At 70.9% G+C, this 57,671-nt stretch carries 45 protein-coding genes and 1 riboswitch (1 of these 46 running past the window's edge); of the genes, 13 read left to right on the top strand and 32 right to left on the bottom strand.

The features are described from left to right. The 14 genes from KXC43_RS44915 to KXC43_RS44850 form a co-directional block, all read right to left on the bottom strand. Positions 1 to 803, bottom strand: the 5' portion of a protein-coding gene (locus tag KXC43_RS44915; protein WP_221382409.1) for an ABC transporter ATP-binding protein. 256 nt of this gene lie to the left of the window's left edge; the window shows 803 of its 1,059 coding nt (coding positions 1–803); it begins with the start codon at positions 801 to 803; its stop codon lies off the left edge, out of view. Between the two features lie 13 nt (positions 804 to 816). Beyond that, positions 817 to 1,905: an ABC transporter ATP-binding protein gene (locus tag KXC43_RS44910; RefSeq protein WP_221382408.1), complete on the bottom strand. Its 1,089-nt coding sequence runs from the start codon at positions 1,903 to 1,905 to the stop codon at positions 817 to 819. 49 nt (positions 1,906 to 1,954) lie between these two features. After that, on the bottom strand, positions 1,955 to 2,932 hold the full coding sequence (locus KXC43_RS44905; protein ID WP_308129547.1) for an ABC transporter permease: 978 nt from the start codon (positions 2,930 to 2,932) through the stop codon (positions 1,955 to 1,957). 161 nt (positions 2,933 to 3,093) lie between these two features. Further along, a complete protein-coding gene (locus KXC43_RS44900) occupies positions 3,094 to 4,836 on the bottom strand; it encodes an ABC transporter substrate-binding protein (RefSeq protein ID WP_221382406.1) in 1,743 nt (580 codons plus the stop codon). Positions 4,837 to 4,865: 29 nt separating this feature from the next. Further along, the gene (locus tag KXC43_RS44895; RefSeq protein ID WP_221382405.1) at positions 4,866 to 5,891 is read right to left on the bottom strand and encodes an ABC transporter permease; all 1,026 of its coding nucleotides are present in this window, start codon (positions 5,889 to 5,891) and stop codon (positions 4,866 to 4,868) included. Positions 5,892 to 6,501: 610 nt separating this feature from the next. Then, positions 6,502 to 7,407 (bottom strand): TIGR03619 family F420-dependent LLM class oxidoreductase, encoded by a 906-nt coding sequence (locus KXC43_RS44890; protein ID WP_221382404.1) that lies wholly within the window; start codon positions 7,405 to 7,407, stop codon positions 6,502 to 6,504. Positions 7,408 to 7,416: 9 nt separating this feature from the next. Next, positions 7,417 to 8,838 (bottom strand): Hsp70 family protein, encoded by a 1,422-nt coding sequence (locus tag KXC43_RS44885; RefSeq protein ID WP_221382403.1) that lies wholly within the window; start codon positions 8,836 to 8,838, stop codon positions 7,417 to 7,419. A 103-nt stretch (positions 8,839 to 8,941) separates the two neighbouring features. Continuing rightward, positions 8,942 to 9,616, bottom strand: a complete 675-nt coding sequence (locus KXC43_RS44880) for a DUF6766 family protein (RefSeq protein WP_221382402.1) — start codon at positions 9,614 to 9,616, stop codon at positions 8,942 to 8,944. An 81-nt stretch (positions 9,617 to 9,697) separates the two neighbouring features. Then, complete coding sequence (locus KXC43_RS44875) at positions 9,698 to 10,093, bottom strand: hypothetical protein (RefSeq protein ID WP_221382401.1); 396 nt, start codon at positions 10,091 to 10,093, stop codon at positions 9,698 to 9,700. Positions 10,094 to 10,159: 66 nt separating this feature from the next. Further along, positions 10,160 to 10,864, bottom strand: a complete 705-nt coding sequence (locus tag KXC43_RS44870; RefSeq protein WP_221382400.1) for a tetratricopeptide repeat protein — start codon at positions 10,862 to 10,864, stop codon at positions 10,160 to 10,162. A 21-nt stretch (positions 10,865 to 10,885) separates the two neighbouring features. Next, positions 10,886 to 11,536 carry an SDR family oxidoreductase gene (locus KXC43_RS44865; protein ID WP_221382399.1) on the bottom strand — a complete coding sequence of 217 codons (651 nt, stop codon included), beginning with the start codon at positions 11,534 to 11,536 and terminating at the stop codon, positions 10,886 to 10,888. Between the two features lie 9 nt (positions 11,537 to 11,545). Further along, the gene (locus KXC43_RS44860) at positions 11,546 to 12,592 is read right to left on the bottom strand and encodes a LacI family DNA-binding transcriptional regulator (RefSeq protein ID WP_255645908.1); all 1,047 of its coding nucleotides are present in this window, start codon (positions 12,590 to 12,592) and stop codon (positions 11,546 to 11,548) included. Between the two features lie 74 nt (positions 12,593 to 12,666). Then, the gene (locus KXC43_RS44855) at positions 12,667 to 13,923 is read right to left on the bottom strand and encodes a DUF1996 domain-containing protein (RefSeq protein WP_255645907.1); all 1,257 of its coding nucleotides are present in this window, start codon (positions 13,921 to 13,923) and stop codon (positions 12,667 to 12,669) included. Positions 13,924 to 13,976: 53 nt separating this feature from the next. Then, entirely contained in the window at positions 13,977 to 15,758 is a 1,782-nt protein-coding gene (locus KXC43_RS44850) for a galactose-binding domain-containing protein (protein WP_221382398.1), read from the bottom strand. Between the two features lie 252 nt (positions 15,759 to 16,010). Here KXC43_RS44850 and KXC43_RS44845 point away from each other — a divergent pair, with 252 nt between their 5' ends. Continuing rightward, positions 16,011 to 16,187, top strand: a complete 177-nt coding sequence (locus tag KXC43_RS44845) for a hypothetical protein (RefSeq protein WP_221382397.1) — start codon at positions 16,011 to 16,013, stop codon at positions 16,185 to 16,187. A 141-nt stretch (positions 16,188 to 16,328) separates the two neighbouring features. Next, on the top strand, positions 16,329 to 19,229 hold the full coding sequence (locus tag KXC43_RS44840; RefSeq protein WP_221382396.1) for a DUF4062 domain-containing protein: 2,901 nt from the start codon (positions 16,329 to 16,331) through the stop codon (positions 19,227 to 19,229). Here KXC43_RS44840 and KXC43_RS44835 read toward each other — a convergent pair whose 3' ends face one another. After that, entirely contained in the window at positions 19,230 to 20,114 is an 885-nt protein-coding gene (locus KXC43_RS44835) for a hypothetical protein (protein WP_221382395.1), read from the bottom strand. Next, positions 20,114 to 20,680: a hypothetical protein gene (locus KXC43_RS44830; RefSeq protein ID WP_221382394.1), complete on the bottom strand. Its 567-nt coding sequence runs from the start codon at positions 20,678 to 20,680 to the stop codon at positions 20,114 to 20,116. The genes KXC43_RS44835 and KXC43_RS44830 overlap by 1 nt, the downstream gene beginning before the upstream one ends. 106 nt (positions 20,681 to 20,786) lie before the next feature. Between KXC43_RS44830 and KXC43_RS53055 the strand changes: the two genes are divergently transcribed. Beyond that, positions 20,787 to 22,694, top strand: a complete 1,908-nt coding sequence (locus tag KXC43_RS53055; protein WP_221382393.1) for a sensor histidine kinase — start codon at positions 20,787 to 20,789, stop codon at positions 22,692 to 22,694. Beyond that, complete coding sequence (locus tag KXC43_RS44820; RefSeq protein ID WP_221382392.1) at positions 22,685 to 23,329, top strand: response regulator transcription factor; 645 nt, start codon at positions 22,685 to 22,687, stop codon at positions 23,327 to 23,329. Before KXC43_RS53055 ends, KXC43_RS44820 begins: the two co-directional genes overlap by 10 nt. A 3-nt stretch (positions 23,330 to 23,332) precedes the next feature. On the opposite strand, the gene cobN is transcribed toward KXC43_RS44820, so the two are convergent. Continuing rightward, positions 23,333 to 26,899, bottom strand: a complete 3,567-nt coding sequence (gene cobN / locus KXC43_RS44815; protein ID WP_221382391.1) for a cobaltochelatase subunit CobN — start codon at positions 26,897 to 26,899, stop codon at positions 23,333 to 23,335. A 52-nt stretch (positions 26,900 to 26,951) separates the two neighbouring features. After that, a riboswitch (cobalamin riboswitch) is annotated at positions 26,952 to 27,025 on the bottom strand. Between the two features lie 129 nt (positions 27,026 to 27,154). On the opposite strand from cobN, the gene KXC43_RS44810 reads away from it, so the two are divergent. From KXC43_RS44810 to KXC43_RS44795, 4 genes are all read left to right on the top strand, one after another. After that, positions 27,155 to 28,489 (top strand): ferredoxin-like domain-containing protein, encoded by a 1,335-nt coding sequence (locus KXC43_RS44810; protein ID WP_308129546.1) that lies wholly within the window; start codon positions 27,155 to 27,157, stop codon positions 28,487 to 28,489. After that, positions 28,489 to 29,106 (top strand): precorrin-8X methylmutase, encoded by a 618-nt coding sequence (locus tag KXC43_RS44805; RefSeq protein ID WP_221382390.1) that lies wholly within the window; start codon positions 28,489 to 28,491, stop codon positions 29,104 to 29,106. The genes KXC43_RS44810 and KXC43_RS44805 overlap by 1 nt, the downstream gene beginning before the upstream one ends. A gap of 52 nt (positions 29,107 to 29,158) precedes the next feature. Then, positions 29,159 to 30,763: a precorrin-2 C(20)-methyltransferase gene (locus tag KXC43_RS44800; protein WP_221382442.1), complete on the top strand. Its 1,605-nt coding sequence runs from the start codon at positions 29,159 to 29,161 to the stop codon at positions 30,761 to 30,763. A 170-nt stretch (positions 30,764 to 30,933) separates the two neighbouring features. After that, complete coding sequence (locus KXC43_RS44795; protein WP_308129545.1) at positions 30,934 to 32,481, top strand: cellulase family glycosylhydrolase; 1,548 nt, start codon at positions 30,934 to 30,936, stop codon at positions 32,479 to 32,481. Here KXC43_RS44795 and KXC43_RS53050 read toward each other — a convergent pair. The 15 genes from KXC43_RS53050 to KXC43_RS44720 all read right to left on the bottom strand — a co-directional run bounded on the left by KXC43_RS53050 (position 32,415) and on the right by KXC43_RS44720 (position 52,007). Continuing rightward, on the bottom strand, positions 32,415 to 33,695 hold the full coding sequence (locus KXC43_RS53050; protein ID WP_221382389.1) for a glycosyltransferase: 1,281 nt from the start codon (positions 33,693 to 33,695) through the stop codon (positions 32,415 to 32,417). The genes KXC43_RS44795 and KXC43_RS53050 overlap by 67 nt on opposite strands. Beyond that, positions 33,664 to 34,911 (bottom strand): glycosyltransferase family 4 protein, encoded by a 1,248-nt coding sequence (locus KXC43_RS44785; RefSeq protein ID WP_221382388.1) that lies wholly within the window; start codon positions 34,909 to 34,911, stop codon positions 33,664 to 33,666. The genes KXC43_RS53050 and KXC43_RS44785 overlap by 32 nt, the downstream gene beginning before the upstream one ends. Continuing rightward, positions 34,908 to 36,161 carry a lipopolysaccharide biosynthesis protein gene (locus KXC43_RS44780; protein ID WP_221382387.1) on the bottom strand — a complete coding sequence of 418 codons (1,254 nt, stop codon included), beginning with the start codon at positions 36,159 to 36,161 and terminating at the stop codon, positions 34,908 to 34,910. The genes KXC43_RS44785 and KXC43_RS44780 overlap by 4 nt, the downstream gene beginning before the upstream one ends. Continuing rightward, positions 36,155 to 36,919 (bottom strand): hypothetical protein, encoded by a 765-nt coding sequence (locus KXC43_RS44775; protein WP_221382386.1) that lies wholly within the window; start codon positions 36,917 to 36,919, stop codon positions 36,155 to 36,157. The genes KXC43_RS44780 and KXC43_RS44775 overlap by 7 nt, the downstream gene beginning before the upstream one ends. Further along, on the bottom strand, positions 36,916 to 38,835 hold the full coding sequence (locus KXC43_RS44770; protein WP_221382385.1) for a putative glycosyltransferase family protein: 1,920 nt from the start codon (positions 38,833 to 38,835) through the stop codon (positions 36,916 to 36,918). Before KXC43_RS44770 ends, KXC43_RS44775 begins: the two co-directional genes overlap by 4 nt. Next, positions 38,832 to 39,956: a glycosyltransferase family 4 protein gene (locus KXC43_RS53045; protein ID WP_221382384.1), complete on the bottom strand. Its 1,125-nt coding sequence runs from the start codon at positions 39,954 to 39,956 to the stop codon at positions 38,832 to 38,834. The genes KXC43_RS44770 and KXC43_RS53045 overlap by 4 nt, the downstream gene beginning before the upstream one ends. Further along, positions 39,953 to 40,768: a glycosyltransferase family 2 protein gene (locus KXC43_RS44760; protein WP_221382383.1), complete on the bottom strand. Its 816-nt coding sequence runs from the start codon at positions 40,766 to 40,768 to the stop codon at positions 39,953 to 39,955. Before KXC43_RS44760 ends, KXC43_RS53045 begins: the two co-directional genes overlap by 4 nt. Positions 40,769 to 40,848: 80 nt before the next feature. Beyond that, positions 40,849 to 41,625, bottom strand: a complete 777-nt coding sequence (locus tag KXC43_RS44755; protein WP_221382382.1) for an L-type lectin-domain containing protein — start codon at positions 41,623 to 41,625, stop codon at positions 40,849 to 40,851. 87 nt (positions 41,626 to 41,712) lie between these two features. Beyond that, the gene (locus KXC43_RS44750) at positions 41,713 to 42,831 is read right to left on the bottom strand and encodes an aromatic ring-hydroxylating oxygenase subunit alpha (RefSeq protein WP_308129544.1); all 1,119 of its coding nucleotides are present in this window, start codon (positions 42,829 to 42,831) and stop codon (positions 41,713 to 41,715) included. Continuing rightward, positions 42,828 to 43,964 (bottom strand): N-methyl-L-tryptophan oxidase, encoded by a 1,137-nt coding sequence (gene solA, locus KXC43_RS44745; protein ID WP_221382381.1) that lies wholly within the window; start codon positions 43,962 to 43,964, stop codon positions 42,828 to 42,830. Before solA ends, KXC43_RS44750 begins: the two co-directional genes overlap by 4 nt. 32 nt (positions 43,965 to 43,996) lie before the next feature. Further along, on the bottom strand, positions 43,997 to 46,372 hold the full coding sequence (locus KXC43_RS44740; RefSeq protein WP_221382380.1) for a GcvT family protein: 2,376 nt from the start codon (positions 46,370 to 46,372) through the stop codon (positions 43,997 to 43,999). A gap of 9 nt (positions 46,373 to 46,381) precedes the next feature. After that, complete coding sequence (locus tag KXC43_RS44735) at positions 46,382 to 47,338, bottom strand: ABC transporter substrate-binding protein (protein WP_221382379.1); 957 nt, start codon at positions 47,336 to 47,338, stop codon at positions 46,382 to 46,384. Next, positions 47,335 to 49,296: an ABC transporter permease gene (locus tag KXC43_RS44730; RefSeq protein ID WP_221382378.1), complete on the bottom strand. Its 1,962-nt coding sequence runs from the start codon at positions 49,294 to 49,296 to the stop codon at positions 47,335 to 47,337. Before KXC43_RS44730 ends, KXC43_RS44735 begins: the two co-directional genes overlap by 4 nt. 106 nt (positions 49,297 to 49,402) lie before the next feature. Beyond that, a complete protein-coding gene (locus tag KXC43_RS44725) occupies positions 49,403 to 50,437 on the bottom strand; it encodes a quaternary amine ABC transporter ATP-binding protein (RefSeq protein WP_221382377.1) in 1,035 nt (344 codons plus the stop codon). Between the two features lie 16 nt (positions 50,438 to 50,453). Further along, positions 50,454 to 52,007 carry a GMC family oxidoreductase gene (locus KXC43_RS44720; protein WP_255645905.1) on the bottom strand — a complete coding sequence of 518 codons (1,554 nt, stop codon included), beginning with the start codon at positions 52,005 to 52,007 and terminating at the stop codon, positions 50,454 to 50,456. Between the two features lie 186 nt (positions 52,008 to 52,193). Between KXC43_RS44720 and KXC43_RS44715 the strand changes: the two genes are divergently transcribed. From KXC43_RS44715 to KXC43_RS44695, 5 genes are all read left to right on the top strand, one after another. Beyond that, on the top strand, positions 52,194 to 52,946 hold the full coding sequence (locus KXC43_RS44715) for a glycerophosphodiester phosphodiesterase family protein (protein ID WP_221382376.1): 753 nt from the start codon (positions 52,194 to 52,196) through the stop codon (positions 52,944 to 52,946). Between the two features lie 45 nt (positions 52,947 to 52,991). Continuing rightward, positions 52,992 to 53,249, top strand: coding sequence for a TetR family transcriptional regulator (locus tag KXC43_RS44710; protein ID WP_221382438.1), 258 nt, complete (start codon positions 52,992 to 52,994; stop codon positions 53,247 to 53,249). Positions 53,250 to 53,858: 609 nt separating this feature from the next. After that, positions 53,859 to 55,298: a hypothetical protein gene (locus KXC43_RS53040; RefSeq protein WP_221382375.1), complete on the top strand. Its 1,440-nt coding sequence runs from the start codon at positions 53,859 to 53,861 to the stop codon at positions 55,296 to 55,298. A gap of 141 nt (positions 55,299 to 55,439) precedes the next feature. Next, positions 55,440 to 56,270, top strand: coding sequence for a siderophore-interacting protein (locus KXC43_RS44700; RefSeq protein WP_221382374.1), 831 nt, complete (start codon positions 55,440 to 55,442; stop codon positions 56,268 to 56,270). Positions 56,271 to 56,303: 33 nt separating this feature from the next. Continuing rightward, positions 56,304 to 57,491, top strand: a complete 1,188-nt coding sequence (locus KXC43_RS44695) for a CynX/NimT family MFS transporter (protein ID WP_308129543.1) — start codon at positions 56,304 to 56,306, stop codon at positions 57,489 to 57,491. Positions 57,492 to 57,671 lie beyond the last annotated feature (180 nt).

Raw genomic sequence — 57,671 nt, 5'->3', positions numbered from 1 at the left:
GTGTACGGGTGCTGCGGCTTCAGGTAGAGGGCGTCGCGCGGGCCCTCCTCGACCACGCGGCCGAGGTACATGACGGCGACCCGGTCGCAGAAGTGCCGGACCACGCCGAGGTCGTGCGCGATGAACACGAACGCGATGCCGAGCTCCTTGCGCAGGTTCTCGAGCAGGTTCATGACCTGGGCCTGGATCGACACGTCGAGCGCGGACACCGGCTCGTCGGCCACGATGATCTTCGGGCGGGCCGCGAGCGCCCGGGCGATGCCGATGCGCTGCCGCTGGCCGCCGGAGAACTCGTGCGGGTAACGGTTGTAGTGCTCGGGGTTGAGGCCGACGACCTCGAGCAGCTCCTGCACGCGGGACAGTTCGCCGCTCTTGGGCACCATGCCGTGCGTACGCAACGCCGTGCCCACGATCGTGCCGACCGTGTGCCGCGGGTTCAGCGACGAGTACGGGTCCTGGAAGATCAGCTGGATCTCGCGGCGGTACGGGCGCAGCTTGCGCTCGGACATGTGCGCGATGTCGACACCCTGGTAGCGGATCTCGCCGGCGGTGGGCTCGAGCAGCCGGGTGATCAGGCGCGCGGTCGTGGACTTGCCACAGCCCGACTCGCCGACCAGGCCGATCGTCTCGCCCGGCTGCACGGTCAGGTCGACCCCGTCGACGGCCTGCACCCACTGGGTCTTGCGCGCCAGGAAGCCTTCGCCCTTGGCCTTGAAGTGCATCTTGACGTTCTGGAGCTCGAGCAGCGGGGCCCCGGGCACCGAGCGGACGCCGGACTTGGCGGGGGTGGTGGCAGCGGTCATCGTCTTGGTCCTCTTACGGCAGCCGGGGCAGAACTTCGGTCTCGAAGACCTTGTCGGGATCCTTCAGATGACACCGCGAGGTGCGGCCCAGGTCGGCCGTCCGCGGGATCAGGTCGGGCCGCAGGGTGGTGCACCAGTCGTCCGGCACGCGATCCTTGAACTCGCAGCGCGGGTGGAACGGGCAGCCGGACGGCACGGCCAGCAGGCTGGGCGGCGAGCCGGGGATCGGGTGCAGCGGCTGCGGTTCGCCGGTCAGCGCCGGGATGCTTTCGAGCAGACCCCACGCGTACGGGTGCAGGGGCTCACCCAGAATCTTGTTGACCGGCCCGTGCTCGACCGCGGTGCCGGCGTACATGACCAGGATGTCGTCGGCGATCTCGGCCACCACACCCAGGTCGTGGGTGATGAAGACGACCGCGGAGCCGAAGTCGCGCTGCAGGTCGGCGATCAGGTCGAGGATCTGGGCCTGCACCGTCACGTCGAGCGCCGTGGTGGGCTCGTCGGCGATCAGCAGCTTGGGGTCGTTGACCAGCGCCATCGCGATCATCGCGCGCTGCCGCATGCCGCCCGAGAACTCGTGCGGGTACTGGTCGACGCGGCGGCTCGGGTTGGGAATGCCGACCCGGCCCAGCATGTCGATCGCGCGGGCCTTGGCGACGCGCTTGCTGACGTTGTTGTGCGCCCGGTACGACTCGATGATCTGGTTGCCGACCGTGAAGTACGGGTGCAGCGACGACTGCGGGTCCTGGAAGATCATCGCGGCGTCGCCACCGCGGAAGCCCTCCAGGTCCTTGTCGCTCATGTTGACGACCTCGCGGCCGCCGACCTTGATCGAGCCGGTGATCCGGGCGACCCGGCGGTCGTGCAGACCCAGGACCGCCATGCTGGACACGCTCTTGCCCGAGCCCGACTCGCCGACGATGGCCAGCGTGCGGCGCAGCGGAACCGAGTAGCTCAGCCCTTGGACGGCCCGCACCAGGCCGTCGGCCGTGGGGAACTGCACCTGCAGGTCGGTGACCTCGAGGTAGGCCTCTTCGCCGGTCGCCGCCGCGCGGGGGACGCGGCTCACCGTCTGGGGGACTCCGGTGGTCTGGTCGCTCATGCTGCCGCCTTCGTGCTGCGGGACGTGGATAGCGGGGTGCGGACCGGGATCATCCGAGCCGGACCCGCGGGTCGAGGAACGTGTAGACGATGTCCACGACCAGGTTCATCACAACTAGTACCGCCGAGCCGATCAGGACGCCACCCATGAGCACCGGGAGGTCGTACTGCCCGAACGCCCGCAGGGTCAGCAGGCCGAGGCCGGGCAGGTTGAAGATGCTCTCGGTGAAGATCGCGCCGGTGAGCTGGAACGCCAGGTCGATGCCGAAGATGGTGACGACCGGGGTGAGACCGGCCCGCAGGCCGTGGCGGTAGACGACCCGCCGGCGGCTGATGCCCTTGGAGGTGGCGGTGCGGACGAAGTCCTGCCCGAGCGCCTCGATCATGGAGGCGCGCGAGTACCGGGTGTAGGACGCGGCGTTCGTCACGCCGATCGTCAACCACGCCGCGAGCAGACCGCTGGCCCAGGTCAAGGGATTGTCCAGGAACGGGTGATAGCCCGAGTCGGGCAGGAACGTGGCGTAGAGGGCGATCAGCAGGGCGAAGACGAAGTACGGGATGGCTTGGACGACCAGCGTCGTGCCGACCACGAAGCGGTCGAGCGACGTTCCCCGCACCTGGGCCGCGATCGTGCCGCTCAGGATGCCGACGATGAGGTAGACGACGGCGCCACCGAGAACGATGGAGACCGTCACCGGCAGGGCCGCGCCGATCAGCTTGGTGACCGGCTGACCGAGCGTGTAGGAGTAGCCGAGGCAGGGTGCGTCGCAGTGCCGGACGACGCCGCCGGTGGAGTACTCACGCCCGACGACGATGCCCTTCATGTAGAGGGCGATCTGTTCGACCTTGGGCTGGTCGAGGCCGAGGCTGGCCTCGATGTCGGCGACCCGCTCGGGCGTGCAGCGGGGGCCGCAGATGACACCGGCCGGGTCGGTCGGGGCGAAGAAGAACAGCGCGAAGCTGGCCACCAGCGTCACGATCACGACGGAGATCGCGCTCAGGACGCGTTTCAGGATGTACAGCAGCACCGCTTGCTCCTCTTTCATCACGGCGCCGGGGATGGTTTCCCGGGGTTCGATCGGACGCGCGTGGAGTGACCGCGAGCGCCGGAGGTCTTTATCTTGCGCCCGGGGTGGCCCGGCCTGCGCTGCGGCAGGCCGGACCACCCCGGGTTACATCAGGTGGAGCGTCAGCTCTTCAGGTACATGTTCACGAAGAGCGGCATACCCATGGTCGGGTCACCGGTCGTGGTGCCGACGTTGGTGCCCTTCACGACCGCGAGCTTGTCGTAGTAGGTCGGGAGCGCGACGTACAGCTCCATGATCTTCTTGTCGAGCGCGGCCCACTTCGAGGTGGACTCCTCCGCCGGCAGGTTGGCGATGCTGTCGATCTCGGCGTCGAGCGCCTTGTCGCTCAGCATGCCCCAGCTCTGGCCGTCGCTGATGCTGTGCGTCTGGAACAGCACCGGGAACCAGGAGCCACCGGTCGGCCAGTCGGAGCACCAGCCGGCCGGGCTCTGGCCCATGTTGACCGGGGCGTCGTAGTCGCCCTTCTTGGTCCGCAGGTCGGCGGTGGAGACACCGATCGGCTTGACCTTGAAGCCCGCCTTGGTCAGCGCGTCGGCCCGGATCTGGCTGACCTGCTGGGTGAGCGGCTTGGTGTTGTCGAAGTAGTAGCTCAGCTCGAAGCCGGCCTTGCCGGCCGCCTCCAGCATCGCCTTCGCCGCCGCCGGGTCACCGGCGCCCGAACCCGCCAGGTCGGCGACCGGGGTGTACTTCTCGTAACCCTGGACCGAGGGCGGCATGACCGTGCTGGCCGTCTCGGCGACGTAGTCGTTCAGACCGGCCGCCTTGTAGAGCTGGTCGTACGGGTAGGCCTTGGCGACAGCCTTGCGGACCTCCAGCGGGATCTTCCGGGTGTCCAGCTGCCAGACGATGGTGCAGGAGCTCTGGCCCTGGACCAGCTGCTCACGCTTCTCGCCGGTGAGCTGCGGGATCAGCGACGCGTCGAGCTCGTCGTAGTTGATCGAGTTGGCGTCCTGGCCGTTGCTGTTGAGCACGGCCTGCTGCGACTTGATGGCGTCGCCGCCCCACTGGAACTTGAAGCCGTCCAGGTACTGGTGGCGCACCGGGTCGGTGTTCGGGTCCCAGTTGGTGTTCTTCTCGAGCTCCAGCGACGTGCCGGCCTGGTAGCTCTTGAACTTGTAGGGGCCGGTCGCCAGGGGCTTGTTCTTGTAGTCCTGCCGGGTGTCCTTCTCCTTGGGGATCGGAGTGAACATCGGGAAGGTCATGTAGAACGGCAGGTCGGAGAACTGCTTGGCCAGGTGGATGATCAGGGTGTCGGTGCCCTGGGTCTCCACGCCGGCGTAGTTGTCGCCGTCCTTGTAGGGGCCCTTGTACTTGTCGCCGTCCTTGAAGTACTGCAGCTGGTACGTCGGGCCGTTGACGTAGATGTCGTGGGCGAACGACCGCTTGATCGCGTACGCGAGGTCCTCGACCTTGACCGGGGTGCCGTCCTCGTACTTGATGTTCGGCTGCATCTTGAAGGTCCACGTCAGCTTGTCGGCCGACGGGGTGCCCAGGTCGGTGAGGTCCGGGACGAGAACAGCCTTGCCGTCGCGGATGTCGAACTGGGTCGGCGTACGGAACAGCGTCTTGCCGATCTCGTTCGAGTCGACGTAGTAGATGTCCGTCGGGTCGAGCGTGTTCGGCGTCGTCTGAGCCACGACGTTGAGGACACCGCCCGGGCGAGCGCCCTCGATCTCCTTGGCCGGCCCCTTGGCGTTGGGGTCGGTCGCGGTGACCTGGGTCGTGATCTTGTTGCTGTCGCCGCCGCCCTGGGTGTCGTTGTTCGACGACGGGCTGCTGCAGCCGGCCACACCTAGCGCCACGGCGGCGGTGGCCGCAATGGCAACGTTAAATCGCCTTGCCATTTCTCCTCTTCTCATACTGGGCGTCACCGTCACCGTCGGGTGCGGGGATCGAATGCGTCACGAATCGAGTCGCCGAGCAGGCTCAGCGCGAGCACGAGGATCGTGATGGCGGCCACCGGGATCCACAGGTAGAGCGGATCGGCCCGGTACCAGTTCTGGGCGGCGGCGATGGTCAGGCCCCAGGACGGCGTGGGCTCGGTGAGCCCGACGCCGAGGTAGGTCAGGCCCGCCTCGGTGACGATGTAGGCCGGTAGCGCCATCGAGACCGAGATGACGATGGGCGCCACCAGGTTGGGCAGGAGCTCCTTGAAGAGCACCTTGCGGGTCGGCACGCCCAGCACCTTGGCCGCCGCGATGAACTCCCGCTCGCGCAGGCCGAGCACCTCGCCGCGGATCAGTCGCGCGAGGCTGGCCCAGCCGAAGAAGGAGAGCACGATGATGAGTGAGTAGAAGCGCACCTGGGCGACCTCGTCGTTGCCCGCGTTCTCTGTGTTGCCGACGAACACGGCCAGCAGCGCGGCCGGAACGGCGATGGCGAACAGCAGGTAGGGCAGGCTCAGGACGAAGTCGATGAACCAGGACAGGATCCGGTCGATCCAGCCGCCCAGGAACCCGGCGACGAGGCCGACGATCACGCCGATGATCGTGGTGATCACGGTGACCGAGCCGGCGACGATCAGGGACGGGCGGGCGCCGTAGACCCAGCGTGCGAACAGGTCACGGCCCAGTCGCGGCTCGACGCCGAACCAGTGCTCGCCGTTCGGCGCCACGGTCGGGAAGCCGTACTGGTCGATCAGGTTCTGGTTGAGCGTCGTCGGGTCTTGACCCTCGAGCTTGGCCAGCAGCGGCGCGAAGATCGCGATCAGCACGAAGAAGAGGAAGATGCTTCCGCAGATCACCGCGACCTTGTCCTTGCGCAGGCGCGCGAGGGCGATCTGGGTCGGCGACTTCCGCCGGGTGTCCACCTTCTTCACGGACTCGCCGGTCGGCGCTCCAATCGGGTCGGTCGGCGCACCCTTGCGGGAGAGCTCGGCCTCTTCGATCAGCGGTTCCAAGCGTCGGTCACCTCCATCGGACGACACACCTCACATGCGTCGTGCGTGAGAGGTATTCGGATGCTGCGCTGGGAAAGGTAGCCCGGATCTCGGTCGTAGGAAATGAGTTGACGCATCGAATGAATAACAGCCCGCTGAAAGCGGGGGATGACGGACGTCACAACCGGCCTCGATGCCGGAGAGTGCGAAGCACCACTCCCTCGGATAAAACACCCGTAACGGTGATCAACTTGGCCCCCAATGTCCGTTATGGAAAGTCAGAGGGCAATCGTACTGTTGCGCAAAGTTATCGAAGTCATCCTCGCCGCCGGGCCGCCCGCTGTTTCGAGCCCGTTTCCTGAGGGTGTCGATCTTGGAGGCGAGTGGCCGTGGTTTCCTACGGCGAGGATCGCCCGATGGCGCAAGATCTTCGGTGGCTACGCCATCACGGGGTCGTATCGACGGCCATCCCGCCCTTCGGAACGCGGTTCCGTGGTGGTCGGCGCTGTCTCGGCGTGTCGCCCGGGCTACGCGGCGTAGACCCGGGAAAGGTCGTCATACGGAGACAGCGGCCATTCCGATAACGAATCGGGGTGCCATTCGCGGCCCTTTCCGGACTTCGAAGTCGGTCTTAGCCCGACGGGGCGAGCGCGATGAGGATCTCCTCGGCGCGCTCGCGAGCCACCCGGCGGTCCGCCCCGGGGCTCCCGATCAACGGGTCCCAGTTGAGGTCGTAGAAAAGCTCGGTCACGCCCGCTTCGGCGTACAGCTGGGCGCCGGCGCGGATCTGGGCCCAGTCGCCGGTGAGCGGCACCGCGTCGTCCCGCCGGCCGGGCCGCACGACGCCTCGGACCACGATGCGCACGGCATCCGGGTCCCGGCCGGCTTCCTCGGCCGCCCGCCGCACGATCTGGGCGCCCCGCGCGATCTCGTCGAAGGTGAGCCGGCTGCTGCTCACCCAGCCCGCGCCCAGCCGCCCGGCCCGGCGCAGCGCGACGTCAGCCGTGCCGCCGAGCAGCACGGGCGGGCCGCCCGGCTGCACCGGCGGCGGCGCCATCGTGCTCGGCGGCACGCGGTAGAGCTCTCCCTCGAACGAGGCCACCGGGTCGTTCCAAAGCGTGCGCAACACCTCGAGGTATTCGCCGAGCCGGCGTCCGCGAGGGTGCGGGTCGGAGCCGGTGGCGACGAACTCGGGCGCCGACCAGCCGGTGCCGAGCCCGAGGTCGAGGCGGCCACCCGACAGCACGTCGAGGGTGGCGGCCTGCTTGGCCAGGTACGCCGGCGAGACGTACGGAATGTTGATCACCGCGACGCCGAGCCGGACCCGGCTGGTGCGCGCGGCGGCGAAGGTCAGCGCGATCAGCGGGTCGAGCACACTGCGGTAGACCGGCGGCAGCTGCTGATCGGCGCCGGCCAGCAGCCGCTGGAACGACCAGAGCCCGTGATAGCCGAGTTGCTCGGCCCGCTGCGCGAAGGCGCCCAGCGACTCCGGGTCGGCCCACGCCCCGGCCACGGGCGCGCCGCAACTGATCAGCATCGGGCCAGATTATCCGCAGTGCCGCTCGTACTCGGCGGTCAGCGCCTGCCCCAACTCGGCCAGGCGGGCGTCCGGGGCACCCGCCTGCACGGCCGTGATGAAAGCCCCGTATGCCCCGGCCAGCCCGTCGAGCTCGACGTCCTGCAGAAGAACCATGTACGTCGCCTCGGCCACCCGGCGGAAGTCGGCCGGGGTCTCGGCGGGCGGCCCGGCCGGTCCGGGCGGGTCCGGCGTCTCTACCGGCTCGTCGGCGTCGGGTCCGACCTCGGGCACCGCCATCTCGGACCGCAACCGCAGGCTGGCGCTCAGCAGCCCGACCGGCGAGCCCTCGAACAGCGAGGCCGGCTCGTAGTCGCGCGCCACCAGCCCGGCGCCGCGGGCCACCATCTCGTCCGGGTCGAGGTCGGTGCGGATCCGGGCCGCGCCCCAGCCGAGATAGGCCGCCAGCCGCTCGCGGATGGCCGGGATCCGGGTCGAGCCGCCGGCCAGCACCACCTGGTCGATGTCGCCCCAGCCCACGCCGTGCACCGTGCGGGCCGCCGCGATGGCCTCGCTGAGCAGGTCGAGCGAGCGCTGCACGTCCGGCTCGATCATCGCCTCGAGGGCCCGCCGGCTGAGCGGCACGCTCGCGCTCACCGTGGCCGTCAGCGCCGGCAGTTCGAGCGTCGTGGTGTCGGCCTCCGAGAGCTCACGCTTGCGTATCTCGGCCTCCCACCGCACCCGCTGCCGGATGGCCGGGTCCTGGCGGAGATCGATGTGATGCCGTTCACGGATCTGGCGCAGCACGTGGCCGACGATCAGCTCGTCGAAGTCGTCCCCGCCGAGCAGCTGGTCGCCGGCCGTGCCGAGGACGTCGACCGTGTCCTCCCCGACCCGCACGACCGAGGCGTCGAACGTGCCGCCCCCGAGGTCATAGATCGCGTACGTGCCGGGCCGGGCGTCCACGCCGAGCGCCATCGCCGCGGCCACCGGGTCCTCGACCAGCCGGCGCACGTTGAGCTGAGCCAGCCCCGCCGCCTCGCGCAGGGCCCGCCGCTGTGCCTCGCCGGCCACGGCCGAGACGGTGATCACCGCGTCGTGGATGGGCTCGCCGACGAACGCCTCGGCCTGGCGCTTGAGCTCGATCAGCAGGTAGGCGCAGATGTCGCGGGGCAGGTAGGTCCGGCCGCGGAACCGGACCCGGTCGCCGCTGCCGAGCCGGCGCTTGATGCCGGCGATCACGTTCTCGGGGTCGCCGGCGGGGGGCGCCCCGGCCACCACCTGGCCGTTTCTGTCCTGGCCGACCGAGGCGGGCATGGTGGTCGCGCCGCTGGGGCCACGGATGACGAACGGCTTGGCGCCGTCCCAGACCGAGACCGCACACGAACTGGTGCCGAGGTCGATCCCGACCACACGGTGGAAAGAGGGGTATGCGTCGGGATGCTCGGTCAAGGCCGCCCCCTGTGACCAGCAGTGCTCGGTGACCGTCAAATTAACGACCGGACCGCACTGATCACGATCGATCCGTCGGCAATCCGACTGAGGCTGGACAGCCCTACCCCTCGACGCCCGTCGCCTCGTGCGGCGCGCCGACCGGCTTGGACTGCGACGATCCCCGCTGCCGCAGATAGATGGCCAGGATCGCCATGGACGCGACCGCGAGCAGCTCCGACTGCCAGTTCTGCAGGGTTCGGTTCCAGAAGTCGGCTCCGAGCACGTACTGCCCCCAGGAGACCGGATCCTGCCGCTCGCTGAGCTGCTCCTCGTTGAAGGCCGCGACTCCGGCAACCGACTGGGCCACCCAGGAACCGAGGAAGATCAGCCCCATGACCAGACCCAGCGAGTTGGAGAAGATCCGGGTGCGCCAGCCGCCCGTCCGGGCCCACTTCGGCGAGTTCTCGTCGGCGTACGGGCCGATCTTCTGCTCCTCGTCGGTCTCGCGGCCCGGCTTGTCGAGCGACTTCGACTCCGGGGAGCCCTTCTGCAGCAGCCACACGGTCAGCAGGATGAAGAGGAAGAACTGCAGGTACTCGGACTGCCAGTTCTCGGCCACGTCGACGCCGAAGCTGGCCGAGGTCACGTAGCGCCAGAACGACACGTCCGGCAGGCCGACCGCCCGCTGCCCCTCGTTGAAGAAGGCCAGACCGGCGAACGCCTGACCCACCAGCACGACGAGGAAGAGCCCGCCGAAGACGAGGCCGATCGCGTTGTGCCGCAGAAACTTCTTCACCGGTGCAGCACCCCCAGCGTCGTGACATACACCAGCCCGGCGACGACCACGATCAGCAGCAGCACGAAGAGCGCCCGCATCTCAATCCCCCTCCACCGCGCACTGGTAGGGGCGGCTGCCCTGCGGTGTGCACCCGGCGGCGACCACTCGCCAGCCACCCGGGAATGCGCCCAGGAAGACGGTGTCGTCGTCGAGCTTGACCTGCGCCCACTGCCCGTACACCGAGGTCTCGACCACCTTGCCCGGCCGGGGCAGATCCTGGTCGAGAATCGCTTGTGGGCACGGCTCATCCTCGGCGACCGATTTGACCGTGTCCGGCGCGAGAACCGCGCACGCCGCCTCGCCGTCATCGGCCTCGACCGCGGTCAGCAGCCGCACAGCCACGTCAGCAGCGGCCTCCTGACGGTCGCCGACCGAGGAACAGCCCGCCGCCACGAGCACGAGGGCCACGCCGCCCAGTAAACGCAAGCGGATCATCGCCGCAGCATGCCCCAAATTCGGATCGGCCATGCGTGATCCGCCGGCGACGCTCCCCGGACGGGGTCAGGCAGCCGCGCGTTCGGCGTCCGCCAGCGCGTGCTCGGCCCAGCCGATGCGCTGGCCCGTCAGCCCCGCCTTGCGGGCCTGACGGACGGCCTCGCGCAACAGGCGCAACGCCTCCGGTACGTTGCCGGCGGCCAGTTCGGCCTCGCCCAGGGCCAGCGTGCCGGTGGCGACCCGGCGCGGATCGCCGTAGCGCTCCCGCAACACCTGGGACATGCGCAGGTGGCGCAGCCCGCGATCGGCGTCGCCGGCGACGAAGACGTGGAAGAAGCCGATGTGCCGGTGCACCTCGGAACGCACCATCTCGTCGGCGTAGCTCTCGGCCAGCGCCAGCGCCTCGGTGTAATACGGCATCGCGGTCGCCCAGTCGCCGCGCAGCACCTGGTGCACCAGGCCGAGGCCGAACAGCGACTCCGCGGCGCCGGCCGGATCGCCGACCTCGCGCTGGATGCGCAGCGCCGCGGTGAACAGCTGCTCCTCGGTCGACCAGTCGGCGCGGGTCAGGTCGCCACCGATCGCGGCGAAGTGGGCCAGCATGCCCAGCCGGGTCAGCGCGGCTGCCTCCTCCACCGGCTGACCGTCGTCGCAGGCCCGCCGGCGGGCGCCCTCGAGCATCTGCCACGCCGGCAGGAAGTCACCGGTGCGGAAGGCCGCCTCGAGCATCGCCTCACTGCCCGCCGCCAGCAGCGCCCCTGCGGTCTCCATGGACGCTACGTTAGCTTCTCATCACACTCCGGCGTGGCGCAGAGCTTCATCGATCGGCGTCGACCCACCGAAGAGCTCGAACGTCACCCCGACGGTGGCCGGCGTGGTCAGGCAGGCGGCCACCACCGCGGCCACGTCGTCGCGCGGCACGGGGCCGCGTCCGCCCAGTTGCCGGCTCACCGTGACCAGTCCCGTGCCGGGCTCGTCGACCAGGTGGCCCGGCCGCACGATCGTCCAGTCGAGGCTTCCGAGCGAGGTGACGTACGCGTCGGCCTCGGCCTTCGCGGCCAGATAGGCGCCCATCGTCTCGCCCCCGGCCGCCGGGTCCTGGGCGCCGATCGACGAGATCATGACGTAGCGGCGCACACCCTGCTCGACAGCGGCGTCGGCCAGCTTCACGGCCCCGCCGAGGTCGACTGTCCGCTTACGCGCGGGCCCACTTCCCGGCCCGGCGCCGGCCGCGAAGACGACGGCGTCGGCCCCCTTGACGTACGGAGACAGGGTCTGGTCGTTCTCGAGGTCGCCGATCACCGGGACCGCGCCCACCGCCTGCAGGTCGGCGGCCTGATCGGGCTTGCGGATCAGGCCGCGGGCGGTGTGCCCGGCCTCGGCGAGGATGGCGAGCAGACGGAGGGCGACCTGACCGTGGCCGCCGGCAACGAGGATGTCCATGTCCCCAACCTATGCCGACTCGCGCACCACCAGCGTGGGCTGGAACGTGACCGAGCGCGGCAAGCGGCCCGGGGTGGCGATGTGGGCCATCAGCACCTCGGCCATCTCGGCTGCCATCTCCTCGACCGGCTGGCGCACGGTGGTCAGCAGCGGGCGGCAGTCGAGGGCCGCGCTGCTGTCGTCGAAGCCGACCACCGCGATGTCCTCGGGCACCCGGCGGCCGAGATCCTGCATCGTCCGCAGGGCGCCCTCGGCCATCAGGTCGTTGGCCACGAAGAGCCCGTCGACCTCGGGATGCCCGTCCAGCAACCGCCGGGCCGCCGCCTCGCCGCCGGCCCGGGTGAAGTCGCCCTCGACCGTCGGCACGTCGGCGAAGCCCCGGTTCGCCAGGTAGGACCGGAAGCCCTCGAGGCGGTCGAGCCCGGACGGTATGTCGAGCGGGCCGCTGATGGTGGCGAGGTGCAGGCAACCCCGGTCGAGCAGGCGTTCCGCGGCCAGCCGGGCGCCCAGCCGCTGGTCGACGTCGACGTAGCTGACCGCTATGGGCGAGGTCGGCCGGGCCGAGACGACCGCGGGAATGCCGAGCTCGTGCACCTGGCGGGGCAGCGTGTCCTGCTCGTGGCTGCTGATCAGCAGCACCCCGTCGACGTGGCCCTGGCGCAGGTAGCGGATCACCTGGTGGTGGTCGGAGGAGTCGGTCGGGATGACGACCAGGTGGATGTCGTGCGGTCGCAGCGCCCCCGTGGCGCCCGCCGTGATCCGCCCGAAGTACGGGTCGGTGAAGATGCGGTTGAGGAAGGAGTGGTTGTCGGGGCGGTCGGGCTCGCTGATCACCAGCGCCACCGAGTTCGACCGGCGGGTCACCAGGCTGCGAGCGGCCACGTTGGGCACGTAGCCGGTCTCGGCGATGGCCCGCTGCACCATCTCCCGGATCTTGGCGTCAACGCTGGGGGCGCCGTTGATCACCCGGGAGACGGTCGCGCGGGACACCCCGGCCGCCTCGGCGACCTGGTCCATCGTCGGATGTTGCCCACCGCGCACGGGCCGGGTTGTCATGCGGTCCGTTATAGCAGCGAGGTGCGGACGGGTGCCGCCGCCGTCGGGTCCTCCGCCGGCGACACCCGTGGTCATCAGGGACGTCCGTCGGTGCCGCACTTGACGATGACGCGGATGCAGTCGTTCACCCGCCGCGCCAGCTCCGCCACCGGCCAGGCGTTGAAGAAGTCGCCGTGCATCGTGTAGCCCGGGCCCGACGCCAGCCGGAAGTTGGCCGGGTTGCCGTTGACCGGGTACCGCATGACCTGCCGCAGCTTCGGCACGACGACCGGGTGGCTGGGCGGGCAGGCGTTGTTGACCGGGTACGCCATGTGGCTCTTGTGGTCGGGCGAGTCGAGGTTCACGCCGTCCCAGCAGTGCGGGAAATCGAGGTACGACTCCAGCATCGTGCCCGGCGGGCAGGTGACGAAGTCGTGCGACGAGCCGACCTCGCCGGCGTGCAGGCACGACCAGCGCGAGAGGGTGTTGTCGTTCGGCCCCGTCGCCTTGGCGTTGCCGGCCACGATCCGCAGGCCCAGCGGGAACGGCTGGGTCTGCGCGATCAGGTCGTCGCGGACGCCCTCACCCAGGTAGTAGAAGATGCCCGTCGTCGGCTCGACCGGGGTGTTGCCGTTGTAGAAGGTCGGGATCCAGTACGACGACTTGTCGATCGACGGGTTGCAGTTGCTGTTCGCGTTCAACAGGTCCTGCGTGGTCGAGAACGCGTTGGTCACCTCGCTGCCGAAGAAGCTGTGCATGTGCGAGGCGCCGGGCAGGCCGGGGAAGATGATCGGATCGTCCGGCAGGCGGTGGCTGTACGGGCAGTCGGCCAGGAACTCCGCGACCCGCACGGCGCCCGGCGGGATGGTCGGCGTGGTCGTGCCGCCGCCACTGCCGTACACCTGGAACTCGGTCAGCGAGACACCCCACTGCGTGGCTCGCGCGGTGGTCTCGAGCCGGACGTAACGGCCGGTGCCCGTGGCGGTGATGGTCTGGCGGCCACCGGTTCCGTTCGTGGTGCTGTGGATCGTGCTCCAGGACGAGCCGTTGGCCGAGACCTTGACGCTGAAGGCCCGGGCGTACGCGGACTCCCAGCTCAGCACGACCGACGAGACGGTCGCGCTCGCTCCCAGGTCGACCTGCAGCCACTGGGGATCGCTGAAGGCGCTCGACCAGCGGGTGCCGAGGTTGCCGTCGACCGCGTTGGACGCGGGGAAGGCGGCCGACTCGGTGGAGCTGGCGGTGGCTGTCTTTCCTTGCGAGATGAGTGTGTCCGCGGCGCTCGCCTTGGTCGCGACGACCAACAGGGATGAGACGAGCAGGGCCGCGGCGAACATGACCTTCTTACGCATGATGCCGCCCTTGGGGGATGGACCGGGGCCCCGCGGGGGCCCCGGCCGGACGATCACTGGTAGACGCGCACGTAGTCGACGAGCATGCGGGCCGGGAACGGGGTGGTGGCGTCGATCGGACCGGGGAAGTCGCCGCCGACGGCCAGGTTGAGGATCAGGTAGAACTTGTGGTCGAAGATCCACGGGCCGCGGGTGTTCTCCACGGTGTCCTTCTTGGCGTCGAAGACCTGCCGGCCGTCCAGGAAGAACCGGATGCCCTTGCTGTCCCACTCAGCGGCGTACACGTGGAAGTCCTGCGACAGGTCGACCCCGGCCGCGTTCTTCTGGCCGTAACCGCCACCGCCGTTGTAAGCCGGGGCGTGCAGCGTCGTGTACATCTCGTTGGTGTTGCGGCCCAGGACCTCCATGATGTCGATCTCGCCGTTGTAGGGCCACGGGCGTCCGCTGAGGAAGTCCTCGCCCATCATCCAGAAGGCGGGCCACAGGCCGTTGCCCTTCGGCACCTTGATCCGGGCCTCGAACCGGCCGTACTGGGCGCTGAACTTGCCGCCCGTGTTCATCCGGGCCGAGGTGTACTGCCGGCCCTGGTAGTCCTGCCGGCGGGCCTCCATGACCAGGTTGCCCGCGCCGTCGGTCTGCGCGTTCTCGCTGTTCGGCGTGTAGTACTGGATCTCGCCGTTCTGCGGGACGCCCGGGTCGTAGGTCCACTTGGCGGTGCTCGGCTTGGTGCCGGCGGCCTCGTTGAAGTTGTCCTCGAAGACCAGCCGGGTGGCCGGGAAGGTCGGGTCGGCCGGCGTGTTCGGCGGGGTCACCGGAGCGCCGCCGGTGCCGTAGATGCTGAATTCCCACAGCGAGTAGCCGTAGGTGCTGCTGCGGACGGTGCCGTACATACGCACGTAGCGGCCGGTGCCGGTGGCGTTGATGACGTCCTTGAGACCGTCACCGGTGGTCGTGGTGAAGATCGGCGTCCAGTTCGCGTTGTCGTTGGACACCTGGATCTGGTACGACCGGGCGAACGCCGGGTCCCACTGCAGCACGACCTGGCTGATCTGCGCCGTGGCGCCCAGGTCGACCGAGATCCACCCCGGGTCGACCCAGCCGTTGGTCGAGCTGGTCGCCCAGCGGCTGGCCGAGTCGTTGTCGAAGGCCTTGTCCGGGCTGCACGGGTTGCAGTTGACGTCGTTCTGCCAGGTGCTCGCCTGCGCCGGCTTGTTGTAGGACAGCAGGCGCGCGGTGCCGCTCGGCGGCGGGGTGGTCGTGGGCGGCGGCGTGGTCGTCGGTGGGGGCGTGGTCGGCGGCGTGGTGCCGCCCGAGAACACCTGGAACTCCCAGAACGAGTAGCCGTAGATCGACAGCGCGCGCTCGGTCAGATTGATCCGCACGTAGCGGGCGGTGCCGCTGACCGCGATGCTCTGCTGACCACCGGCGCCGGTCGTGGTGGCGTACGCCTGGGTGTAGGTGCTGCCGTTGGCCGAGAACTGGATGTTGAAGGCTTTCGCGTACGCGCCCTCCCAGTTGATGGCGATGCGGCTGACCGCGGTCGGCGCGCCCAGGTCGACCTGCCACCACTGGCTCGCCGAGTACGAGCTGGCCCACCGGGTGCCGGCGTTGCCGTCGACCGCCTCGCCGGGCTGGTAGGCGCCGGCGACCTCGGTGGACGAGGCGGTGGCGGTCTTGCCCTGCGAGACGACCACCTCGGCCGCCTCGGCGTTCTGGGTGGTGGCGACGAAGAAGGCGGCGAGCAGACCCACGAGGGCCGCGCCGAGAGTGAGAATCCGGGCCGGGGACAGCCTGCTGCGAGGCGTCCCGAGCCCGTCCAGGACCGGGGATGTCATGGAGGGACTCCAGGGGAATCGGGGATATGAACGCTCGGGGAAGCGCTCTTTGTAACGCCACTGTTAACCGCGTCTCGGCGAGTGTCAATGCCTGGTAGCAGCCCGGGAAGCGCTTTCTTGGAGGTTCTCGCAGGTGAGAGCCCGGGCGGCCGTCACGGTTCCGGAACCAGGGCCAGGTTTTGCGGAGGGCGCGAAACGCCACGGGGGACGAGCCAGATGGTGTGAAACCCGAGACAGGTACGCTTTCCGGCCATGACCGACACGAACCAGCCGTCCGGCCGCCACGCAGCCAAGCCGGACGACCTCGGCAACCGCTCGACCGTCAACATCAAGCGGTTCCTCGAGAAGGACGAAGAGCTCGAGCGCCAGGCCAACGAGCTCCGCTCCAGCGGCCGGCACGCGGCGCCCGAGGTCCAGCCGGAGAGCTGACCCTGGTGCGGGAGGCCGCCCCGGCGGCCTCCCCCTGTTCACCCGGTTCGCTCAGCAGCGTCCACGGCAGTGGACCTACCAACCCGGCCTGACGGCCTTCCGCTCATCGTCCGCACGAGCGACGGCTGCCATAGTGAATCGGTGACCAGGCGGGTGTTCATCAGCAGCGCCTCCGGCGCGCTCACGCCCTACCGCACGACCGCGGCGGAGGTCTGCCACCGGCTCGGCATGGTGCCGGTCCACATGGAGTCCTTCGATCCGCAACGGCCGACGCCGGCGGAGGTCTGCCGCAAGCTGGTCGACGGGTCCGACGTGTTCGTTCTCCTGATCGGACGCCGCTACGGCTCGCGCCCGTCCCCCGACGACCCTTCCTACACCGAACTCGAGTACGGATGGGCGGTCGACCGGCCGGAGATGCCGCTGCTGCCCTTCATCGTGGATCCACGTTTTCCCTGGCCGCCGGACGATGTGTCCGACGCCGGGGATGCCGAGGCCCTCGAGCGATTCGTTGGGCAGGTGACGCAGGCCCACGTGGTCAAGTCGTTCACTACTGTCGTTTCGTTCCGGGAAGATCTTCTGCTGGCGCTCCGCCGCCATGAGTCGGTCCCCGCCGCCGCACGCGATCCGCTTGCCCTTCCGGCGCCACCAAGCCTTCACGCCATGCCTCCGTACGTGGGCAGCGCCCCCTTCACCGGACGCGCCGCGAGCCTGTCAGCGCTGGACGAATGGGGCCGATCCGGCGACACCATGATGGTCGTCGAGGCGATCGGGGGCACCGGTAAGAGCGCGCTGACTTGGGAGTGGGCCACCCAGCAGGCACCACAAGCCATCCCCGCCCTCGCAGGCCGCCTCTGGTGGAGCTTCTACGACGGGTCACCGTCGTTGACACGTTTCCTGCTCGAGGTGCTCGCCTACGTGAGTGGGCGAACCCCGGATTCCTTTCGCCATCTGCCTCCTGCCGACTTGGCCGACAAGGTCCGCAACACGCTGCGCCAGAAGCCCTATCTGCTGATACTGGACGGCTTCGAACGGCTGCTCAACGCGTACCACCGCTTCGATCCTTCCAAGATCCGCGACGACACGATGGAGCCGACACCGGAGCAACGCTCCATGATTGATCCGCACGCGGAGGACATCATCCGCCAGCTGGTCATGTCGAGTCCTTCGAAGATCCTCATCAGCTCGCGGCTCATGCCGACAGTACTGAACAGGCGTGGGCAGGTGCTGACACCCGGAGTCCGTCTGACTTCACTGCCCGGGCTCAATGACGAGGACGCTCGCATCCTGCTGACCAGACTCGGTGTCCGGGGCAGCGAGCCGGCGCTGACTGAGTTCTTCTCTGCCCTGGACAACCACCCGCTCCTGCTCGGGGTAGTGGCCGGGCTCATTCGTGACTACCGACGGAGTCCGGGCGACTTCGACCGATGGCTGGCTGACCCGTCCGCGGGCGGAGGTCTGCAGCTCGGGCGGCTGAATCTTCATCAACGTCGCACTCACATACTCGAAGCCGCATTCGACCGGCTCTCACCCGCGAGCAACCGGTTGCTCGGCCAGGTCTCGGTGCTCTCGGGCGCGGTCGACTGGTCCACGCTCGAGGCGATCAGCCCCTTCCGCGACCAGACCGACGGCACGCGAGCGGACGCTCAGCTTGATTCGGCACTTCGTGACCTGGAGGAGCGCGGTCTCCTCTGGTGGAATCGCTTCGCGAACTCGTACGACATGCATCCCATCATCCGAGCGTTCGCATACGACCGCCTGGAAGCCACGGAAGAGGTACAGGCCAACGTCGCCGTGCGTGATCACTTCTCCCAGCTCCCGCCGGAGAACACAAGCCAAGCGGCCAGCGTCGACGACATGTACCAGACCATCACCATTTTCCGCGCCCTGATCGGCTCCGACCGCACGGCTGAGGCCGAACGACTGTGGCAACAAAGCCTCAGTCATGTCCTGCTCCAGCAGATCGGCGCCTATCCCACCGCCGTGGAGTTGCTGAGCCCGCTGGCAACTCGGGGCGACGCTGATACGCGGGCTGACTTTACGATCGCTCATCTGTTGCAGGGCCGGTACGAAGACGCAATCGGGCACGAGCAGGCTCTGCTGCAGCACCTGGCCGAGACGAACTCGTCGCCGGAGCAGCTTCTCTTGAGTCTCAACCGCTTGAGCACCGCCTATCGGGCCAGTGGCCGCCTGGTGCACGTCCTACGGCTCCTCAATCTCTCAGTCGACATTCTCGACGCTTCCGGCTCGGACCCGGGGCGCGACCGCAGCCTGGTGATGCAGGCGGGGGTGCTGCGCCTGCTCAGCGGAAAGCTGGATGCTGCGCAACACCTGCTGGACAAAGCACAGCGCCTCGGCGAAACGCCGGTGTCCTCCTGGGATAGGCCCTACCGGCTCACCAGCGACGGCGGACGTTCCCGGCCGAAGACCGCGCCTCTCTGGTTCGACGACAATCCGCACCTGTACTGGTTGGAATTGACCTTCCGGACGACGGGCGCGCTCACTATCGATCAACTCCTCACCTACGAGGGCGAGGCACTCTCGGCGTGGCATCGTCTGCGCCTCGTGGATCTCCGCCTCCGCCTGCTCATCCGGCAGGAAATGTGGGACGCCGGGCTCGATGCGGCTGAACAGCACCTGCGGCTCGCGCTCAGCTCCGGCTTCGACGCCACCCCCGCAACGGTGGCATACATCCTGGCCAGAACGGGCAGGGACGGTGCCGCCAGCGCAATCGAGGAGACACTGGCCCGGCTTCCTCGCCTCCATCCCGCGAGTCAGCCGCACCTGCGATTGGCGCAGGCCTATCTCGAGCTGGGGCAGAGGACCGAGGCTTCCCGTCATGCCGATCTGGCATACCGGCAGGCGTGGGGCAGCGGCCCGCCGAACTACAACTTCTGGGATCTGCGCGAAGCGACTGACATCCTGACTCGGCTCTCCGAACGCCCACCCCACCTCGAAATCATTAGTCTCGCCGACGCCGGCATTTCAGTCGAGTCCGAGGTCACGGCCTATGCGGCCAGACTTCGCGGACGTCAGTCCGCCTGACTACGCGGGGATCTTGGCTGCGGCAGTGACCCGTTGCCGCCAGGCCTTGCGGACGGCGCGCAGCTCGCCGCGGTGGCGGGACTCCCAGGCGGGCAGCAGCCGGGCCACTACCCGCATGGCAGCCGTGTGGGCCGGTCGGCGGCAGTCCACGTCGGCGGCGAAGAGGGCTCGGAACCTCGCGACGGCCCGGTGCCAGCCCGGACCGGCCGGCGCGCCGTCGAGCGGTGGGTTCCGCAGCTCGACGTGGGGTGCGAACAGGAAGTCGGAGTAGTCCGGCCCGACGACGTAGCCGTGGCGGGTCTTCATACAGGCGTTGTAGCCACCCCACGCTTTGAGCACCGCGGCATCGCGATGGACCGCCGACTGCATTTCGCCGAAACCGGAGAGGTCGTAGACGCCGGATGGCGGTTCGAAGTCGGTGTACATCCGATGCTCGAACGGGGCTGTGCATTTGTTCAGCGTCTCGGCGTCCTCGGGGCGCACCACCCGCTCGCCGGCGCCGGCCCGGGTCAGCCGGGCGCCGGCGATCGCGTTGAGTTCCCAGCGCCGCGTGCCGGCGGTCAGCGAGTCGGTGATCGACGCGCTGCCGTTGCCGACGCCGAAGTCGGCGTCGACGAAATCGCGGTAGAAGCTGACGAACAGGGGCTTCCGGTACGGGCGGCGGTGGGCCCGCATGCACCTCTCGACACTGATCTCGACGCGGTGGTAGTTCAGTCGCTCCGCGGCCCGATGTTCCTCGGCGTTACCGGCGATCCTGATGTGCAGCGCGTCGAGCCGGGCCGCTGTCGCTGCTGGGTCGAAGCCGGGCGGCGCCGCGGGCGCCGCCGCCCCGCCGGTCAGCAACGCGGACAACGACACCAGCGCCAGCAGCGATCGCTTCACCATCAGGCCAACGCCGCAGCCCGGTCGCGGTGATGGGCCGGGTCGCGGGACACTCGGGTGGCGACGGTGGTGAAGACGGCGACGAGGGCGACGTTGACGGCTACGGCGAGCCAGCCGACGTTGGCGATGTGGGCGACCGGCCAGGCCAGCGCGGCCAGGGCCAGGACGGGCGCGATCCAGGCCGGGGACATGCGGCGCAGGACGCCGGCGGCGAGGAGCAGGGTCAGCGGGAAGAACAGGCCGAGCGGTTTGATCAGCACGGCGGCGCCGGTGGCGTCGACCAGGTCGGTGTCGCCCAGGGACACGTGGATGGTGTTGAAGCCGTAGGCGACGTTGCCGGCGGCGCCGAGTGCGCCGACCAGCAGCAGGACGGCGGCCGACAGGCCGCTGCCCAGGGTGGCCAGCCGCATCACGACGAGGGTGTAGCCGACCGCTCCGAGCACGTGGAACACCGCGGCGGCGGGATCGTCCCAGCCGCGGGTCGCGTACAGCAAATCGGCGATCAGATAGACGACGGGCGCGACGACGAGAGAACCGGTGAGCAACCGGTCGACCGGTGTGGGAGTCATGGCTCCACCGTGGCCGTGCGGACGGGCCGAAAGATCCGGGCCGGCCCTCGGAGATTGCCGGGTCAACCCTGATCACACGGCGGCCGGGCGCTGGCACCATACAGACGTGACGCGGGGCTGGGCCGCCGGAGCGGCGACCACGGTGCTGGTCGCCGGCGGGTTCGCGCTCGGGGCGCACCTCGGCAACCTGCACAACGGACTGATCGCCGTCTCGTTCACGGCGGTCGGGCTCTACGTGCTGCGCCGGCGGCCCGGTCACCGTGAGGGCCGGCTGTTCGTGGCGGTCGGGGTCGCGCACGCGGTGATGTTCGCCGGGCGGCAGTACGGCCTGCACGCAGGGCCGCTGCCGGGCGCGTCCTGGATCGGCTGGCTCGGGGTGTGGCCGCTGCCGCTCGTGCTGGTGCTGGTGGGGGTCGCGGTGATGTGTTTCCCGACCGGTCGGCTGCCGTCGCGCGGCTGGGCGCCGGTGGTCGGCGTCCTGACCGCGATCGGGCTCGTGCTGTCCGCGGTGTCGGCGTTGTGGCCGGTCGAGTACGCGCGGACCGGGCTCGTCGCCGGCCCGCCGTTCGACCTGCCGGGGCGGGCCGCCGCGACCGCGTTCTACGACGTCGCCCGGCCCGCCGGCTACCTGCTGTTCCAGTTGACCTGGGTGGCGTGCGTGATCGTGCGGGTGCGCCGGGCCCACGGCGACGAGGCCCGGCAGCTCCGCTGGTTCCTGTACGCGGCCACGGTCTCGGCCGCGGTGATGGTGCTCGGCCTGGCCGGGTGGGGGTCGCCGGTTCCCGGCACGCTGACCGCGCCACTGCTGGCCGTGGCGGCCGGCGCCGCCATCCTGCGGTACCGCCTCTACGACATCGACCCGGTGATCAACAAGTCGCTGGTCTTCGGGGCGATGGCGGCCCTGGTGACCGTGGGCTACGCCGTGGTGGTGACCGGGGCCGGCCGCCTCGTCGACGGGTACGGCACGTTGCTCTCGCTGATCGCCACCGGCCTGGTCGCGGTCGTCTTCGAACCGCTGCGCCGCCGCGTGCAACGGCTGGCCGACCGGCTGGTCTACGGGCGGCGGGCCACCCCGTACGAGGCTCTGGCCCGGCTGTCGGCCCACTTCACGGCCCCGGCCGGCGGGCTGTTGGACGGCATCTGCGCGACCGTGGCCGACGCCGTCGGCGCGCGCGAGGTGGTGCTGTGGACCGGCCCGGCCGACGACCTGCGCGCGGTCTCGGCCTGGCCTGCCACGACCCCGCTCCCGGCCGGCCCCCGGACGCCGCCCGTGCCGGTGCGCCACGACGGGCGGCTGCTCGGCGCGCTCACGGTGGCCAAGGCGCCCGGCGAGACGCTGTCGGGCGCCGAGCAGCGGCTGGTCGGTGACCTGGCGGCCCAGGCCGGGCTGGTGCTGCAGCTGCGGGCAACGGCCCAGCGGCTGGTCGCGGCCGGGGACGCGGCCCGCCGCCGGCTGGAGCGCGACCTGCACGACGGCGCCCAGCAGCGGCTGGTGACCGTGGCCATGGAGCTGGGCGGGGTGGTGCGGCTGGCCTCCGAGGCGGGCGCCGGTGACCTCGCCGCGCGGACCGACGACGTACGCCGGCAGTTGCTCGAAGCCACCGCCGAACTGCGTGAGACGGCCCGCGGGTTGCACCCGGCCGTGCTGAGCCAGGACGGGCTGGAGGCCGCCGTCGGGTTCCTCGCCGACCGCTCGGCGCTGCCGGTGCGGCTGACGGTGGCCGTGGCCGAGCGGTTGCCGGCCGAGGTCGAGTCCACCGCCTACTTCGTGGTCAGCGAGGGACTGACCAACGCGGCCAAGCACTCCGGCGCGGCCGCGGTCGAGGTCCGGGTCACGCTGGCCGGGGCCGAACTGACCATCGAGGTGTCCGACGACGGCTGCGGCGGGGCCGCTGTCCGGCCCGGCGGCGGCCTCGAAGGGCTGGCCGACCGGCTGGCGACGCTCGACGCCCGCCTCACGGTCGGCGGCGGGCCGGAGGGAACTCGACTGAGGACGGTGATCCCGTGCGGGTGATGCTCGCCGACGACGCGGTGCTGTTCCGCGAGGGCATGGCCCGCATCCTGAGCGACGTCGGGTTCACGGTGACCGGGCAGGCCGGGGACGGCGCGGCGCTGCTCGATCTGGTGCGGGCCGACCCGCCCGACGTCGCGGTGATCGACTTGCGGATGCCGCCCGGATTCTCGGCCGAGGGCATCGACACCGCGGCCGCGATCCGCTCGACGGCGCCGGGCGTCGGGCTGATGCTGCTGTCCCAGTACGTCGAGGTGCACCACGCGCTGCGGCTGATGACCGAGTTCGACGGCGGCGTGGGCTACCTGCTCAAGGACCGCGTCTCCGACCTGGCCGCGTTCGGGACCGACGTGCGCAAGGTGGCCCGCGGCGAGACGGTCATCGACCCCGAGCTGGTGGCCCGGCTGGTCGCCCGCCGGCGCGAACGCGACCCGCTCGACGCGCTCACCGAACGGGAGCGCGCCGTGCTGGCCCTGATGGCCCAGGGCCTGTCCAACGGCGCCGTCGCGGCCGACCTGCACCTGGCGGTCAAGACGGTCGAGGCCCACGTCTCGTCGATCTTCACCAAGCTCGGGCTGGTCCAGCACGAGCGGGAACACCGCCGCGTGCTGGCCGTCCTGACGTTCCTGCGGGCTTAGCTCCTAGGCGTCTTCCAGGTCGCCTTCGGTGTCGAGGTAGAGCTGCTGCAGCGCGCTCAGCACCTCGGGCGAGGGAGACTCCCAGAGTTTGCGCTCGGCCGCCTCCAGCAGGCGTTCGCTGATGCTGTGGAGGGCCCACGGGTTGGACTGCTGGAAGAACTTCTGGTTCTCGGGGTCGAGGGCGTAGGTGGCCGCCAGCTGCTCGTACATGTAATCGGTGACCACGCCGGCGGTGGCGTCGAAGCCGAACAGGTAGTCGACCGTGGCGGCCAGCTCGAAGGCGCCCTTGTAGCCGTGGCGGCGCATCGCGGCGATCCAGCGCGGGTTCACCACGCGGGCGCGGAAGATGCGGGCGGTCTCCTCGGTCAGGCTGCGGGTGCGGGTGGCGTCCGGGTTGGTCGAGTCGCCGACGTACGCGGCGGGGGCCTTGCCGGTCAGCGCGCGGACCGTGGCGATCATGCCGCCGTGGTACTGGAAGTAGTCGTCGGAGTCGGCGATGTCGTGCTCGCGGGTGTCGATGTTCTTGGCCGCGATGTCGATGCGCCGGTACGCGTTCTCCATGTCCGGGCGGGCCGGCACGCCGTCGAGGTCACGGCCGTACGCGAAGCCGCCCCACACGGCGTACACCTCGGCCAGGTCCTTGTCGTCGCGCCAGTTGCGGCTGTCGATCAGCGGGAGGATGCCGGCGCCGTACGCCCCCGGCCGCGAGCCGAAGATGCGGGTGGTGGCCCGGCGCCAGTCGCCGTGGTCGTCGCGGTCGGCCAGGGCGTGCTCGCGGACGAAGTTCTGCGGCTCGTCGAGCTCCGCGATCATCCGGAAGGCGTCGTCCAGCATGGCCACCACGTGCGGGAAGGCGTCGCGGAAGAAGCCCGAGATGCGGACGGTGACGTCGATGCGGGGGCGGCCGAGCTCGTCGCGGCCGATGGGCTCGAGGCCGGTGACCCGGCGCGAGGCGGGGTCCCAGATCGGGCGTACGCCGATGAGAGCGAGGATCTCGGCGATGTCGTCCCCGGCCGTCCGCATGGCGCTGGTGCCCCAGGCCGACAGGCCGACCGACCGCGGCCAGTCGCCGTAGTCCTCGCGGTACCGCTTGAGCAGCGACTCGGCCATCGCCTGGCCGGTCTCCCAGGCCAGCGCGCTCGGGATCGCCTTGGGGTCGACGGAGTAGAAGTTGCGGCCGGTCGGCAACACGTTGATCAGCCCGCGCAGGGGCGAGCCGCTGGGGCCGGCCGGCACGTAGCCCCCGTCCAGCGCGTGCAGCAGGTTGCCCAGCTCGTCGGTCGTACGCTCGAGCCGCGGCACGACCTCGGTCGCTGCGAACGTGAGCACGTCCCGCACCCGCGGCACGTCCACCGGCGCGCCGTCGTCGATGATTCCGGACAGAACGACGTCCACAACGGCGGCGGCATCGGCGGGCCAGCCGGCTTCCTCCATCGCGGTGACCAAGGCGCGGGCGATGCCCTCGACCCGGTCGGTCTCGACGGTCGACGCCTCCTCGGGCAGGCCGAGCGCCTCACGCAGACCGGGCAGCGCCGCCACCTTGCCTGCCCACATCTGGCGCGCCCGCAGCATCGCCAGCACGAGGTTGACCCGGGCCTCACCCTGCGGCGCCGTGCCCAGGATGTGCAGCCCGTCGCGGATCTGCACGTCCTTGACCTCGCACAGCCACCCGTCGACGTGCAGGATGAACTCGTCGAAGTCCTCGTCGCCGGGCCGGCTCTCCAGCCCCAGGTCGTGATCCATCCGTGCGGCCTGGATCAGCGTCCAGATCTGCGCCCGGATGGCCGGCAGCTTCGCCGGGTCGAGCGCGGCGATGTTCGCGTGCTCGTCGAGCAGCTGCTCCAGGCGGGCGATGTCCCCGTACGACTCGGCCCGGGCCATCGGCGGGATCAGGTGGTCGACCAGCGTCGCGTGGGCCCGGCGCTTGGCCTGCGTGCCCTCGCCCGGGTCGTTGACCAGGAACGGATAGATCAGCGGCAGGTCACCCAGGGCGGCGTCGGTGCCGTCCGAGGCCGACATGCCGACGTTCTTGCCGGGCAGCCATTCCAGGTTGCCGTGCTTGCCCACGTGCACCACCGCGTGCGCGCCGAACTCGTCAGCCACCCAGCGGTAGGCCGCGAGGTAGTGGTGCGAGGGCGGCAGGTCGGGGTCGTGGTAGATGGCCACCGGGTTGGCGCCGAACCCGCGCGGCGGCTGCACCATGACGACGACGTTCTCGTCGCGCAGGGCGGCCAGCACGATGTCGCCGTTGTCGACGTAGAGCTCGCCCGGCGGCGGGCCCCAGTGCCGCTCGACGCTCGCGCGGAAGTCGGCGGGCAGGGTGGCGAACCACCGCTCGTACGCCGAACCCGGGATCCGCACCGGGTTGCCGCTGAGCTGTTCCTCGGTGAGCCAGTCCGGATCCTGGCCGCCGGCGGCGATCAGCGCGTGGATGAGCCCGTCACCGTCGTACTCGCCGAAGGAACCGATCCGGTAGCCCCGGGAACGCATCGCCTCGAGCAGGGCCACCGTCGAGGCGGGCGTGTCGAGGCCGACCGCGTTGCCGATGCGCGAGTGCTTGGTCGGATAGGCCGACAGCATCAGCACGATCCGCCGCTCGGCCGCCGGGATGTGCCGCAGCCGGGCGTGGGCCACCGCGATGCCGGCGACGCGGGCCGCCCGCTCCTCGTCGGCGACGTAGACCGACAGCCCGTCGGGGTCGATCTCCTTGAACGAGAACGGCACGGTGATGATCCGGCCGTCGAACTCCGGGATCGCCACCTGGGTCGCCGCGTCGAGCGGGGACAGCCCGTCGTCGCTGGCCTCCCACTGCGCCCGGCTGCTGGTCAGGCACAGCCCCTGCAGGATCGGCACGTCCAGCCCGGCCAGCACGCCGACGTCCCAGGCCTCGTCGTCGCCGCCCGCGCCCACGGTGGCCGGCTTGGTGCCGCCGGCCGCGAGCACCGTCACGACCAGGGCGTCCGCCTTGCGCAGCTCGGTCAGAAGATCTTCCGGCGCCGTACGGAGGGAGGAGGTGAACAACGGCAGCGGCCGGCCGCCCTTGGCCTCGACGGCGCGGCACAACGCCTCGACGAAGGCCGTGTTGCCGGCCATGTGGTGGGCCCGGTAATAGAGCACCGCGACCGTCGGCCCGGTCGCGGTCGTCTCGCGTGGCAGCGGCCCCCAGTCGGGCGCGGCCTGCGGAGGGGCGAAGCCGTGGCCGGTCAGCAACACGGTGTCGGAGAGGAAGTTGTAGGCCGCGGCCAGGTTGTCCGAGCCGCCCTGGGCCAGGTAGACGTGCGTCTCCGCGGCCACCCCGGCGGCCACCGACGAGAGCTTCATCAGGTCGGCGTCCGGCGCCTGCTCGCCACCCAGCACCACCACCGGGATCGGCCCCCCGAGCAGGGCGTCGAGCCCCTCCTCCCAGGCCCGGCGCCCACCCAGGATGCGCACGACGACCAGGTCGACCCCGTCGAGCAGAGCCGGCAGGTCGTCGACGCCGGTGCGAGCCGGGTTGGCCAGGCGCCACGGCGAGCCGCTGGCCCGGGCGCTGAGCAGGTCGGTGTCGGACGTCGACAACAGCAGGAACACGCCAAGCTCCCCTCGGGGTCCGCGCCCCGGGTAGTAGAGATCACGGCGACCGGAGTTCCTGGCTCCCAGGCCGTGGCAGGCCTGGTGACAGTGGCGGGACCGCGCCGGACTCACACCGGCTTCCTCCGCAGCGTCGCCGCTCGTGGGTTCCCACCCTTCCGGGCACGCGTGTCCCCCGTCAAGAAGGGGTGCGGTGTGTGATCATCCCGACCCGAGGCTGCGGTCCCGTCGGTAGGCGAACGTAGTATCCGGGCCGTGCCCGCCCGTAACTCCGACATCGATGCCTGCCCCGGCGCGCTGCGTCTGCACTCCGCCGCCGACGGCCCGTTGGCGCGGGTCCGGCTGCCCGGTGGGCTGCTGACGGGCGAGCGGCTCGCCGTTCTGGCCGAGCTGTGCGCCGACTTCGGCGATGGTCACCTGGAGCTGACGTCCCGGGCGAACGTCCAGCTCAGAGCGTTGCGGTCGGCCGACCCGGCGGTGCTTGCGGCCCGGCTGTCGGCCGCCGGCTTGCTGCCTTCGGAAACCCACGAAACTGTACGCAATGTAGTCGCCCCGCCGTTGGCCGACAGCACACTCCGCACACTCGTCGAGCAGCTCGACGGCGCCCTCTGCGCCGACCCGGCTCTGGCCGCCCTGCCCGGCCGCTTCCTGTTCGCCGTGGGCGCGGTCTCCCTGGCCGCCGACCTCGCCGCCGTCCCCACCGGTGGCGAGTTCACGATCCTGTTCGCCGGCCGCGACCTCGGCGTGCGCGTGACCGTCGACCAGGTCGTTCCTGCTCTGCTGACCGGCGCCAACGCCTTCCTCACCGAGCGCGCAGCCACCCCCGTCGGCGCTCCCGCCTGGCGCTTGCCCGAGCTACCCGATGGCCCAGCCCGAGTAGCCGAACGCGTCGCCACCGCCCTGGAACTTCCCCGCCCCGGCACCGATGCCGAGCGACCCTCAGCACTTCCGCCCCCGGTCACCGACAACGAGGCCGCGCCGGCCGAGGCACTACCAGTAACCGACAGCGACGCGGCAGCGCCAGCCAAGGCACCACCAGTAACCGACAGCGACGCGGCAGCGTTGGCCGGGGCAATGCCGGTTACCGGCAGCGACGCGGCGGCGTTGGTTGGACTGCTGCCGCAGGCGGATGGGCTGGTGGCGGTCGGGGCGCTGGTGCCGTTGGGGCGGCTCGGCGGGACCGCGTTGCGGCTGCTCGCCACCGCACGGCGGCTGGTGGTCACGACCGCGCGCGGGGTGATCGTGCCCGATCTGACGCCGGAGGCGGCCCGGCGCTGGGCTCGCGCGCTGGCCGAGGCCGGGCTCGAAGTCGAGGGCACCTCGCGCTGGGTCGGGGTCACCGCCTGCGCCGGGCGGCCGGGCTGTGCGAAATCCCTGGCTGACGTGCGGGCCGATGCCGATGGCACCAGCGCGTACTCGGACGGCCTGCCCGTCCATTGGGTCGGCTGTGCCCGCGGGTGCGGCAGCCCTTCCGGCCCGCACGTGCGGGTCGAGGCCACCCCCGCCGGTTACGCCGTGACCCGGCAGCCGGGCGGGGAGACGTACACCGGCGACCCGGCCCACGCGGTCGCCGCCGCGAGGAGGAACTGATGGAGTACGAGAAGGACGGCGCCGAGATCTACCGGCGTTCCTTCGCCACGATCCGGGCCGAGGCCGACCTGACCGGTCTGCCGGTCGACGTGGCCCGGGTCGCGGTCCGGATGATCCACGCCTGCGGCATGGTCGACCTGGTGCGCGACCTGGCCTACAGCCCCCAGGTGGCCTCGGTCGCCCGCAAGGCGCTGCTCGCCGGCGCGCCCGTGCTCTGTGACGCCGAGATGGTGGCGTCCGGCATCACCCGCAAACGCCTCCCGGCGGCCAACGAAGTCATCTGCACCCTGCGCGACCCGTCGGTGCCCGCCCGGGCCGACCGGCTCGGCACCACCCGCAGCGCGGCTGCCCTCGACCTCTGGCTCGACCATCTGGAGGGCTCGGTCGTCGCGATCGGCAACGCCCCCACCGCCCTGTTCCGCCTGCTCGAGATGATCGCCGCCGGGGCCCCGCGGCCGGCCGCCGTCCTGGGCATCCCGGTCGGTTTCATCGGCGCCGCCGAGTCCAAGCAGGCCCTGGCCGCCACCGACTTGGAACACCTGGTCGTCCGCGGCCGCCGGGGCGGCAGCGCCATCACCGCCGCCGCCGTCAACGCCCTAGCCTCAGAGGCGGAGTGAAGTGACCACCACCCCCGCACCAGTCGCCGCGACCAGCACCGCCCCCACCGGGCTGCCCGAGACCCGCCCCGCGGAGACAGCGGGCGGAAGTGGCCGCCTGTACGGCGTCGGCGTGGGTCCGGGCGACCCGGAACTGATCACCCTGAAGGCCGCCCGGCTCATCGAGAGCGCCGACGTGGTGGCCTACCACGCGGCGCGGCACGGGCGGAGCAACGCCCGGGCGATCGCGGCCGGTCTGCTCCGCGACGGGCAGATCGAGGAACCGCTGATCTATCCGGTGACCACCGAGACGACCGACCACCCGGGCGGCTACCAGGGAGCGATCGACGAGTTCTACGCCGAGGCCGCCGGACGGCTGGCCGCGCATCTCGACGCGGGGCGCGACGTGGTGGTGCTGGCGGAGGGCGACCCGTTCTTCTACGGGTCCTACATGCACATGCACAAGCGTCTGGCCCACCGCTATCCGACCGAGGTCGTGCCGGGCGTCACCTCGGTCAGCGCCGCCTCGGCCGTGCTGGGCCGGCCGCTCATGGAGCGCGACGAGGTGCTGACCGTGCTGCCGGGCACCCTGCCCCCGGCCGAACTGGCGGCCCGCCTCGCCGGCACCGATTCTGCCGCCGTCATGAAGCTCGGCCGCACCTTCGACGGCGTCCGCGAGGCCCTCGCCAAGGCCGGCCGCCTCGACGACGCGTGGTACGTCGAGCGCGCCACCACCGAGCGCGAGCGCAGCGGACCGCTCACCGACGTCGACCCCGACTCGGTTCCATACTTCTCGCTCGCCCTCCTGCCCAGCCCCGCCGCAACCGCGTTCGTGGAGGAGGGCGCCGGAAAGGCCGGCCGCCTCGCTCCGAAAGAAGCCGGCGGCAACTCCGACACAGCGCGCGAGGAGGGCCACACAGAGGCCACGGGTGGGAGCGTCACTGTTGTCGGGCTCGGGCCGGGCGACCCGTTGTGGCTGACACCGGAGGCGCGGGCCGCACTGGCGAGCGCGGACGATCTGGTGGGCTATCTGCCTTACCTGGAACGGGTCGCAACCGGGGCGCACCAGCGCAAGCACCCGTCCGACAACCGGGTGGAGGCCGAGCGGGCCGCGTTCGCGCTCGATCTGGCCAAGCGGGGGCGGCGCGTGGCCGTCGTCTCGTCGGGGGACCCGGGCGTGTTCGCGATGGCGGCGGCCGTCCTCGAAGTGAGTGAGGACCCGCAGTGGAAGGACGTGCCCGTGCGGGTCGTCCCGGGGCTCACCGCGGCGCAGGCCGTGGCGAGCCGGGCCGGCGCGCCGCTGGGGCACGACTTCTGCGTGATCTCGCTGTCCGACCGGCTCAAGCCGTGGCCCGTCGTCGCGGCGCGGCTCGGCGCGGCAGCCGCGGCTGACCTGGTCATCGCCGTCTACAACCCGGCCTCGAAGACCCGCCGCGAGCAGCTCGTCAACGCCCGTGAGCTGCTGCTCGAGCACCGTGACGCCGACACTCCGGTGATCGTCGGGCGGGATGTCGGCGGCCCCGCGGAGGCCGTCCGGATCACCACGCTGGGCGACCTCGACCCGGCGACCGTCGACATGCGCTGCCTGTTGATCATCGGCTCGTCGCAGACCCGGGCCGTCCAGCGCAGCGACGGCAGCACCTTCGTCTACACCCCCCGCCACTACCCCGCCGAGTAGGCCCCAGCACACCGCAGCCGGCGCCGATCGTGGTGTCCGGCCATTGCACCCTGCCCGCTCCACGCGGCAACGCCAATGCAATTCAGGAATTCGACACCGCCGAACCGTCCGACCGATTGAGGGGGTCGCTCCCACCATTCCGCACCTCGAACGAAGGGCACCGACCCACCGTGATCTCGCCTCGCCGCTGCGCCGCAGTCCTGGCCTCGTCGCTGTTCCTGGGAATTGCCCTGCCGCACCCCCCGGCCACCGCGGCTGCCCCGGAGACGACGAAGACGCCCACCGCCACCGTCAAGTCCGTCATGAAGACCAGCTCACCCGTCCAGGCGACGGTCAAGACCGAGACCCTCCCCACCCTGGCCTCGCGCCTGGCCGCCGTGAAGACCGCCAAGTCGCTCAACTACTACCCGTCCGCGGGTGGCTGGTCGAAGATGTGGACCGACTGGAACCCGGCCAGGATCGACGCCGACCTGGCCAAGGCCGACGCGCTCGGCGCGGACAACCTCCGCGTCATCATCTTCCCGAACACCTTCGGCTGGCCGAAGCCGTGGAACGGCTACCAGGATCGGCTGGCCGCGCTGGTCGACATGGCCGCGGCCCGCGGCATGACCGTCAAGTTCACCCTCTTCGACTGGTGGAACGGCTACGGGGAGGTGGCCAACAGCATCTCCTGGGTCAACACCGTGCTGACCCGCTACAAGGACGACAAGCGCGTCATCGCGTTCGAGCTTCAGAACGAGTTCAACGCCGGCGACACCGCGGCCGTGGCGTGGGCCCGGAAGATGGTTCCGGCGATGCGCTCGTCGTTCCCGACCATGCCGCTGACCTTCTCGGTGGACGGCACGTCCGGCGTCCCGGGCATGGCGAAGATCAAGTCAGCGCTGGCCTCGACCCCGATCGACTACTTCGACTTCCACTTCTACGGCAACTCCGAGCGCGCGCTCGCGGTCATCAAGAACGCGCAGGCCACGGCCGCGCCGTTCCCGATGGTCATCGGCGAGGTCGGCCTGAACACCCTGCAGAACACCGAGGGTGAGCAGGCGGCCTTCCTGGCCCGGGTCTTCGAGGCGGCGAAAGCGGCCGGCGTGCAGTCCGTGGCGCCGTGGACGCTGAACGACTTCACCCAGGGCGCCATCCCGTCGTCGGCCGTCTCGCGCATTCCGGCCCAGTACAGCTACGGCCTCTACCGGGTCGACGGGAGCGCCAAGCCGGCCGCCGCGGCCGTCAAGGCCGGCTGGACCAACACCGCCATGCCGGCGTCGCTGATGGACCCGAGCTTCGAGCTGACCGCCGGCCAGAGCCCGTGGCGGGCCTTCATGCCCGAGCTGGGCCTCGCGGTCAAGACCCAGTCGGCGGCACGCACCGGCAAGTGGTCGATCAGCCTCACCAACACCGGCAAGACCTCGGCCGGCTCCCCGTCGTACCGGGTCTCGCCGATCGTTCCGGTCAGGGGCGGCCAGAAGTGGCACGGCGAGGTGTGGGCCCGCGGCAACGCGGCCACCGGCACCACCCAGATCGCGCTGAGCTGGTTCGACATGAACGACAAGTGGCTCGGCGGCACCTCGTCGACCTGGCTGCCGGTCGGCACCACCGGCTGGACCAGGCTGGTCGTCGACGGGGTCGCCCCGGCCGGCTCGACCAGCATGCAGGTTCACCTCAAGTCGGGCGACAACAAGGGCACGGTCTGGTTCGACGACGCGGTGATCTCCGCGTCCTGAGCCACCCGCTCCGCATGCGAGGGCCCCGCGCCGGAAGGCAGCCCGGACGTGAGGCCGATCCGGGCGAACAGGCGCGTGAAGGCGGCCACCGATTCTTCCCACGAAGAAGGATCGGTGTGCCGCCTTCCGGTGTTCGCCGACGCGGAAATGACGGCCTCGGCCAGAGCGGACGCCGAGCCGGCCGCCACGAACGTCGTTCCGGAGTACTTCTCGGCCGCCTCGACCAGACCGCCCACCGCCGTGACGACGACCGGCAGCCCGTGGCTCATCGCGATGTGCAGCGGCCCGCTGGCCGAACTGCGCCGGTACGGCAGCACCACCACGTCGGCTGCCGCGAAGAATCCGTCCACCTCGGAGTCGGCGACGTAGCGGTTGACGAAGGTGATGCGGTCCCGGGCGGCCGACTCGGCGATCAGGGAAGCGGGCAGCGTCCAGCCCTCCCACGTCTCCCCCACCACGGTCAGCGTGTAGTGCGAAGGCAACTGCCCGAACGCCTCGACCAGATCCTCCAGGCCCTTGTAGGGCCGGATCGTGCCGAAGAAAAGCAGGCGGCAGGCGTCACCAGCAGCCCGCGGGCGCGGGGCGGAAGGAGCAGCGGTCTCGTGGTGGTCGAACGGGCCGTGCAGCACGACCTCGTCCGGCACGTCGCCCAGGTCGTACGTCGCCCGCAGGGCAACCCGGTCGAAGCGCGAGTGCACCACCACCCCGTCGGTCCGGCGCAGCAGCGGCTTGATCAGCTTGCGGCAGTAGAGGGCCGCCCACCGATGCTGCGCCTCCCCCGTGTCCTGCACCTCGTGGAACTCGACCACCACCTTGATCCCGGCCAGCCGCGCGACCAGGCAGAGCACGAGATACGAGTGCAGCACCGTCCCCGTCCACCACTGGAAGACGATCACCGACGGCCGGAACGAGAGCAGGAACCGCGCCGCCCGGATCAGGCTGGGCACGGCCCACCAGTCGACCCCGTCGAAGACGTGCACGGAGGGGTCGTACGAGAGCTCACTCAACTGACGACCCACCCGCCCGCGCCCCGGATAGAGCCGGGTCGGCAGCAGCTGTCGCATCAGGATCGTCCCGACCTGATGGTCGGCGGCCAGCGCGTTGCTGAGCCGGCAGGTGTAATAGCTGATCCCGGAGAGGAACCGCCAGCCCGAGCCGACGACCACCACCCGGGGGCGTTCGTCAGCGCCTGGTGGCGGTGGCGATGCAGTCACGGTAGACCTCCTCGATCTGCGGGACGACGCGCGCGGCCGTGTAGTCGAGCCCGCGCTGATGCCCGGCCACGCGCAACCGCGCGGTCAGGGCGGGGTCGGTGAGCAGCCGCGACAGGGCGGCCACGAGCGCGCCGGGGTCGCCCACCGGCACCTGGAGGCCGCTCTCGCCGTCGCGGATCATGGTGGCCAGGCCGCCGGCGTCGGTGGCGATCAGCGGCGTGCCGGCCAGCAGCGCCTCCACGGCGACCTGGCCCATCGGTTCGAGGACGGACGGCACCACTCCGGCCGCCGCGTGGTGCCAGGCCGCCATCACCTCGGGGTGCGCGACGTTGTGCCGCACCACGACACCGGGCGGGATCGGCGGAGTGTCGGCCCGCGGCGTGCCCAGGCAGACCAGGGCGGGCGGCGGGTCCGGCTGCTGCCATCCGGCCAGCAGTTTCGCGTACGCGGTGAAGAGCACATCGATGCCCTTGTGCGGCCCGAGCTGGCCGACGAACAACAGGTAGCGCCCCGCCGGCAGCCACGCCGGCCGGGGCGTGTCCCGGGCCAGCGCGTCGAGGCCGTCCGGCACCAGGCTGCTGATCACCTGGACGGGCACGTCGCCCGGCAGCCGCCCGTTGATGACGCCGTCGGCCACGGCCGTCGAGATGGCGGTCAGCGCGTCGATGCCCCGGTGCCGGTGCGCCCGCAGGGCCGCGGTGAGCAGCGCCGACCGCGGCCGCCCGTACTGCTCGCTCGCGCACGGCACGCACCGGCCCAGCCGCGGCCCGCCGCAAGGCCGGCCCTCACGTGCGTACGTCTTCTTGACGCACGTGAACCCGAAGTCGTGAGCCGTGTGCACGTGCGGCCGCCCGTCGCGCCCGTAGCGCAGCGGCAGATAGCTGTACATCATCCAGTCGTGGCTGTGCACGACGTCGTAGTCGCCGCTGCGCAGCACCCGCCGGATGGCCGCGGTGGTGAACGGGTCGGCCGTGGTCGGGTGGAACGGCTTGGCCGCGTCCTGGTTCATGCCGGGCAGCAGGGTGTTGGCCACGCTGCGGACGCGTTTCACCCGTACGCCGCGGATCGTCTCGTCGTGCCCGGCGAGCGGCGTCGCCAGCGTGAGCACGGTGACCTCGTGCCCGCGGCGCACCAGCTCCTCGCTGCTGGTGGCGATGCTGCGTTCGAGACCGCCGATCACCGGCGCGTACAGGTTGGACAGGTGCAGGATCTTCATGCGGCGGCGGCCCCTCTTCGGCGGACGGAACTGACGGCGACGGCCAACGCGCCCACGGACTGCCCGACCAGCCAGGCGATTCCGGCGGCCTCGATCCCGGTGCCGGGCAGCCACAGCCAGGTGAGGGTCAGGCAGGTGGTGGCCATCAGCAGGTTGAGGCGCAGGCAGCGGCGGAACTGACCGAGCGAGCGCCAATGCGCGACGACGAGGTTGGTGATGGCGTCGGGCAGCGCGGCGAGCACGAGGATGCGCAGCAGCAGCCCGCCCTCGGCCGCGAAGCCCGGGCTGAACAGGCCGAGGATCCAGTCGCCGGCGAAGAACAGCAGCAGCGCGGGCGGCCCGGTCACCGCGAGCACGACCGCGGCTGCCCGGGGCAGACCGGCCGGCGCCGCGTTGGCCCGCTCGGCGTAGAAGGCCGAGGCCACCGCGGGCGAGACCATGAACAGCATCGAGGCGGTCATCCAGGCGACGTAGAAGTGGCCGTTGGCCTCGGGCCCGAGCCGCGCGGTGACCAGCACCGGCAGCAGCGCGGTGGGGCCGGCCTGGGCCAGGTTGATCAGGTGGTGGCCGCCCAGCGAGCCCTGGACGTGCCGCAGTTCGGCCCCGACCCCGGCCCCGCCGAGCCGGGCGCCGGGGCGCAGCCGGGGCAGGCTCGCGATCACGGTGTACGCGGTGACGGCCACCGACGGCAGCGTCCAGGCGAGCAGCACGACCGACGCCCCGCCGTAGCCGGCCCAGGTGAGCACGGCCAGCGTGACCAGCTTGCCGCCGGCCAGCGCCAGGTTGCGGGTGAGCATGCCGTGGCTGGCCCGGTGGGCCACGAAGACGTTGTCGAGCAGCGTCGACGCGGTCAGCGCGACGGCCGTGACGACCAGCGCGACGAGGCCGGACGAGTTCCGCAGGAAGGCGAAGTGCCCGCCCAGCGCGGGCAGCACGAGGCCCGCGGCGGACGAGACGAGCGCGGTGGCGCCGCAGCCGAGCAGCAGGCCGGCGCTGACGATCCGCGACCACTCGCCGACCCCGGTGCCGGGCAGCCGCTGGATGAACATGTGCCCCAGGCCCAGATTGGACACCATGCTGACGACGGCCGCGATCGAGATCAGCGCGGTGGCCGTGCCGATCGACGACTGGGCCAGTTCGCGCGCGGCCAGCAGCCAGTAGAGGTAGCCGAGCCCGGCGGTGCCGGCCGTGCTCGCCATGATCAGGGCGCTGTTGCGGGCCAGCGAGTCCCGCGCGACGGTCTTCAGCACCGGCGCTGTCCCGGCCCGTGACCGTAGAAGACGGTGCTGGTGGCGCCCAGGCTGATCTCGATGCGGTGCAGGCAGTTGCCGGGCGGTGCGGGCACGAAGACGTCGACCGAGCGGGTCGTGCCGGGCACGACGGCGAGCGCCCGGCCCGAGACGAGGCGGCTGCCGACCCGTACGCGCAGGGGTTCGGTCGCGGCCGGACGCCCGGCGCTGCTCACCCGCACGGGCACGTGCACGCCGCGGGCCGGGATCGCGACCGGGCGGTCGATGTCGCCGGCCCAGCCGTTGAGGGCCAGGCTCGTGTAGCCGGGTTGCGGCGGGTGCGGCAACCGGTCGTACGCCTGGAGGGCGAGGAACCCCGCGACCAGGGTGAGGAAGCCGGGGATGGCGACGGCGGCGACCGTGCGCGGCAGGCGCGGATCGACCGGCGCACCGTCCGCCCGCTCCCGCAGCAGGACGATCACGCCGAGCAGGGTGGCCAGAACGGCGAGCCCGACGGCCAGCGCCCGGGGCCGGATCAGGATGCCCGTCGCGTGCAGTGTGATCGCCAGGAAGGGCAGGCTGACCAGTCCGGCCGCGGTGGCCAGCCCGATCCGGGTGACCGTCGGCATCGCCTCGCCGGCCAGCGCGCGCAGCCACAACTCGCCCAGGGCGACCAGCGCGGCCAGGCAGAGCGGGGTGAGCACCCAGGGCGGGCCCCCGGCGAACCCGAGAACGGCCAGGGCGGCGTAGGTGGCGGCGAGGATCCGGGGCGTCGTCATCGCGCGGCCTTCCGCAGCGAGGCGAAGTCGAACCGGTAGATCGCGATGTTGCCGCTGTCGTAGATCTTGATCGTCCACGGCGTCCGGTCGAACTTGGTGAGCTGACCGAGCGTGAACGCGGGCTTGTCGCTGTGCGGAACCGGCTCGTTGGTCTCGAAGTAGATCTGGATCTCCGGCACCTCCCGGGCCATCCGCCGGTCGACGATCAGATAGGTGAACCGCCACGAGCTGAGCTGCTCGATCAGCCGGGGCGAGGGCTGCCGGCCGGGCTGGGCGAGGTAGAGGTCGTAGGTGGGGAACGACACCGAGCCGGTGACCGGTCGCTGCCCGCCGAACGAGCCGAAGATCAGCCCGGAGTAGCGGTCGGCGACGATCCGCAGATCGCGGCCCTGGGTCGAGCGCAGCCAGGCCGACGCGGCGGACACCTCGGGGATCGCCGAGCGGGTGTCCGAGCCGAAGACGGGCGGGCCCGGGAAGCGGTAGGACGGGTTCATGCCGGCCGCGGTGTTGCCGACCATGACGACCGCGCAGACCGCGAGCAACGCAGTCCCGCTGTAGAACGGGGCCCGGTCGAGCAGCCAGATCACCACCGGCGCCACGACCAGCGCGATCCCGAGATAGCTGAAGGCCCACGAGCGGCGCGCGCCCTCGGCCCCGCTCGGGGTGAGGATCAGCAGCGCCGCCGGGAAGTAGCAGGAGCCGAGCACGAACATGGTCAGCGCGCCGTTGCGCGACACCGCGTCACCCTCGCGCCGGCGGCGCAGCCACAGGGCGGCCGCCAGCATGCCCAGCCCCGCGACGCCCTGCGCCCCGAACGCCGCCGCCCGCTCCCACCAGGGCGCGATCGACTCGCGGAACAGGGTGCGGCCGCCGCCCCCGCCCTCGCCGGCCATCCCGGCGAACTGGTCGAGCGCGCGGGCCAGATAGGGGTCGAGGTATCCGGCGGTACGCGGCGCGACCACCCACAGATAGGACACGACCAGCACGGTGGCCGCGGCGGTGAGCGCCCAGGCGGTCCAGGTGACGGCGCGCGGGTTGATTCGGCGCAGGGCCCGGGCCGTGGCCACCGCGCAGAGGATCAGCATGACGCCGAGCAGCCCGAGAGCGGTCAGGTGGTGGGTGGCGATGGTGGCCGCGGAGAGCATCACTGTCACCGCCGACCAGCCGAGCCGGGCCCGTCCGGCCGGCCCGCGCATCGCCCGGTGCAACGCGACCAGGGTCCACACCAGCAGCGGGATGGCCAGGGACTCGTACCCGAACTGGGTGTCGAAGAAGAGGAACGAGCTGTTGAGGCTGTAGACGATCGTGGCCACCGCGGCGATCCGGGCGTCCTGCCAGATCTCCTCGGCCAGCACGGCCACGCCCAGCACCACGAGCAGGTGCGCCACCATCAGCACGAGCAGCGCGCCGTGCCAGATCGAGACGCCGGTGAGCCCGCTGATCGCGGCCACCGCCGAGTGCAGGCCCGGGAAGTCGCCGACGACCTTGACGATCGGGTTCTGTTCGAAGAGCCGGCCGTCGAGCAGGATCTCGCGGGCCTGGCGCCAGTGGGCGAACTCGTCGTGATAGAGCGGCCCATCCGGCGTGCGCAGCAGTTTGGGCAGGTAGGTGAAGCCCGCGTACGCCGTCAGCACCGCCACCCGCAGCCGTGTCCCGGTCCCGCGGCGCACCAGCCAGTAGACCGCGGGCAGCGTGAACACCAGCATGCCGGCCCAGAAGAGCGCGAACTGCCGGCCGGTGTCCCACTCGGCGGCGCGGTTGGCCGCCACCAGCAGGGCGGCTCCGGCCGAGCCGGTGGCGACCAGGGTGGCGGCACAGAGGATGGCCGGCCGGCGGGACACCGTCGCAGCGGCCTCGAGCGGGCTCGCGACGGCAGCGCCGGTTGTTCTGCCGGGAGCCGGCCGGGTCAGGGTCATCGGTCGCCGGCTCCGGCACCGGCCTTGGCCTGCTGGATGATGTGGACGGACGGGGCGAGGCTCGCGTAGATCTCCCGGGTCGCCAGCACGACGTCGCTCCACGTGGGCAGCGCGTTGCGGCCGTGCTCGGCCCGGGCGGTGCCGGCCGCGACCCGCAGCGTCTCGGCCAGCGCGGCCTCGTCGTCCGGGTTGACCAGCCAGAGCGGCGCTCCGGGGGCGACCATCGCGGCCAGTTCCCGGTGCGCCGGGATGAAGCTGGCCACGGTCGGGATGCCGGCGGTCAGCGCGTCGGCCACCGCCATGCCGAACGCCTCGTGGCCGGACGCCGAGACCACCGCCGCGGCCGACGCCATCCGGGCGTGGAAGGCGCCGTCGGGCAGCCGGCCGTGGAACACGACCCGGTCCGGCGCCAGACCGAGCCGGGCCGCCAGGTGCTCCCACTCCTCGCGGGCCGGCCCGGCGCCGACCACGTCGAGGCGGTGGTCGGCGGGCAGGTGGACCATCGCCTGGATCACCCGGTCGACCCGCTTGTAGCGCTCGAGCCGCCCGACACAGAGGATGCTGCGTCCCGGCTCGGGCCCGGCCACCAGGTCGGGCGCCGGGTCGGTGCCGTTGGGCACCACCACCAGTCGGCCCCGCGCCTCCGGGAAGTGGCTGCTCAGCAGGTCCCGCTCGGCGCGGGAGACGCAGATGATCCGCCCGGCCCGGGCCACGATCCGCCGGCCCAGCGGCCGGTAGATCGGGTGCAGCGCCGCACGCAGCCGGCTGTGGCCGGTGCCGTGGTAGTGCGGCGTGAACACGAGCGGCGTGCGGTTGGTCAGCGCGGCCGGCAGGGCGGCCAGCGCGTGGTAGCTGTGCGCGTGGAGCACGTCGTAGCGACCGGCGTTGCGCCGCAGCCACCGCCACAATCCCGCCGACAGGCGGTAGTTGGACGCCTTGACGGTGAGCGGGAACCGGCGGACCAGCACCCCGTCGATCGAGTCGACCGAGCCGTGGGTGTGCTGGGTGAGCACCTCGACCTCGTCGCCGGCGGCGACCAGCGCGGCACAGAGCCGCCGGACGTGCGTCTCCACGCCGCCGATGTCGGGGTGGTAGGCGCTCGTGACGACGCCGATCCTCACCGTGTCCGCTCCGCTGCGGGGAGGCCGGCGGCCCGTCGCCGGCGGGGCCACTCGCGCGCGATGGTGCGCAGCACGCGCAGCCCGTCGGTGAACGCGTTGAGGTTGCTCTCGCCGTGGATGCGCTGCTGCTCGTAGCTGGGCACCTCGACGATGCGCAGCCGGGCGCGGGCCGCGCGCAGGGTCAGCAGGGTCTCGATCTCGAAGCCGTCGCCCCACAGCCGGCCGTCGGCCGAGGTGGTGCTGTCGAGCGCGAAGGCGTCGAGGTGCCGGGCCCAGAACGCGTTGTAGCCGTAGCAGAGATCGCTGTAGCGGGTGCCGAAGAGCAGGTTGACCAGGGCGCTCAGGCAGCGGTTGCCGCCGGAGCGCAGGCGGGTGATGTCGGCGCTGCCGCCCGCCCCGGCGAAGCGGGAGCCCTTGGCGAAGTCGGCGCCGGCGCGCAACTCGGCGATGAAGCTGGGGATCTCGCGCGGGTCGGTGGACCCGTCGGCGTCGATCATGACGAGGATGTCGCCCGTGGCGGCGGCGAAACCGCAGGCCAGCGCGTTGCCCTTGCCGCGGCGGTTCTGCTGGACGACGCGGATGCCCGGCATCAGGCGGCGGGCGACGTCGACCGTGTCGTCGGTGGAACCGCCGTCGACCAGGATGACCTCGTCGACCGCGGGCAGGGCGGCCAGCACGTGGGGCAGGTTCAGCGCCTCGTTGAGCGCGGGGATGATGACGCTGACCAGGGGCTCTCCGGCCGCGACGAGCATCGGCGGCGGAAGCTCGGTTCCCGCTCCGGCCTCCGGGCGGGTGTAGGGGACCGTGGACATGACTTCACTCCAAGACTCGGTGGGGTCGTGCGGAAGGCGCCCGCCGGCGCCCCTTCACGAGGAACCGGCGGGACACCTGGTCAGGCGCGGGAACCCTGAACGGTCCAGGAGTAGATGTCCTGCTTCGACAGGCCGGTGCCGGTCGACGCGGTGAATCCGATCCAGGCCTCGGTGTCCCGGACGTGCGCGGCGAGGTCGATCTCCCGCTCCAGCACCAGCTGCTCGATCGAGCCCTCGCTCAGCGCCTTGACGTAGACGCTCAGCAGCGACGACTCGGCGTCGTAGACGACTCGGGCGTTGAAAGGCTTGCCGAACAGCGGGATCGGCGCCTCGGCCGTGTCCGTCTGGTAGTCCGGGTTGCCGCCCAGCACGACCGCGAGGTGGTTGCGGCTCGGGTCGTACGAGTTCTGATAGGTGTCGAACTCGACGGCCAGGCTCGGCTCGATGCCGCGGTAGCCCAGGCCGCCGCCCCAGCCGCCGAGCGCCCGCGGTCCCTCGGTCTGCACGACGAAAGCGATGCCGTCGGCGCCCGGCCGGAAGTGGTGCAGGTAGACCTTGAACGCGGACTCGAAGGACTGCGTGACGTCGAGCTTGGAGAGCGACCAGGCCGACCCGGACTGGCGGTAGCCGCCCGGCGTGAGCCGCAGGATCCTCTGCCGGACCTTGTCGCCGGACGACAGGATCAGGTCGGCGGCGCCGTTACGGTCCAGGCTCTTCGAGGCGCCCTTGAAGGTCGGGTAGTCGATCAGCGGGTCGTCGTCGGCGGCGGAAGCGGGTGCTCCCGATGCGGCTATCGAGAGGGTCAGGGCGGCGGCGAGGCCACCCCGCACCGCCCTCGAGGAACGTGAGGAAGACACAGTTCTGCGCTCCAATTCGGATATTTTGCCCCACTAGGACGTGGCCTAAGGTAGGGCAGCGCGCAGAACCGCGTGACCGAGACGATGCTATTTATCCCGAATAGTAGGCACTCGGTCCGTTAGCCACGAATGGAACGCCCCGATGTGGTGCTCGCTCGGAACGAGCACACCCCCCCGCGCGTACGCCCGGGAGGCCATCGACGGCTGGCAGCGCTCACACGCCTCGAAGTCCTGCCGGTTCACCCGGTCGAAGAGCTCCACCGAGCGGCTCAGGTCGGCGCCCGAGGCCACCACGTCGGGCCGGAACAACCAGTCACACTCGACGATCGTGCGGTCCACGGCCAGCGGGTACATCCGGTGGAAGATCACGTGGTCGGGCACCAGATTGACGAAGACCTGCGGCTTGATCGTGATCGCGTAGTAGCGCCGGTCCTGCTCGGCGGCGAGGGAGCCGATCGTCGCCACGCCGGGGCTGCCGTCCACGGTGAAGCCCTCGACGTCCCGGCCGAACTCGGCGCCGTGGCCCACGTAGTACTGCGCGGCGTACCCACCGGCGAACTCCGGCAGCACCTGCACCAGCTCCGGGTGGATCGTCGCGCAGTGATAGCACTCCATGAAGTTCTCGATGATCAGCTTCCAGTTCGCCGCCACGTCGTACCGGATCCGCCGGCCCACCTCGAGCGAGTCCAGGCCGTAGCGGTCGATCGCGCCGAGGTCACCCAGGCGTTCCACGCACGCGCCCATGACGTCCTGCTCGAAGCTCGGCGGCTCGTCGGCCAGGCACACCCAGACGTAGCCGAGCCACTCGCGCACGTGCACCGGGCGCAAGCCGTACTCCACCCGGTCGACGTCGGGCATCTTGACCAGGTTGGGCGCGGCCACGAGCCTGCCGTCGAGGCCGTACGCCCACGCGTGATACGAGCATTTGAACGTCCGCTTCACGTTTCCCGAGTCCTCGACGCAGACCCGGGCGCCGCGGTGCCGGCAGACGTTGAGAAACGCGCGCGCCCGCCCGTCCGCCGAGCGCGTGATGATCAGGTTCTCCCGGCCGACCTCGACCGTGCGGAACCGGCCGGGCGTGCCGACGTCGGCCCCGCGCGCGACGCAGAACCACATCCGCTCGAAGATCGCCTCCTGCTCGCGCGCGAAGATCGACGGGTCGGTGTAATAGTGGCCGGCCAGCGTGGGAATCAGCGATGAGGTCACCGGAACCGCCTCGGGTCGAACAGGCCGATCGGATGGACGGTCGCCCCGCAGGTCGCCAGGTCGGCCAGGATCTCGCCCACCACCGTCACGAACTTGAAGCCGTGGCCCGAGAAACCGCAGGCCACGGTGACCGACTCGTGCTCCGGGTGGCGGGCGACGACGAAATGCTCGTCCGGGGTGGTGCTGTACATGCAGGGCTCACCGCGCAGGAACCGGCCGGGCAGATCGGGCAGCCGCCGGCCGCAGTAGCCGGCCATCTCGGCGATCTCGTTCTCGTGCACCTCGGTGTCCAGCGTGTCCGGTGTGGTCGGCGTGCCCCGGCGGAAGAACGCGATCTTGGCACCCCCGTCCGGCCCGTCGATCGCCGGGAAGCCGTAGATCTGCCCGCCCTCGGCGTCCTCCCAGATATAGATCGGATGCCGGTCGGGCAGGAACGGCTCGACACCGCCGCGCGGCTGATACCAGTACTGCACCTGGCGCTCGATGCGGAACTCGACGCCCAGGTCGGCCAGCAGCTCGGGCGCCCACGGCCCGGGCGCGAGCACCAGCTGGCCGGCCGTGTACGAGCCCTGCCCGGTGGTCACCCGCACCCCGTCGCCGGCCGGTTCCCAGCTCGTCATCGGCTCGTGGAAGCGCAGGTCGGCACCGTGTTTTGTGGCGAGCTGCAGGTTCGCGGCCACGGTCGCCTCGGGCCGGACGAACCCGGCCCGGGCCTCGAACAGCGCGATCTCGTCGGGCTGCGGCGCCAGCGTCGGGAAGCGGCGGCGCAGCTCCTTGGCGTCCAGGATCTCGTGCTCCAGGCCCCACTGCTCGGCGCTGGCCCGGCTGCCGGCGACCGTCCGGCTCTCCGGGCGGCCGATCATCACGCCGCCGGTCAGCGTGATCACGTCCCGGCCGGAGTCGGTGGCGAGCTGGTCGAACAGGTCGTACGCCCGCAGCAGGAGCGGCACGTACTCGGGGCCCTCGAAATACGACTGCCGGGTGACCCGGGAGCCGCCGTGGCTGGCCCCGCGGTCGTGGGCCGGGCCGTACTTCTCCAGGCCCAGCACCCGTTGGCCCCGGGCTGCCAGTTGGAAGGCGGCGGCGCTGCCCATGCCGCCCAGACCGACCACGATGACGTCGTATGCCGACAAGGGTGCCTCCAACTGTGCTAGCTACCGAATATTCAGGCGCGCAGCCGTTCATGCTTGGGGTCGAAGAGGGGCTCGGCGGCGACGGTGGCGCGGAGCCGGCGGTCGAAGTACCCGATCGACACCTCGGTGCCGGGCACGGCCAGGGCGGCCGGGAGCCAGGCGTACGCGATCGGCGCCCCCACCGTGTGGCCGTAGGCGGCGCTGGTCACGAAGCCGACCGGCCTTTCTTTTTCGTACACCGGCTCGCGGCCCATCGGCACGGAACCCGCGTCGTCGAGCAGCAGGCAGGTGAGCAGCCGCTCCGGATCCTGCTCGGGCAGCGCGGTCCTGCCGACGAAGTCACCGGTGTCGCGACGCACGGCAAAACCGACCCCAGCCTCGTACGGGGTGTCCTCGGCGGTCATGTCGGTGCCCCAGAGCCGGTAGCCCTTCTCGAGGCGCAAGCTCGTGAAAGCAGCCCGGCCGGCGGCGATGATGCCGAGGTCCTGACCGGCCTCCCACAGGGTGTCCCACAGCTTCAATCCGCAGTCGGCCCGGGTGTAGATCTCCCAGCCCAGCTCGCCCACGTACGAGAGCCGCAGCATGGTGACCGGCACCGTGCCGAGATATCCCTCCCGCGCTTGGAAGTAGCGGAAACTCGGAGCGGCGACGTCGATGTCGGTGAGCGGGGCGACCAGCTCGCGAGCCTTGGGGCCCCAGACGCCGAGGCCGCCGGTGCTGCCGGTGACATCCCTGATGCGGGTGTTCTCCGGCGCATGGCGGCGCAGCCAGTGCAGGTCGAGCGGGCCGTTGACGCCGATCTGGAAGCGCTGTTCGCCCAGCCGGGCCACGGTGACGTCGCTGCGCACCTTGCCGGCCTCGTCGAGCAGCATCGTGTAGGTCACCGAGCCGACCGGCTTGTCGACGTTGTTACTGGTCATTGCCTGTAGGAAGCTCACCGGGCCGACGACCTCGAGGCGCATGAGCGGGGTCATGTCGTAGAGGGCGACGGTCTCGCGGGTGATCCGGGCTTCGGTACCCGCGATCGGCGACCAGTGGCGGCTCGACCAGCTGTCGCGCTCCTTGGCCGCGGCCTTCTCCTTCGACGCGTACCCCTCGTTGGACGCGTACCAGAGGGGCCTTTCCCAGCCCGCGGCCTCGCCGAACACCGCTCCGAGCTCGACGTGCCGGGCGTGGAACGGGGTGGTGCGGACGTTGCGGACGCTGGGCGGGTCGAGCGGATGGACGATGTCGTAGACCTCGACGAAGCTGCGGATCGACCGTTCCCGGGTGTAGGCCGGGGCCAGCTGGGCCGGGTCGAAGCGGTTGAGGTCGCACTCGTGCAGGTCGATGCTCGGGCGGCCGGTGACCAGCCACTCGGCGACCTCGCGGGCGGCGCCGGCCGAGTGGGTCACCCAGATCGCCTCGGCCACCCAGAACCCCGGCAGTCGGGGCGCCTCGCCGAGCAGCGGGAAACCGTCGGCGGTGAACGAGAAGACGCCGTTGAAGCCGTCCGTCCGTTCGACATCCTTGACAACGGGCAGAAGGTCGCCGGCGGCCGCCCAGGATTCGGCGAAAGTGTCGGGGGTGAACGGGAGCATCGACGGGTGCTCACCGCCGGCCAGTTCATCCAGGCTCACCGGCATCGGCTCGTGCAGATACGAGCCGATGCCCAGGCCCTCGCCGTGGGCCCGGAAATAGAGGTCACGGTCCTGATGGCGCACGATCGGCATCGTGTCCGCGGCGCCGGCGGCGCCGGTCCGCACATACTGATGGGCCATCGGCAACAGCGGGATCGTGACGCCGGCCATGGCCCCGATCCTCGGCCCCCAGAAGCCGGCGCAGCTGACGACGATGTCGGCTGCGAAGGTCTGCTCGTCCGTCCGCGCGCCGGCGATCCGCCCGTTAGCGGTGATCAACTCGATCACCCGGGCCTGGGCGACAAATCGGGCGCCGTTCTCCTGCGCCCGTTGCGCCTGCCGCTCGCCGGCCTTGACCGCCTCGGCCACGCCGTCGGTCGGCACGTGCAGACCGCCCTCCAGCCGGTCGGGGTCGAGCAGGGGAAACAGCTCGGCGCAGGCGACCGGGTCGATGATCCGGGAGCCGATCCCCCACGACTGGCCGAAGCCGAAGCGGCGGTGCAACTCCCGCATCCGCTCCGGCGTCGTCGCCACTTCGAGGCTGCCGACCGGCCGGAAGCAGTCCAGCCCGGTCAGCTTCTCGACGGTGTAGCGGGCCATCCGGGCCATGGTCCGCGACGGGTTGGTCTGGAAGACGAGTCCCGGCGCGTGCGAGCTGGAACCGCCGGTCACGAAGAGCGGCCCCTGCTCGAGCACGGTCACGTCGGTCCAGCCGCGCGCGGTCAGCTCATCGGCGAGGGCGCAGCCCACGATGCCCGCGCCGATGATCACAACCTTCGGTCCAGTCATGGCGGGATCTCAGCTACCGGCCGGGATCCAGGGCTTCCACGTGCTCTCGTGCTCGTTCACCCATTTCTCGGCCGCCTGCTCGGCCGACATGCCCTGGTTGGTGAGGTAGTCCGAGACGAGGTTCTGGTCGTCGTTGGTCCATGTGAAGTTCTTGACCAGCTGATAGGCGGTGCTGTTGCCGTCGGCGAACTTCTTGCTGGCGATCTTGTCGAGCACATAGTCGGGGTAGTCGCAGGCCACCTTCTTCGGGTCCGCGTCGCAGCCCTCCTTGTACTCGGGCAGCTTCACCCGCACGTATTTCTCCTTGGCGAAGAGCCACTGCGGTTCGTAGAAGTAGAAGAGCAACGGCTTCGTCTGCGCCGAGGCCTGCTGGGCGGCCTTGATGATCGCTGCCTCGCTGCCCGAGTAGACGACGGTGTAGTTCAGCTTCAGGTTGGTGACCAGCGCCTCGTCGTTGGTGACGAAGGACGGGTCGCCCGCCAGGAACTGACCCTTGCCCTTCGACTCCGAGGTCTTGAAGAGGTCGGCGTACTTGTTGAGGCTCTTCCAGTCGGTGATGTCGGGATACTTGTCCACCATCCACTGCGGCACGTACCAGCCGATCACGCCCTGGTTGCCGGTCGGGCCCACCTCGACGGCGACCTTCTTGTCCTCGATGTAGGTCTTCTTGAGGTCGGGGTGCCCCCAGTTCTCGACGATCGCGTCGACCTCGCCGGTCTCGAAGCCCTGCCAGGCGATCTCCTCCTTGAGCTCCTTCTTCTCGACCGTGTAGCCCATCTTCTTCTCGAGCAGGTAGGCGATCACCGCGGCGTTCGCCTCGTAGCCCACCCACGGGTTGATCGCGAGGTTCACCGTGCCCTTGGCGCCGGCGCTCGGCTCGTCCTCCCCCGCCCCCGAGGTGGCGCCGCCGCACGCGGTCAGGGTCACTATCAGCGCCGCCGCGGCGGCCGTTCGCAGAGTTCTCATCGACGAGGTCCCTTCGAGTGGTGGAAACCCTGGGTCAAGCGGTCGAGCACGATGCCGAGCAACACGATGGCGAGTCCGGCGGCCAGGCCCTGGCCGAAGAGCTCGCGCTGTGAGAAGCCGGCGGCGACGTCGTATCCGAGGGCCCCGGCGCCGACCAGGCCGCCCACCACCACCATGGCGAGGACCATGACGATCCCCTGGTTGGCCGCGAGCAGCAGGCCGCCGCGAGCCATCGGCAGCTGCACCTTCCAGAGCAGCTGGCGCGGTGTCGAGCCGGCTGAGAGCGCGGCCTCGACGACGGTCGGCGGCACGTCGCGCAGCCCGCGTTCGACCAGGCGCACGACCGGCGGCACGGCGAAGATGACGGCGGCGACGATCGCGGTGAAGCGGCTCGCGCCGAAGAGCGCCACCGCCGGCAGCAGATACACGAACGAGGGCATGGTCTGGGCGGCGTCCAGCAGCGGACGGATTCCGGCGGCGAGGCGATCGTGACGCGCGCAGAAGACACCGATCGCGACGCCGAGGGCCATCGTCAGCACGATCGCGACCAGCACCGTGGCCAGGGTCTGCATCGAGTGCTGCCAGAGGCCCAGGCCCGCGATCCCGGCCGCGGCCGGTGCGGCGATCACGGCCGCCCGCCAGCCGCTGATCAGCGTGCCGAAGGCGGCCACGGCAGCCACGAAGAGCCACCACGGCGTCGTCACCAGCACGGTCTCGATGGGATCGAGCACGCCCGCGCTGATGCCGTTCTTCAGGCCCTCGGTGGCGTCGTACCAGTGCAGCTCGATCCAGCCGACCAGGTCGTTGACCGGCGCCGCGAACGAGTAGCCGGGCAGATCCTCAGGGTTGACCTTTATGACGGAGATCAACACGGCGGCGACGAGTGCGACGCCCACACCGATCCAGCGCCACCGGCGCTGCTGGTCCGTGCGGTGAACGCGGGTGCGCCGGGCGGCGTTCGTGGTGATCCGGTCGAGCACCACAGCCAGGATCACGATGGCCAGCCCGGCGTCGAAGGCCGCGCCCACGTTGACCCGCTGCAACGCGCTCACGATGTTCTGGCCCAGGCCGGGCGCGTCGATCAGGGCGGTGATCACCACCATCGACAGCGCCAGCATGATCGTCTGGTTGACCGCGAGCGCGATCGTCGTCCGGGCCATCGGCAGCCGCACCTTGCTCAGCAGCTGCCACCGGGTCGACCCGAGCGCCGTGGCCGCCTCCACCGCCGTGGGCGACACCTCGCCGATGCCCAGCGCGGTGATCCGGATCGTGGCGGGCACCGCATAGATCATCGTGGCGATCACCGCGGCCGGCTCCCCGATCAGGAAGAGCAGCGTCATCGGGGCCAGATAGGCGAAGGTCGGCATGATCTGCATGACGTCGAGCACCGGCCGCAGCGTCGCCCCGACCCACCGCACCCGTGCCGCCAGGATCCCCAGCGGAACGCCGATCAGCACGGAGAGCAGCACCGCCGAGACCGTCAGCACCAGCGTGTCGACGCTTTGCTCCCACAGCCCCAGAACCCCGAAGGCGAGGAACCCACCCAGCGCCAGCAGTCCCGTGCGCCACCCGGCCAGCACCGCGCCGATCGCCGCCACCGCCGCCACCAGGCCGGCGAAGCCGAGCCCGGTGAGCGCGGCGTGCACGCCGTCGACCAGCAGCCGCACGCCCAGCCGCACGTAGTTGAGGCCGTAGAGGAAGACCGGGCTGGTGTCGCGGTTGGCGTCGACCCAGTCGCGCACGCTGTCGAAGAACCGGAACGCGGCCGCGTCGCTGCTGTCGGCCGCTCCGTCCGTCCGGAACACCAGATAGGCCACCACGGTCACGGCGGCCAGAACCGCGGCCACCGTGCGACTCCGCAACCATCCGCGCCGGCCTGGAACGGCCGTGTCGCTCGCCGCCGTCAGCACGCGCCCACCCGGCTGCAGCACCGGAGGTGGCGGAACCGTCGCGGTCATGCGCGACACCTCCCGCCGGCGGCCTCGAACGCCGCGCTTGCCCGCCCGGCGCCCACGCTTCGCCGCCACGCGCGCCCGGCGCCGGCCCCACGCGGAGCTCGGTCGGTCATGCCGGCACCTGGCGGTGGTGGCTGATCAGCGCGGGGAGCAGCTGGTCGGCGTCGATCACTCCGAGCCGCTCGCGGCCGTCGACCACCGCGATGGGGCGATCGGAGCGGAGCACCCGGTGGACCGCGTCGCGGATGACCGTACGGTGGCTCAGGGGTTCGTCCTCGCAGAGCTCGCCCGGAGCCGGATCGCGCATGATCCACCGCAGCGTCAGCACATCGGAGCGGGGCACGTCGCGGACGAAGTCGGCCACATAGGAGTCGGCCGGCGCTCCGACCAGCTCTTCCGGCGTCCCCACCTGCACCAGCCCGCCGTCGCGGAGGACGGCGATCCGGTCGCCCAGGGTCAGCGCCTCGGCCAGGTCGTGCGTGATGAAGACCAGCGTCTTGCCCACCTCGGCGTGCAGCCGGCGCACCTCGGCCTGCATGTCCCGGCGGATCAGCGGGTCGAGCGCGCTGAACGGCTCGTCGAAGAGCAGCACCTCCGGATCGCCTGCGAGCGCCCGGGCCAGGCCGACCCGCTGCTGCATGCCGCCCGAGAGCTGGTCGGGGTACTGGTGCTCCTGTCCCTCCAGGCCGACCAGGGCCAGCGTCTCGGTGGCCCGCCGGTGCCGCTCGGCCCGCGGCATGCCCTGGATCTCGAGCCCGTACGCCACGTTGTCGAGCACCGGCCGGTGCGGCAGCAGCCCGAAGTGCTGGAACACCATCGCGACCTGGCGGCGGCGCAGCTCCCGCAAGCGCTTCGGGCCCATCGCCCGCACCGATTCGCCGCCGATGCTGATCTCGCCGCTGGTCGGCTCGATCAGCCGGGTCAGGCAGCGGACCAGCGTCGACTTCCCGCTGCCGGACAGGCCCATCACCACGAAGACCTCACCCGGCCGCACGTCGAAGCTGACATCGCGTACGGCGGCCAGGCAGCCCGTACGGGTCCGCAGCTCACCCGGCGAAAGCTCGGCCAGCGGCGTACCCACGACCCGGTCGGCTCGGGGCCCGAACACCTTCCACAGATCTGCTACCGCGATCATCGGTGTCATCCCGGTCCCCTGGTCCCTAGTGTCCGGTCAGCTCGGCCTGGATCAGGTCGGCCGCTCGTTCGCCGATCATGAGCACGGTCACCATCGGATTCACCGAGGGCATGAGCGGGAAGATCGAGGCGTCGGCGATCCGGACGTTGGGCACGCCGCTCAGCCGCAACTCGGGATCCACAACCGCCTGCTCATCCGCGGCGGCGCCCATCCGGCACGTGCCGGCGGGGTGATAGACGGTGTGGTGCGCGGCTCGCCCGTACGCGGAAAGCTCTTGATCGGTTCGCAGCGCGGGCCCGGGCGCGATCTCCCGGGCGATCCACGACGCGAAGGGCTCGGTCGCCGCCACCTCCCGGGCCAGGCGCAGCCCGTCCACGATCGTCCGCTCGTCGTAGCCGTCGGGGTCGGTGAAGTAGCGGAAGTCGAGCAGCGGCTTGGTCGCCGGGTCGGCGTCGGCCAGGGTGAGCCGGCCGGCACTGCGGGGACGGGGCACGTTGGGCGTCATGCCGAAGCCGTGTTCGGGCACGTCGTACCCGAGCCGCTCGGTGTTGAACGTGAACGGGATCTGATACAGGTGGAACATCAGGTCGGGACGCGTGGCGCCCGGCTCGCGGCGCACGAAGAGCCCGGCGTCCGAGTCCATGGCCGACATCGGCGGGATCGGGCGGCTCGCCTCCCACAGGATCAGCGACTCCGGGTGGTCGAGCAGGTTCTCGCCGACGCCCGGCAGGTCCCGCTGCACGGCGATGCCGAGCTTCTGCAGGTCGGCCGCCGGCCCGATGCCGGACAGCAGAAGCAGTCGCGGAGTGTCGATGGCGCCCGCGCACAGCACGTATTCATGTCGTGCCTTGATGAGCTTGGTCGCCGTGCCGCTCCGGACCAGAACGCCGTTCTCCGGATCGAGGTGGAACGCCCAGTGCTCGGTGTGGATCGTCAGGTTGGGCCGGTCGAGGTGCGGGTGCAGGTAGGCCACCGAGGCCGAGGAGCGGACGCCCGTCTCGGGGTAGTAGCCCACCGGGAAGAACCCGGCGCCGTCGGCGAACGGCGCGGCGTTGAAGTCCTCGTGGATCGGGACTCCCAGGGCGGTGTGACAAGAAGTGACGAAATCCTCGGTCAAAGGGTTGCGGTCACGCTCGGCCACCGGGGTGATGTTCACCGCCAGCCGCTTCCACAGGGGCACCATTTCCTCGTACGACCACCCGGTAGCACCGGCGTCGACCCAGTCCGCGAAGTCGCCGGGCGGCGGCAGAAAACTGATCATGGTGTTGTGCGACGAACAGCCGCCCAGCACCCGCGCCCGGGCATGCCGCAGATGCGAGTTGCCGCGCGCCTGCGGCACGATCGGATAGTCGTAGTCGTACTGGCCCTCGAGCAGGTTGAGCCAGTTGCGCAACCGAAGAATCGCCTGGTCACCCACGTCGGAAGGCCCGCCCTCGACCACGCCGACACGCACCTGCGGATCGGCCGACAGCCGCGACGCGACGACCGACCCGGCCGTGCCACCGCCGATGATCACCACGTCGTACTCGATGGTTTCCAGCGTGCGCCACCTTCCGCCGAGCCGTGGACAAAGAATCATCAGTCGCGGTGGCGTCGGTCAATGTCAACAACAGACTTTTACCTCAGTGCAACAAAGGCAGCCGCACAGATCAAAGTCTTGGCCGCGCTTATCAGCCGTTTTGTCGCCGCCGACCGTCCGGTCCGCGACGCCGCCTCCCCGGACGGCCCCGGCGGCACGTGATCGGGGCGGCCCTACGATCGGCTCGTGCCCTTCCTCGACGCCCCGACGCCCCTGGCGTTCGCCCACCGCGGCGGCGCGGCCGACGGCGACGAGAACACGGCCGAAGCCTTCGAGCGCGCCGTGAAGCTCGGCTACCGCTACGTCGAAACCGACGTGCACGCCACCGCCGACGGCGTAGCGGTCGTCTTCCACGACCCCACCCTCGACCGCGTGACCGGCCAGGCCGGCCGCATCTCCGACCTGACCTGGTCCGACCTCCAGTCCGTCCGGATAGCCGGCGCCGCCCTCGTCCCCCGCCTCGACGAGGTCCTGGCCGCCTGGCCCGAGATCCGCTTCAACATCGACATCAAGGCCGACCCGGGCGTGACGCCCACCGTCAACACGATCCTGCGCTCCGACGCGGCCGACCGCGTCCTGCTGGCCTCGTTCAGCGACCGCCGCCTGGCCGCGGTTCGCGCACTGGCCGGCCCGGCGATCGCCACGTCCATGGGCTCCCGGTCAGTGGCCCGCCTGCGCTTGGCCTCCCTGGTCGGAGCACCCCTGCGCCTGCCCTCGCCGGTGGCCGCCGTCCAGGTCCCCCCGCGCCTCGGCCGGATCACTGTGGTCGACCGCCGCTTCCTGGCCCTGGCCCACCGCCTGGGCCTGCAGGTCCACGTCTGGACGATCGACGACCCCACCGAGATGACCCGCCTGCTGGATCTCGGCGTGGACGGCATCATGACCGACCGCCTGACAGTCCTCCGCGACGTCTACCGCGCCCGGGGTCTCTGGCCCTGACAGCGCTCCGCGCGGAGGCTTCAGAGCGAGCGGACCCGGTCGGACATCCTGGCCGCGGCGGCTGCGCTGTTTGCCGGCCGTGGCTGGCGGGGCACCATGATCGCCGGCATCGCGGCGGCGGCCGGCGTCGCCGTCGACACGGTCTATGCGTCGTTCGGCTCCAAGAGCGCGTTGCTCGCGGCGGCGAAGGACGCCGCGAAGGCGGGCGACGAGGAAGGCGTGCCGCGTCGAGCGATCAAGCCGTCGCGGCACGGCTCGCCGAGCGCGAGGCGCGCCGCCGCGACGACCTGGCGTTCGGGCTGACCCGCGTGCTGAGCCGGCCGCCCGACGCCGCGACGCTCATGGGGCTGTGGGCGATCACCAGTCCGGAGGTCTACGCCGAGCTGACCCACGCCGCTGGGACCGCGACGCGTACGAGTCCTGGCTCGCCGCGACGCTCGACCGTCTCTGCTGACCCGGCGGTCTGATCGACGGTCACCACCGGCTCCCCGCCCTGCCACAGGCGCCCACGAGCCGGAGCGCAGGGCGTCAGCCGACCGGCGGAAATTGCCGGAGAATCGCGCCGATAAGCTGCGGGAACTGTTTTGCCAGCTTGTTCCAAGGTGCATCCGGTCTACCATGCATTACATTTCTCGGTGCGGACCCGTCGCCGGGCGACCCCGGAGCGTCACCGGAAGGCCCGTCGAAGAACTCCCAGCTCAGCGAAGTTTTTGCGATCTTGGTTGAACCCTGGACATCGGCCGTTCGGATGATGCCGAGGGTTCGGCGGGTCGCCCATATTTTTTCTTTAAGTCTGGGCTAAGAATTCATCAAGTTCGCTGGCGGAATTGCATTCCGGCGGAGTGGCTCTTACCGTCTGGGAGCCGGTCGGAATTTGGGCCGGGTGGATTCTGCGAAGATGAGGTATGACGCATGCGTAGGTCTGCTTACCGCCGCGCGGCCGCCACGCCGTCGGGACGCAACCGACGGTTGTTCGCGGCCGGAGCGGTGATCGCCGCCCTGGGTGCGGCCGTCGGCTTCGCCTCGCTGTCGGGCGCCGCCGAGAACGACCGGCCCGAGGGCAGTGGCGCCGGCAAGGTCGTCAACGGCCAGGTGATCCTGACCGATACGTGCGTCGACAGCAATCTGACGCCACATGACGGCTTCCAGCTGGGCAGCCGCTGCGTCTCCACCGAATTCGGTGAGGTCGGCGAGGCCAAGGACAACCCGAGCCTGCTGATCACCGAGGCGCCCGTCGCGGTCGCGCCCAACACGCCGTTCTCGCTGAAGATCAGCACCCGCAACCTGATCCGCGACCGCTTCCTCGCGGCCGGCAAGGGTGGCTACTACGTGGAGAGCTCGGTCCTGCGGGGCGGTCTCGTCCGCGGCCACTTCCACACCGCGTGCCGCATGCTCGAGAACACCAACGAGGCGCCCGCGTCCGACCCGGTGCCGGCCTTCTTCGTCGCCACCGAGGACAGCAAGGGTGGCGCCACCCCCGACGAGGTGACCATCGCCGTGCCGGGCGTGCCGGCCGAGGGCACCGCGCAGTGCTCCTCGTGGGCCGGTGACGGCTCCCACCGCGTGCCGATGATGGTCCGCGCCAACCAGACCCCCGCGATCGACTCGGTCCGCATCACCGTCCGCAACGGCGGCGACAACGGCGGCGGCGATGGCGATGGCGGTAACAACGGCGGCGGCGACGGTGGTAACAACGGCGGCGGCGACAACGGTGGCGGCGACAACGGTGGCGGCGACAACGGTGGTAACAACGGCGGTGGCGACAACGGCGGTAACACGGGCGGCGGCGACAACGGGGGCAACGGCGGCACGCCGGGCAACCCCAACAGCACCGTCGCGCCGACCAAGCCGACCAAGCCCCCGGTCAACAACCCCACCACGGCGCCGACGGTGAAGGACGACTTCACCCCCGACCCGACCAAGCCGGCCACTACGACCAAGCCCGCCAAGCCGACCAGCACGAAGGCTCCGGCGACCACCAAGCCGGCCACCGGCGGCAACGCGAACAACGCCGGCAACGGCGATGACGCCAACAACGAGAACGAGAACGAGGCTCCGCCTGCGACGAAGGCCCCCAAGCCCCGCGCGAGCAGCAGCAAGGCCGCGGCGGCGGCCGGCAACGACTACACGTACGAGGACGGCCAGTTCAACTCCGGCAACAAGGCGCCGGTGGCCGACCAGGTCGCCCAGGTGCAGGCCGAGACCGCCAAGAAGGACGACGGCAGCCTGCTCGCCAAGACCGGCAACAACACGGTCGCGGTGGTCGGCGGCGCGGCGGTCCTGCTGATGATCGGCCTGATCATCATGGCGCTGACCCGGCGCCGTCGCCTCCCGGGGAGCACCTGGGAGTAACCGGCACGAGAACGAGGGGCGGTCCGCGGTTCGCGGGCCGCCCTTTTCGTGTGCCGAGAATCCCGCCGGTACCTGCGATCGGAAGAGTGAGGGTAGCCTTACCAGCCGACGACCCGGTAGGCGAAGGAAGAGGGTTCAGCAATGGCTGACAGGCCGGCACGGGCGGCGACCGAAGCGGTCGTCAGCCGGGTGGAACAGCTCACCCCGCACATGGTCCGGGTGGTGTTCACCGGCGAGGGCCTCCGCAACATCGAGGCGGGCTCCTGCACCGACCACTACGTCAAGGCGCTGTTCCCGCTGCCGGGCGTGGTCTACCCCGAGCCGTTCGACATGGGCCGGATCCGCGAGACGGTGCCACGGCCGGATTGGCCCGCCGTCCGCACGTACACGGTCCGCAAGTGGCTTCCGGCCATCCCCGAGATGTGGATCGACTTCGTGGTGCACGGCGACGAGGGCATCGCCGGCCCGTGGGCTGTGGCCGCCAAGCCGGGCGACCCGTTCCGTTTCATGGGCCCGGGCGGCGGCTACGCACCCAGCGCCGACACCGACTGGCACCTGCTGGCCGGCGACGAGAGCGCCCTGCCCGCCATCGCGGCCGCGCTCGAGGGCATGCCGGCCGACGCTCCTGTTCGCGCGTTCATCGAGGTGGAAAGCGCCGACGAGGAGCAGAAGCTGGAGTGCCCGGGCGACGCCGAGATCACCTGGCTGCACCGCGGCGGCCGCCCGGTCGGCGAGGCGCTGATCGAGGCCGTCCGCGCGTACGAGTTCCCGGCCGGCCGGGTGCAGGCGTTCGTGCACGGCGAGGCCAACTTCGTCAAGGATCTGCGCCGCTACCTGAAGAACGAGCTCGCCATCCCGATGGACCAGCTGTCGATCTCGGGTTACTGGCGCCGCGGCCTGAACGAGGACGGCTGGCAGAGTTCCAAGCGTGAGTGGAACCAGCAGGTGGAACAGGAGCAAGACCGGTCGTGACCCGGGTTTCGGGCAGTCGATGATGTGTAAGTGGTGACTGCGTCCGTAGACCTGACCAAGAAGAGCAGCCGCCGGGTCGCGCTGGTGGCTCTGCTGCTGGCCGCGGTGAACCTGCGGCTGGCGGTGACCAGCGTCGGCCCGGTGCTCGACGAGATCCGCGACGGTCTCGGCATGAGCTCGACCGTGGCGGGCCTGCTCACCTCCGTACCGGTGGTGTGTTTCGCCGCAGTCGGCCTGACCGCGCCCCGCCTGGCCCGGCGTTTCGGCGCCTCGCGGGTGATCCTGGTCGGCCTGGTGGTGCTCGCGGCCGGTCTGGCGGTGCGTCCCTTCGCGCCCGGCACCGTGCTCTTCCTGCTGCTCAGCCTGGTCGCGCTGGCCGGCATCGCGGTGGTCAACGTGCTGCTGCCGTCGGTCGTCAAGGAGCGCTTCCCGGACCGCGTCGGCGCCACCACGGGCCTCTACACGGTCGCCCTGAACGTCGGCGCGACCACCGCCGCCGCGACCACCGTCCCGCTCAGCGAGCACGCGTTCGGCGGTGACTGGCGCCTCGGGCTGGCCTGCTGGGCCGTGGTCGCGGTGCTGGCCGTGCCCTCCTGGCTGCCGCTGGCCCGCGAGCCGATCGTGCGCACGGCCGAGGTCACGACCGAGGTTCCCGTACGGCTGAGCCGCACCGCCGTGGCCTGGGCGCTGGCGGTCTATTTCGGCATGCAGTCGACCTCCGCGTACGTGATCATCGGCTGGCTCCCGCAGATCTACCGCGACGCCGGCGTCTCGGCCGAGGTGGCCGGCGTGCTGTTCGCGGTCACGTCGTTCCTGGGCGTGCCGCTGGGGTTCGCGCTTTCCGCGTACGCCGGTCGTGTGCGCAGCCAGAGCTGGATAGCCGTCGGCCTGGGTGTCTTCGGCATCGCCGGGTACGGCGGTCTCTGGTACGACCCGGCGGCCGCCCCCTGGCTCTGGGCCGTGCTCCTGGGCATCGTGAACACCGCGTTCCCGCTGGTCCTGACGATGATCGCCCTCCGCGGCCGCACCCCCGCCACGGTCGTCAAGCTGTCCGCCTTCGCCCAGAGCGTCGGCTACGTCTTCGCCATCCCCGGCCCGTTCCTGGTCGGCGCCCTGCACGACGCCACCGACGGCTGGCGCGCCCCGCTGGCGCTGATGGTCCTGCTGATGGTTCCCCAGATCATCGCCGGCTACCTGGCCGGCCGAGACCGTCAAGTCTGAGGCCCGCCGCCCTGTGGACGACCGCAGCACCCCGGGTTACCCGCCCATCCCGCTGTGGACAACGCTCCGGCTACCGCCTTCCCCGCCAGTTACTCTCCCCCTGTCCCTTGGGATGCTCCTATGGATTTCAAGTGGCGGGTTTTGGGTGCTCTGAGGTGATGAGTTGGTAGATCTCGCGGG

This window comes from Paractinoplanes polyasparticus (genome assembly GCF_019710575.1).
In the GTDB taxonomy this organism is placed as follows: Bacteria; Actinomycetota; Actinomycetes; order Mycobacteriales; family Micromonosporaceae; genus Actinoplanes; species Actinoplanes polyasparticus.
This window is presented reverse-complemented; position numbering and strand designations above follow the sequence as displayed.

Bases quoted from the DNA above. Each gene is read 5' to 3' on its own strand.
- KXC43_RS44855 (WP_255645907.1), bottom strand. From the start codon at position 13,923: ATGCGTAAGAAGGTCATGTTCGCCGCGGCCCTGCTCGTCTCATCCCTG.
- KXC43_RS44805 (WP_221382390.1), top strand. From the start codon at position 28,489: ATGGAGTACGAGAAGGACGGCGCCGAGATCTACCGGCGTTCCTTCGCC.
- KXC43_RS44770 (WP_221382385.1), bottom strand. From the start codon at position 38,835: ATGACCCTGACCCGGCCGGCTCCCGGCAGAACAACCGGCGCTGCCGTC.
- KXC43_RS44865 (WP_221382399.1), bottom strand. From the start codon at position 11,536: ATGGACATCCTCGTTGCCGGCGGCCACGGTCAGGTCGCCCTCCGTCTG.
- KXC43_RS44730 (WP_221382378.1), bottom strand. From the start codon at position 49,296: ATGACCGCGACGGTTCCGCCACCTCCGGTGCTGCAGCCGGGTGGGCGC.
- KXC43_RS44910 (WP_221382408.1), bottom strand. From the start codon at position 1,905: ATGAGCGACCAGACCACCGGAGTCCCCCAGACGGTGAGCCGCGTCCCC.
- KXC43_RS44890 (WP_221382404.1), bottom strand. From the start codon at position 7,407: ATGCTGATCAGTTGCGGCGCGCCCGTGGCCGGGGCGTGGGCCGACCCG.
- KXC43_RS44830 (WP_221382394.1), bottom strand. From the start codon at position 20,680: ATGACTCCCACACCGGTCGACCGGTTGCTCACCGGTTCTCTCGTCGTC.
- KXC43_RS44875 (WP_221382401.1), bottom strand. From the start codon at position 10,093: ATGATCCGCTTGCGTTTACTGGGCGGCGTGGCCCTCGTGCTCGTGGCG.
- KXC43_RS44700 (WP_221382374.1), top strand. From the start codon at position 55,440: ATGGCTGACAGGCCGGCACGGGCGGCGACCGAAGCGGTCGTCAGCCGG.
- KXC43_RS44845 (WP_221382397.1), top strand. From the start codon at position 16,011: ATGACCGACACGAACCAGCCGTCCGGCCGCCACGCAGCCAAGCCGGAC.
- KXC43_RS44785 (WP_221382388.1), bottom strand. From the start codon at position 34,911: ATGAAGATCCTGCACCTGTCCAACCTGTACGCGCCGGTGATCGGCGGT.
- KXC43_RS44735 (WP_221382379.1), bottom strand. From the start codon at position 47,338: ATGAGAACTCTGCGAACGGCCGCCGCGGCGGCGCTGATAGTGACCCTG.
- KXC43_RS44870 (WP_221382400.1), bottom strand. From the start codon at position 10,864: ATGGAGACCGCAGGGGCGCTGCTGGCGGCGGGCAGTGAGGCGATGCTC.
- KXC43_RS44775 (WP_221382386.1), bottom strand. From the start codon at position 36,919: ATGACGACGCCCCGGATCCTCGCCGCCACCTACGCCGCCCTGGCCGTT.
- KXC43_RS44725 (WP_221382377.1), bottom strand. From the start codon at position 50,437: ATGACACCGATGATCGCGGTAGCAGATCTGTGGAAGGTGTTCGGGCCC.
- KXC43_RS44835 (WP_221382395.1), bottom strand. From the start codon at position 20,114: ATGGTGAAGCGATCGCTGCTGGCGCTGGTGTCGTTGTCCGCGTTGCTG.
- KXC43_RS44720 (WP_255645905.1), bottom strand. From the start codon at position 52,007: ATGATTCTTTGTCCACGGCTCGGCGGAAGGTGGCGCACGCTGGAAACC.
- KXC43_RS53040 (WP_221382375.1), top strand. From the start codon at position 53,859: ATGCGTAGGTCTGCTTACCGCCGCGCGGCCGCCACGCCGTCGGGACGC.
- KXC43_RS44740 (WP_221382380.1), bottom strand. From the start codon at position 46,372: ATGACTGGACCGAAGGTTGTGATCATCGGCGCGGGCATCGTGGGCTGC.
- KXC43_RS44850 (WP_221382398.1), bottom strand. From the start codon at position 15,758: ATGACATCCCCGGTCCTGGACGGGCTCGGGACGCCTCGCAGCAGGCTG.
- KXC43_RS44760 (WP_221382383.1), bottom strand. From the start codon at position 40,768: ATGTCCACGGTCCCCTACACCCGCCCGGAGGCCGGAGCGGGAACCGAG.
- KXC43_RS44900 (WP_221382406.1), bottom strand. From the start codon at position 4,836: ATGGCAAGGCGATTTAACGTTGCCATTGCGGCCACCGCCGCCGTGGCG.
- KXC43_RS44860 (WP_255645908.1), bottom strand. From the start codon at position 12,592: ATGACAACCCGGCCCGTGCGCGGTGGGCAACATCCGACGATGGACCAG.